Origin of the sequence: Microcoleus sp. bin38.metabat.b11b12b14.051, from assembly GCF_013299165.1 — a bacterium.
Taxonomy (GTDB): Bacteria; Cyanobacteriota; Cyanobacteriia; order Cyanobacteriales; family Microcoleaceae; genus Microcoleus.
In genome coordinates this window covers 1-47,480 of the sequence record NZ_JAAFKD010000042.1, presented here as the reverse complement: position 1 = coordinate 47,480, position 47,480 = coordinate 1, and the positions used below count along the sequence as shown (strand labels likewise).

The 47,480-nt window shown below is 43.2% G+C and carries 64 protein-coding genes and 1 tRNA gene; 44 read left to right on the top strand and 21 right to left on the bottom strand.

Features of this window, described 5'->3' with window-relative positions; all coding sequences use genetic code 11:
- Positions 1 to 152: 152 nt before the first annotated feature.
- A complete protein-coding gene (locus tag QZW47_RS27920; RefSeq protein WP_293134926.1) occupies positions 153 to 335 on the bottom strand; it encodes a hypothetical protein in 183 nt (60 codons plus the stop codon).
- A gap of 779 nt (positions 336 to 1,114) precedes the next feature.
- A complete protein-coding gene (locus QZW47_RS27915; protein WP_293134923.1) occupies positions 1,115 to 1,807 on the bottom strand; it encodes a GDSL-type esterase/lipase family protein in 693 nt (230 codons plus the stop codon).
- A gap of 80 nt (positions 1,808 to 1,887) precedes the next feature.
- Between QZW47_RS27915 and QZW47_RS27910 the strand changes: the two genes are divergently transcribed.
- From QZW47_RS27910 to QZW47_RS27885, 6 genes are all read left to right on the top strand, one after another.
- The gene (locus QZW47_RS27910; protein WP_293134920.1) at positions 1,888 to 2,121 is read left to right on the top strand and encodes a DNA-directed RNA polymerase subunit omega; all 234 of its coding nucleotides are present in this window, start codon (positions 1,888 to 1,890) and stop codon (positions 2,119 to 2,121) included.
- A 19-nt stretch (positions 2,122 to 2,140) separates the two neighbouring features.
- Positions 2,141 to 2,335 carry a hypothetical protein gene (locus tag QZW47_RS27905; RefSeq protein WP_293134917.1) on the top strand — a complete coding sequence of 65 codons (195 nt, stop codon included), beginning with the start codon at positions 2,141 to 2,143 and terminating at the stop codon, positions 2,333 to 2,335.
- Positions 2,336 to 2,373: 38 nt separating this feature from the next.
- A complete protein-coding gene (locus QZW47_RS27900; RefSeq protein ID WP_293134914.1) occupies positions 2,374 to 3,021 on the top strand; it encodes a hypothetical protein in 648 nt (215 codons plus the stop codon).
- A 309-nt stretch (positions 3,022 to 3,330) separates the two neighbouring features.
- The gene (locus tag QZW47_RS27895) at positions 3,331 to 3,696 is read left to right on the top strand and encodes a DUF1818 family protein (protein ID WP_293134911.1); all 366 of its coding nucleotides are present in this window, start codon (positions 3,331 to 3,333) and stop codon (positions 3,694 to 3,696) included.
- A 37-nt stretch (positions 3,697 to 3,733) separates the two neighbouring features.
- Positions 3,734 to 3,807: transfer RNA gene (locus QZW47_RS27890), tRNA-Pro, on the top strand.
- Positions 3,808 to 4,053: 246 nt separating this feature from the next.
- Entirely contained in the window at positions 4,054 to 5,181 is a 1,128-nt protein-coding gene (locus QZW47_RS27885) for a tyrosine-type recombinase/integrase (protein ID WP_293134908.1), read from the top strand.
- Positions 5,182 to 5,378: 197 nt separating this feature from the next.
- Here the strand turns inward: QZW47_RS27885 and QZW47_RS27880 are convergent, their stop codons facing one another.
- The 4 genes from QZW47_RS27880 to QZW47_RS27865 form a co-directional block, all read right to left on the bottom strand.
- A complete protein-coding gene (locus QZW47_RS27880) occupies positions 5,379 to 5,546 on the bottom strand; it encodes an NblA/ycf18 family protein (protein ID WP_293134905.1) in 168 nt (55 codons plus the stop codon).
- On the bottom strand, positions 5,521 to 8,526 hold the full coding sequence (locus tag QZW47_RS27875) for a virulence-associated E family protein (protein WP_293134902.1): 3,006 nt from the start codon (positions 8,524 to 8,526) through the stop codon (positions 5,521 to 5,523). The genes QZW47_RS27880 and QZW47_RS27875 overlap by 26 nt, the downstream gene beginning before the upstream one ends.
- Before the next feature lie 67 nt (positions 8,527 to 8,593).
- Complete coding sequence (locus tag QZW47_RS27870; RefSeq protein WP_293134899.1) at positions 8,594 to 9,295, bottom strand: exonuclease domain-containing protein; 702 nt, start codon at positions 9,293 to 9,295, stop codon at positions 8,594 to 8,596.
- Positions 9,292 to 9,849, bottom strand: a complete 558-nt coding sequence (locus QZW47_RS27865) for a hypothetical protein (protein WP_293134897.1) — start codon at positions 9,847 to 9,849, stop codon at positions 9,292 to 9,294. The genes QZW47_RS27870 and QZW47_RS27865 overlap by 4 nt, the downstream gene beginning before the upstream one ends.
- 260 nt (positions 9,850 to 10,109) lie before the next feature.
- Between QZW47_RS27865 and QZW47_RS27860 the strand changes: the two genes are divergently transcribed.
- The 16 genes from QZW47_RS27860 to QZW47_RS27790 all read left to right on the top strand — a co-directional run bounded on the left by QZW47_RS27860 (position 10,110) and on the right by QZW47_RS27790 (position 19,180).
- Positions 10,110 to 10,424: a hypothetical protein gene (locus QZW47_RS27860; protein ID WP_293134894.1), complete on the top strand. Its 315-nt coding sequence runs from the start codon at positions 10,110 to 10,112 to the stop codon at positions 10,422 to 10,424.
- Positions 10,425 to 10,543: 119 nt separating this feature from the next.
- A complete protein-coding gene (locus QZW47_RS27855) occupies positions 10,544 to 11,047 on the top strand; it encodes a hypothetical protein (protein ID WP_293134891.1) in 504 nt (167 codons plus the stop codon).
- Positions 11,048 to 11,087: 40 nt separating this feature from the next.
- Positions 11,088 to 12,140 carry a hypothetical protein gene (locus QZW47_RS27850; protein ID WP_293134888.1) on the top strand — a complete coding sequence of 351 codons (1,053 nt, stop codon included), beginning with the start codon at positions 11,088 to 11,090 and terminating at the stop codon, positions 12,138 to 12,140.
- Between the two features lie 69 nt (positions 12,141 to 12,209).
- A complete protein-coding gene (locus QZW47_RS27845; RefSeq protein ID WP_293134885.1) occupies positions 12,210 to 13,754 on the top strand; it encodes an AAA family ATPase in 1,545 nt (514 codons plus the stop codon).
- 15 nt (positions 13,755 to 13,769) lie between these two features.
- The gene (locus QZW47_RS27840; protein ID WP_293134882.1) at positions 13,770 to 14,015 is read left to right on the top strand and encodes a hypothetical protein; all 246 of its coding nucleotides are present in this window, start codon (positions 13,770 to 13,772) and stop codon (positions 14,013 to 14,015) included.
- A complete protein-coding gene (locus QZW47_RS27835) occupies positions 14,002 to 14,565 on the top strand; it encodes a hypothetical protein (protein ID WP_293134879.1) in 564 nt (187 codons plus the stop codon). Before QZW47_RS27840 ends, QZW47_RS27835 begins: the two co-directional genes overlap by 14 nt.
- Before the next feature lie 32 nt (positions 14,566 to 14,597).
- Entirely contained in the window at positions 14,598 to 14,906 is a 309-nt protein-coding gene (locus QZW47_RS27830; protein ID WP_293134876.1) for a hypothetical protein, read from the top strand.
- A complete protein-coding gene (locus QZW47_RS30260; RefSeq protein WP_366930937.1) occupies positions 14,903 to 15,136 on the top strand; it encodes an HNH endonuclease in 234 nt (77 codons plus the stop codon). The genes QZW47_RS27830 and QZW47_RS30260 overlap by 4 nt, the downstream gene beginning before the upstream one ends.
- An 84-nt stretch (positions 15,137 to 15,220) precedes the next feature.
- Positions 15,221 to 15,562, top strand: coding sequence for a hypothetical protein (locus QZW47_RS27825; RefSeq protein WP_293134873.1), 342 nt, complete (start codon positions 15,221 to 15,223; stop codon positions 15,560 to 15,562).
- A 73-nt stretch (positions 15,563 to 15,635) separates the two neighbouring features.
- Positions 15,636 to 15,872, top strand: coding sequence for a hypothetical protein (locus QZW47_RS27820; RefSeq protein ID WP_293134870.1), 237 nt, complete (start codon positions 15,636 to 15,638; stop codon positions 15,870 to 15,872).
- Positions 15,873 to 16,346 (top strand): hypothetical protein, encoded by a 474-nt coding sequence (locus QZW47_RS27815; RefSeq protein WP_293134867.1) that lies wholly within the window; start codon positions 15,873 to 15,875, stop codon positions 16,344 to 16,346.
- Positions 16,343 to 16,627 (top strand): DUF2997 domain-containing protein, encoded by a 285-nt coding sequence (locus tag QZW47_RS27810; RefSeq protein ID WP_293134864.1) that lies wholly within the window; start codon positions 16,343 to 16,345, stop codon positions 16,625 to 16,627. The genes QZW47_RS27815 and QZW47_RS27810 overlap by 4 nt, the downstream gene beginning before the upstream one ends.
- Complete coding sequence (locus tag QZW47_RS27805) at positions 16,599 to 17,231, top strand: DUF1257 domain-containing protein (RefSeq protein ID WP_293134861.1); 633 nt, start codon at positions 16,599 to 16,601, stop codon at positions 17,229 to 17,231. The genes QZW47_RS27810 and QZW47_RS27805 overlap by 29 nt, the downstream gene beginning before the upstream one ends.
- Positions 17,231 to 17,623 carry a hypothetical protein gene (locus QZW47_RS27800; protein ID WP_293134858.1) on the top strand — a complete coding sequence of 131 codons (393 nt, stop codon included), beginning with the start codon at positions 17,231 to 17,233 and terminating at the stop codon, positions 17,621 to 17,623. The genes QZW47_RS27805 and QZW47_RS27800 overlap by 1 nt, the downstream gene beginning before the upstream one ends.
- Positions 17,624 to 17,738: 115 nt before the next feature.
- A complete protein-coding gene (locus QZW47_RS27795) occupies positions 17,739 to 18,563 on the top strand; it encodes a hypothetical protein (RefSeq protein WP_293134855.1) in 825 nt (274 codons plus the stop codon).
- Between the two features lie 131 nt (positions 18,564 to 18,694).
- Entirely contained in the window at positions 18,695 to 19,180 is a 486-nt protein-coding gene (locus QZW47_RS27790) for a hypothetical protein (protein ID WP_293134852.1), read from the top strand.
- 81 nt (positions 19,181 to 19,261) lie between these two features.
- Here the strand turns inward: QZW47_RS27790 and QZW47_RS27785 are convergent, their stop codons facing one another.
- The 6 genes from QZW47_RS27785 to QZW47_RS27760 all read right to left on the bottom strand — a co-directional run bounded on the left by QZW47_RS27785 (position 19,262) and on the right by QZW47_RS27760 (position 27,469).
- Positions 19,262 to 19,480: a hypothetical protein gene (locus tag QZW47_RS27785; RefSeq protein ID WP_293134849.1), complete on the bottom strand. Its 219-nt coding sequence runs from the start codon at positions 19,478 to 19,480 to the stop codon at positions 19,262 to 19,264.
- Between the two features lie 34 nt (positions 19,481 to 19,514).
- Positions 19,515 to 21,860 (bottom strand): hypothetical protein, encoded by a 2,346-nt coding sequence (locus QZW47_RS27780; protein ID WP_293134846.1) that lies wholly within the window; start codon positions 21,858 to 21,860, stop codon positions 19,515 to 19,517.
- Between the two features lie 98 nt (positions 21,861 to 21,958).
- Entirely contained in the window at positions 21,959 to 22,459 is a 501-nt protein-coding gene (locus tag QZW47_RS27775; RefSeq protein WP_293134843.1) for an HU family DNA-binding protein, read from the bottom strand.
- 44 nt (positions 22,460 to 22,503) lie between these two features.
- Positions 22,504 to 25,236 carry a hypothetical protein gene (locus QZW47_RS27770; protein ID WP_293134840.1) on the bottom strand — a complete coding sequence of 911 codons (2,733 nt, stop codon included), beginning with the start codon at positions 25,234 to 25,236 and terminating at the stop codon, positions 22,504 to 22,506.
- A gap of 5 nt (positions 25,237 to 25,241) precedes the next feature.
- Complete coding sequence (locus QZW47_RS27765; RefSeq protein ID WP_293134837.1) at positions 25,242 to 26,648, bottom strand: hypothetical protein; 1,407 nt, start codon at positions 26,646 to 26,648, stop codon at positions 25,242 to 25,244.
- A complete protein-coding gene (locus QZW47_RS27760; protein ID WP_293134834.1) occupies positions 26,645 to 27,469 on the bottom strand; it encodes a DNA cytosine methyltransferase in 825 nt (274 codons plus the stop codon). Before QZW47_RS27760 ends, QZW47_RS27765 begins: the two co-directional genes overlap by 4 nt.
- Before the next feature lie 108 nt (positions 27,470 to 27,577).
- Between QZW47_RS27760 and QZW47_RS27755 the strand changes: the two genes are divergently transcribed.
- The 18 genes from QZW47_RS27755 to QZW47_RS27670 all read left to right on the top strand — a co-directional run bounded on the left by QZW47_RS27755 (position 27,578) and on the right by QZW47_RS27670 (position 38,254).
- Positions 27,578 to 27,943 (top strand): hypothetical protein, encoded by a 366-nt coding sequence (locus QZW47_RS27755; protein ID WP_293134832.1) that lies wholly within the window; start codon positions 27,578 to 27,580, stop codon positions 27,941 to 27,943.
- A 101-nt stretch (positions 27,944 to 28,044) separates the two neighbouring features.
- A complete protein-coding gene (locus tag QZW47_RS27750; protein ID WP_293134830.1) occupies positions 28,045 to 28,326 on the top strand; it encodes a hypothetical protein in 282 nt (93 codons plus the stop codon).
- Between the two features lie 32 nt (positions 28,327 to 28,358).
- Positions 28,359 to 28,616 (top strand): hypothetical protein, encoded by a 258-nt coding sequence (locus tag QZW47_RS27745; RefSeq protein ID WP_293134828.1) that lies wholly within the window; start codon positions 28,359 to 28,361, stop codon positions 28,614 to 28,616.
- Positions 28,617 to 28,783: 167 nt separating this feature from the next.
- Complete coding sequence (locus tag QZW47_RS27740; RefSeq protein ID WP_293134826.1) at positions 28,784 to 29,110, top strand: hypothetical protein; 327 nt, start codon at positions 28,784 to 28,786, stop codon at positions 29,108 to 29,110.
- 278 nt (positions 29,111 to 29,388) lie between these two features.
- The gene (locus tag QZW47_RS27735) at positions 29,389 to 29,904 is read left to right on the top strand and encodes a hypothetical protein (RefSeq protein WP_293134824.1); all 516 of its coding nucleotides are present in this window, start codon (positions 29,389 to 29,391) and stop codon (positions 29,902 to 29,904) included.
- Positions 29,905 to 30,092: 188 nt separating this feature from the next.
- Positions 30,093 to 30,545, top strand: a complete 453-nt coding sequence (locus tag QZW47_RS27730; protein WP_293134822.1) for a hypothetical protein — start codon at positions 30,093 to 30,095, stop codon at positions 30,543 to 30,545.
- Positions 30,546 to 30,851: 306 nt separating this feature from the next.
- Positions 30,852 to 31,658 (top strand): Bro-N domain-containing protein, encoded by an 807-nt coding sequence (locus tag QZW47_RS27725; RefSeq protein ID WP_293134820.1) that lies wholly within the window; start codon positions 30,852 to 30,854, stop codon positions 31,656 to 31,658.
- A 169-nt stretch (positions 31,659 to 31,827) separates the two neighbouring features.
- Positions 31,828 to 32,397: an SLOG family protein gene (locus QZW47_RS27720; protein WP_293134817.1), complete on the top strand. Its 570-nt coding sequence runs from the start codon at positions 31,828 to 31,830 to the stop codon at positions 32,395 to 32,397.
- Between the two features lie 55 nt (positions 32,398 to 32,452).
- Entirely contained in the window at positions 32,453 to 32,989 is a 537-nt protein-coding gene (locus QZW47_RS27715) for a hypothetical protein (RefSeq protein WP_293134814.1), read from the top strand.
- Between the two features lie 35 nt (positions 32,990 to 33,024).
- Positions 33,025 to 33,243, top strand: coding sequence for a hypothetical protein (locus QZW47_RS27710; protein ID WP_293134811.1), 219 nt, complete (start codon positions 33,025 to 33,027; stop codon positions 33,241 to 33,243).
- A gap of 84 nt (positions 33,244 to 33,327) precedes the next feature.
- Complete coding sequence (locus QZW47_RS27705; protein ID WP_293134808.1) at positions 33,328 to 33,672, top strand: hypothetical protein; 345 nt, start codon at positions 33,328 to 33,330, stop codon at positions 33,670 to 33,672.
- A gap of 80 nt (positions 33,673 to 33,752) precedes the next feature.
- Entirely contained in the window at positions 33,753 to 34,199 is a 447-nt protein-coding gene (locus QZW47_RS27700; protein WP_293134756.1) for a hypothetical protein, read from the top strand.
- Between the two features lie 112 nt (positions 34,200 to 34,311).
- On the top strand, positions 34,312 to 34,764 hold the full coding sequence (locus QZW47_RS27695) for a hypothetical protein (RefSeq protein ID WP_293134753.1): 453 nt from the start codon (positions 34,312 to 34,314) through the stop codon (positions 34,762 to 34,764).
- Between the two features lie 91 nt (positions 34,765 to 34,855).
- Complete coding sequence (locus QZW47_RS27690; RefSeq protein ID WP_293134750.1) at positions 34,856 to 35,707, top strand: DUF5895 domain-containing protein; 852 nt, start codon at positions 34,856 to 34,858, stop codon at positions 35,705 to 35,707.
- An 83-nt stretch (positions 35,708 to 35,790) separates the two neighbouring features.
- Positions 35,791 to 36,081: a hypothetical protein gene (locus QZW47_RS27685; protein ID WP_293134747.1), complete on the top strand. Its 291-nt coding sequence runs from the start codon at positions 35,791 to 35,793 to the stop codon at positions 36,079 to 36,081.
- 179 nt (positions 36,082 to 36,260) lie between these two features.
- Entirely contained in the window at positions 36,261 to 37,193 is a 933-nt protein-coding gene (locus QZW47_RS27680) for a phage Gp37/Gp68 family protein (protein ID WP_293134744.1), read from the top strand.
- Between the two features lie 90 nt (positions 37,194 to 37,283).
- Positions 37,284 to 37,793 carry a thermonuclease family protein gene (locus tag QZW47_RS27675; protein WP_293134741.1) on the top strand — a complete coding sequence of 170 codons (510 nt, stop codon included), beginning with the start codon at positions 37,284 to 37,286 and terminating at the stop codon, positions 37,791 to 37,793.
- Between the two features lie 179 nt (positions 37,794 to 37,972).
- Positions 37,973 to 38,254, top strand: coding sequence for a hypothetical protein (locus tag QZW47_RS27670; protein WP_293134738.1), 282 nt, complete (start codon positions 37,973 to 37,975; stop codon positions 38,252 to 38,254).
- Positions 38,255 to 38,272: 18 nt separating this feature from the next.
- Here QZW47_RS27670 and QZW47_RS27665 read toward each other — a convergent pair whose 3' ends face one another.
- Positions 38,273 to 38,554 (bottom strand): hypothetical protein, encoded by a 282-nt coding sequence (locus tag QZW47_RS27665; protein ID WP_293134735.1) that lies wholly within the window; start codon positions 38,552 to 38,554, stop codon positions 38,273 to 38,275.
- A 106-nt stretch (positions 38,555 to 38,660) separates the two neighbouring features.
- On the opposite strand from QZW47_RS27665, the gene QZW47_RS27660 reads away from it, so the two are divergent.
- Together QZW47_RS27660 and QZW47_RS27655 are read left to right on the top strand one after the other, a co-directional pair.
- Complete coding sequence (locus QZW47_RS27660; protein WP_293134732.1) at positions 38,661 to 39,266, top strand: hypothetical protein; 606 nt, start codon at positions 38,661 to 38,663, stop codon at positions 39,264 to 39,266.
- Entirely contained in the window at positions 39,263 to 39,661 is a 399-nt protein-coding gene (locus tag QZW47_RS27655; RefSeq protein ID WP_293134729.1) for a hypothetical protein, read from the top strand. The genes QZW47_RS27660 and QZW47_RS27655 overlap by 4 nt, the downstream gene beginning before the upstream one ends.
- Before the next feature lie 93 nt (positions 39,662 to 39,754).
- Here the strand turns inward: QZW47_RS27655 and QZW47_RS27650 are convergent, their stop codons facing one another.
- Together QZW47_RS27650 and QZW47_RS27645 are read right to left on the bottom strand one after the other, a co-directional pair.
- The gene (locus tag QZW47_RS27650) at positions 39,755 to 39,952 is read right to left on the bottom strand and encodes a hypothetical protein (RefSeq protein WP_293134726.1); all 198 of its coding nucleotides are present in this window, start codon (positions 39,950 to 39,952) and stop codon (positions 39,755 to 39,757) included.
- Positions 39,945 to 40,142: a hypothetical protein gene (locus QZW47_RS27645; RefSeq protein ID WP_293134723.1), complete on the bottom strand. Its 198-nt coding sequence runs from the start codon at positions 40,140 to 40,142 to the stop codon at positions 39,945 to 39,947. Before QZW47_RS27645 ends, QZW47_RS27650 begins: the two co-directional genes overlap by 8 nt.
- A 153-nt stretch (positions 40,143 to 40,295) precedes the next feature.
- On the opposite strand from QZW47_RS27645, the gene QZW47_RS27640 reads away from it, so the two are divergent.
- Positions 40,296 to 40,781, top strand: coding sequence for a thermonuclease family protein (locus tag QZW47_RS27640; RefSeq protein WP_293134720.1), 486 nt, complete (start codon positions 40,296 to 40,298; stop codon positions 40,779 to 40,781).
- On the opposite strand, the gene QZW47_RS27635 is transcribed toward QZW47_RS27640, so the two are convergent.
- The 3 genes from QZW47_RS27635 to QZW47_RS27625 form a co-directional block, all read right to left on the bottom strand.
- Entirely contained in the window at positions 40,778 to 41,092 is a 315-nt protein-coding gene (locus tag QZW47_RS27635; protein ID WP_293134717.1) for a hypothetical protein, read from the bottom strand. The two genes, QZW47_RS27640 and QZW47_RS27635, sit on opposite strands and share 4 nt — an antisense overlap.
- 168 nt (positions 41,093 to 41,260) lie before the next feature.
- Positions 41,261 to 41,971: a hypothetical protein gene (locus tag QZW47_RS27630; protein WP_293134714.1), complete on the bottom strand. Its 711-nt coding sequence runs from the start codon at positions 41,969 to 41,971 to the stop codon at positions 41,261 to 41,263.
- A gap of 412 nt (positions 41,972 to 42,383) precedes the next feature.
- Positions 42,384 to 43,089 (bottom strand): IS1 family transposase gene (locus QZW47_RS27625; RefSeq protein ID WP_293134711.1). Its coding sequence is split into 2 segments (ribosomal slippage): positions 42,384 to 42,680 and positions 42,682 to 43,089, totalling 705 coding nucleotides; the frame shifts between segments, so codons are not numbered across the junction.
- A 439-nt stretch (positions 43,090 to 43,528) separates the two neighbouring features.
- Here QZW47_RS27625 and QZW47_RS27620 point away from each other — a divergent pair.
- Positions 43,529 to 43,747 (top strand): hypothetical protein, encoded by a 219-nt coding sequence (locus QZW47_RS27620; RefSeq protein WP_293134708.1) that lies wholly within the window; start codon positions 43,529 to 43,531, stop codon positions 43,745 to 43,747.
- A 15-nt stretch (positions 43,748 to 43,762) separates the two neighbouring features.
- On the opposite strand, the gene QZW47_RS27615 is transcribed toward QZW47_RS27620, so the two are convergent.
- The 3 genes from QZW47_RS27615 to petD all read right to left on the bottom strand — a co-directional run bounded on the left by QZW47_RS27615 (position 43,763) and on the right by petD (position 47,464).
- Positions 43,763 to 44,308: a hypothetical protein gene (locus tag QZW47_RS27615; protein ID WP_293134705.1), complete on the bottom strand. Its 546-nt coding sequence runs from the start codon at positions 44,306 to 44,308 to the stop codon at positions 43,763 to 43,765.
- Positions 44,309 to 44,727: 419 nt separating this feature from the next.
- Entirely contained in the window at positions 44,728 to 46,086 is a 1,359-nt protein-coding gene (locus tag QZW47_RS27610; protein ID WP_293134702.1) for a cytochrome 450, read from the bottom strand.
- An 895-nt stretch (positions 46,087 to 46,981) separates the two neighbouring features.
- The gene (gene petD / locus QZW47_RS27605; RefSeq protein ID WP_293134929.1) at positions 46,982 to 47,464 is read right to left on the bottom strand and encodes a cytochrome b6-f complex subunit IV; all 483 of its coding nucleotides are present in this window, start codon (positions 47,462 to 47,464) and stop codon (positions 46,982 to 46,984) included.
- Positions 47,465 to 47,480: the final 16 nt, after the last annotated feature.

Here is a 47,480-nt window from a genome sequence, read left to right as displayed (position 1 = left end):
AGCGATATTTGATGGATGCTACCTAGAAATTAGCTAGAAATTTATCACCTACACATTAAGCTAGCTCAACGGCTAGGATGAACTAAATAGGTTAAATACCTAGAATATATCTAGAAATCTGGTTAGTGATGGCTGAAATTATTGGTAAATCGTTAAATGCGCTCTTTGTGAAAATCTTGAATAAAGTCTTTTGCCCAATAGTTATTATTAACGTCGGAAAAAGCTGTTTGAGCAAAAGCAGGCATGGGAGCGAGCATCTGCGCTGCGCTTGGGGCAACGGTTGCCAATGTTAATATAACAGATGTGCCGAATTTAATGCGTTGAAATACTGACATTTTTGATACTCCAATTTCCACAAGTTTTTTATTGAGAAAAAAGCAAGCCTTTGTCCGGCTATTTATCGTTGATTGATTCTTGCCTAGCTTGCTCTTGCACTCAGTGATGTCATCATTATTAAATGCTTTGATTTATCGTGATGGGAAGATACGGTCTTTTAAAATAAATATTTTTCTGCTAGTTGGTCGATTTTAAAATGCTTAAAATGCTTAAAATGCTTAAAATGCTTAAAATGCTTAAACTCCTTATCTACCTGGAACTTATGCAGGAATTGTCCAGAAATTCTATAGGTATGGTTCGCAGAATATCGCTTTTTAGGTAAGTGTATAGGACGCACGGGTGTCCAGAAACCGGGTTTTTTAGCACAAGGCGGGCTGTGACGAAGGGTTGCTGTGAAAAAACCCGGTTTCTTGATTAGCCCTGCATCCTATACTCACAACTGACAACAGATATCCTTCGCGATCGACTAACCCCAGTAAGATTTGTTCGTAGTGCGTCCTGGCGTCCGCAGAATGAAAGCGGACGCCAGGACGCACTACGAACCTTTTTTTTGTTGTAGTAACAGACACAACATGATATGACCAATGACAACTGACTAATGACCAATGACCAATGACCAATGACAACTGACAACTGACAACTGACTAATGACTAATGACTAATGACCAATGACCAATGACCAATGACCAATGACCACCCTTCGGCTTCGCGAGCGGGCAAGATGACCAATGACCAATGACCACCCTTCGGCTTCGCGAGCGGGCGAGATGACCAATGACTAATGACTAATAGCGACTAACGGTTCCCAACTTGTCACATCTTCAAACAAACATTGATAGCCGGCTGCATTGGGATGCAGACCATCGGAAGTTAGACAGGAACGACACCAAATATTACCGCGAGCGATCCATTTATCAAAAATATCTAAATAGGGAATTCCCCGCGACTGACAAGCTAACTTTGTCGCTTCTTTATAGCGATATTGGTCGGCGTGATTGTAATACAAACAATCTTGAAAAGGCATTTTGCTTTCATCCACCGGCACCATCCCGACAAATATCACCGGACAAAGTTGTTGCGATAAATTTAACAAATTATCCAAAACAGTTTTAAAATGTTCAAACTCAGTATAACTGCGCCCGTTAGGCGATTGCACTCTCGCCGAGTCGTTGAGGCCTACTGAAAGAATAATCGCATCGGGGACGCGGTTTCTGAGCTCGCCCCGGTGGCGAAACTCGTTTTCGAGCCGCTGGGCGACTTGATAGGCGCGATCGCCCCGAACGCCCAAATTGTATAAAACGTGTCCTGCACTCTCGGGTAACATCCACTGGCGCCGCAATCTTTCCACCCAACCACCGCCCGCACCGTCGCCAAAACCGTAGATTAGGCTGTCGCCAAAAGCAACCAATTTGAGGGGATGAGAATTGATCCGATGCAAGTGACCGAAGGAGTAGGCTGTTGCTGCCTGCATAAGCAATGTTACTCAGTTAATAATTTATGAATCTTGACATAGTAAACTAGAATGTAACTTTAGATAAAGTAGGTAGTCTCATGGTTAAGCGTCCAACCTTCGATTCAACTCAGCTAACCCGTCGGGCGGAAGAGTTGATCAGTGCTGCATCCAACCGCTATCGGATTACGGTGCAGGTAGCGAACCGCGCCAAACGCCGCCGCTATGAAGATTTTGACAATATGGACGACCATCAAATGATGAAACCTGTGATGCGGGCGATATTTGAGATGTCGGACGAACTCACTCAGCCGGAAATTATCGGAGATATCTAGACTTGGGGAGTTTTGAGTTTTGGATCGCCAATTGCGAGCAATTTTTGTTAATTCAAAACTCAAAACTTTCAGCCACCAGACTTGCACGCAACGAGGAAAAATCAGGCTGATTTTATATAATGTCTATGGCGGTGCGCCACGCTTGCGATCGCGAGTCGGGACGATCGCCCTTACAAAAAAGCAAGATAGAGATGCTCGCTCTGCTGGCGACTAGGTTTATAAAATTATTCTAATTGATAAATTATTAAAATAGTGAAAAAATTAAAGCTGGGCTTGACTTTTCTGTTCGTTACTTTAATTGTAGCGATTTTCACGCTTTTGAATTGGGTATTGGAATCGGGCGAACTGAGTTTGTTGGCTTTGGAACCTTCGCGGCTGCTCCCTTCTAATTTAGCGGTGGTGGATCTGGTTGCTCAACAATCGGCGCCGCAGCAATTGAGGGCGCAAGATGCTTGGAAATTTGTGTATGAAAAATTGCCGGATTTGCCGATCGAGAATAACTACATTTCTAAGGAAACCGGAAAAGTCGATCCCAATAATACATTAGTCGGGCGATTGATTCGGTATCACGTGTTTGTCAAAGGAAGGCCGACGAATTACCGCTTTGATTGGAAGTTGAGTTTAGCTGACTATTTGGGGGCGACTCCCGATTATTTGGTGGAAAACGTGTATCCTGGAAACGACGTTTTGCGAGAAAATCCGATGGAACGCGATCGCACTGCTATTCAAAGCTTAAATCGTAGACAGCGGGATGCTTTGGTTCAAGCTTTGGTTGATGTGTTTACCGAAAATTCTGGCCGTGGAGGGCCACCGGCGGCGGGAACAAAACCACAAGGGCGCGAGACTTCCCCCGAAATACCGCAGCCCCAGCCGGGAGATGCGAAGTTGCTGACACCGTAAGCTTTTCCGAGGCCCAGAAACCGGGTTTTTGGCAAATCTGCGGGGTACAACAAAGTATTTTCGCAAAAAACCAGGTTTCTCGACACAGCGGTTAACTGTTGACAGTTGACAGTTGACTTCGGAGTGCGAAGTTTTTAGGCAGGGGATTTAAGCCCCTGCCTAAAAACAATCCACCTAAAGGTGGGGGCTTAAATCCCCTGTGATGACGGTAAGTTCAGCCAATCAATCAATGCAATCCAATCAATCAATGCAATCCAACCAATCAATCAATCAATCTAAAATCTAAAATCTAAAATCCAAAATCGCCTCATGGAACGTGTAATTAAGACGGGTGTTGGCTGGCGTTTGGGATGGAACCCCAACGCCGAGGAGTTTAAGGGCTTGGTGGCTGGTGAGGGTTGGGCGATCGAACTCACCGAAGCCGAGTTAAACGATTTTTGCCGGTTGTTGGGACAGTTGGCGGCTGCGATGAGTCAAATGGCGTCTGAGCTCATGGACGAGGAAAAAATCGCCATTGAAGCCGAAAGCGACTTGTTGTGGCTGGAGTTAGAAGGCTATCCCGAAGCTTACAGCGTGCAGTTGATCCTGAATGCTGGCCGGAGATGCGAGGGTTTTTGGCCGGCGCGGAGTGCGCCCGGTTTGGTGGAGGCGGCAAAAGTTTTAAAAGTTTTTTGACATTTTGAGGAATTCCATGTTAAGCTGTTAAAGGTGTCGGGGCGTAGCGCAGCTTGGTAGCGCACCACTTTGGGGTAGTGGGGGTCGCACGTTCAAATCGTGTCGCTCCGATTAATAAAACCTTCTCTCTGAGAGGGTTTTGTTGTTTTTACAGGTTTTCGGCTAAATTTGACATTCTCAATAAGGGGTGACAGACTATGACAATCCCTGACAAATTTTGCGATAAAACAGCGATACGCTTATCTGGCAAGGATTCCACATTTTTATTAGTCTCGATCGAGCTTAGCTTTTAAACACTCTTTTAAAAATTTGTCTTTAGTTTGTAAAAACTAAAAAACTCAAAAATGTACCAGTAATATGACAAGTGGCACAGTTAGAATCGAAGTTTTCAAAAACAGACTCCGGTTAGCGTGGTCGTGGCGAGGCAAAAGATTCTGGTTATATATTGGGCTGCCTGAGACTTTTGCTAATCGAAAGGCAGCCGAAATCAAAGCTCGGCAGATTGAACTCGACATTGCCAGCGAGAATTTCGATCCATCCCTTGTCAAGTACAAGCCCCAGCAACAGCAGTCCCTAGCAGTTACAGAACTGTGGGAAAAATTTAGCGATTACAAGAAACGGCAGATTGCCAAGACAACGCTTACCAAGTACAAGGGATTTAGCGGTCAACTAACTGATTTTTTTAAAAATAAAATAGCGATCGGCATCACAGAAGCCACAGCCGAAAAATTCCGCGACTGGCTGGCAAAAAAGCTAGAGCCGGTAACAGTGCGGGAGCGGATAGTGATGCTGAATGCTTGCTGGGAGTGGGCAATTAAAAGAAAGCTGCTGACCGAGAACCCGTGGGCGGATATCAAAATCGTGGTGCCGCCGAAACAGCGCCCGCAACCTTTCACGGCGATCGAGATTTCTCAGATTGTAGGCTTGTTTCGCTCTGATCCAAACTTCAGCCACTATGCTGATTACGTAGAATTCAAATTTGGCACTGGGCTGCGAACTGGTGAGACAGCGGCGTTGCTTTGGCGACACTGTTCCGTTGACTGTGCGGGGATTTGGATAGGAGAAAGCATCAGCGGTGGCGATCGCAAATCCACCAAAACCAACAAAGCCCGCACCGTTCCGCTCACTCCACGATTGCAGCAAATATTACTTTGGAGGCGATGGGACGCTAATTCAAGTGAGCCAATTTTTACCAGCCCCGAAGGCAAGCTGATTGACCCTAAAAACTTCTGCAAGCGGTACTGGAAGCCTGCTCTAGCTGAATTGGGGATTGAGTACCGCAGACCCTACACCACCCGGCACACGCTAATCTCTCATGGACTGGAGGCTGGCATGAACCCAGTAGCGATCGCCTCGCTGACAGGGCATGATGTGCGAACGCTCTATGAAAACTATGCCGGTCTGGTTAACCTGCCACAGTTACCGGATATTTTGCCTGCTTTTTCTTCTGATTTTCAGGTCGATCAGCAAGACATCGATCGATAAGTTTTTGATGATCTGGGTGAGCAATCTCACCACCACAAATCACCAAATTCTCCAGTAATTGTTGATTGTAAAGAACTTTTCCGCTGGGATTTCTACCCCAATGAATCCCTTGTAAAAGCTTGTTTTGTTGTCGGTAGCGAAGTAAAGTTCGATCGCTGCACCCCAGGATATAACAGGCTTTGCGGACATCAATGTAATTAATTTCCATTTTTGAGCAAGTCCTTAATAATGTTGTTTTTGACCATTGATTGGCGCATTAATTCAATCAGCAAGCGTTGAGCTTCTTCTAAAGAAATATTTTTGACTTGCTGACTGTACACTTGCAGCCTAAATTCCTGCTCACAGGTCAGTTTTAGTTGGTTCATTTTCTTGCAACTTGATTTTGATTAATTCGCCAATTCGATCGCGCACCACCTCAGATTCGCCTTGTAGCCACAAGAGCACTGCTTCAGCACCATGTTTCTGACCGGGTTCATTCCAGCCAAAAAGTTGAGTTACAAGCGATTGCGTGTTGGGAAAGTACACATCCCACCAAATCTCCGCTATGGAGCGCATGGTTTGCGCTTCTTCTTCAGTAATCCCGGCGGTGTTGGAAAGCTCAGATTCACCAACCAGTAAGGCTTTAAAAGCTTCTTGCTCACCATCAGCAAGAGCAGCCCACACCCGCGCCCGATCGGCATTACCACTCGCGCAAACTTCGCGCAGAGTCGATTGGATTGCTTTTGCTGTTTCGGTATCTGATTCGTGAATCGCTGATCGAATGAACTCCACCAGTTCAGCTTCAATTTCAACCTGATCTACCTCTGATCCACCCTGCACTACCTCATTATCTTGAGGTGGTGTTTCTTCAATCCCTTTCCCTGACTGATTCTGATCTACCTGATCTACCTGATCTACCTTTTTGCCCAAACTTATCTGAGTTGGCAAAAATCCTAAAGTAGTTTTTTGAGTTTCAGCCATGTCCTGAGATAAGAGAAAATCTTTTTCTTTACTTTTAGGTAGATCAGGTAGATCCGGCGGAAAAGGCAAAGGCTGTAACGTTGATATAGCTGGATTGTTGGGGTGATCTACTTTGTGATCTACCTCGGTGTTTTGAGGTAGATCAGACACATTTTGAGGTAGATCCGGGCAATCTGGAACCCAAACTCTTATTCTTTTTTCGCCCATTGCTCGGATATTTTTGCTCCAGCCCATCACTTTGAGAATGGAAGCTACCCGCATCTGGTGCGATCGATCTTGTCGATCGAGGTCGATCCGAAGGTGGTCGAGAATGTCGCTAGTCCGAATCCACTCCCGATTTTCGATGAAACTAGATATCGATTCTTCCCAAGGATCTGAGCTTCTAAATTCTGCTGCGATCGCCTCAGCTACCAATTCCTGATCATCATTCAAATAACAGAGTTCACCGGCGTAATAAGCCGCGACTGCTGCACCCCAAATGGCATCGCGTTCTTCGGCGAGTCGGCTGGTGTCAATTTTCTTGCTTACTGGGATTACCCAGAATCGCCGTGCACCCGTCGGGTCTACCAAAAATTCATCTTGGTTCGTGGTAGCCACAATTATGCTGGGACGAGGTAGATCCTGAATATCCCTGCCATACGGCGGTCGAATCATGTCGGTTTTAGATGTCACAAATGCCTTGGCGGCAGATGCGTCTTTTTTTCCGAAGATCCGCTCTAGCTCTGACCACTCGATAAACCACGATCGGTGTAGCTTCAGGCGCTCATCTTTTTCAGATGCAGCACCCATTGAGTCGTCGAAATACTCGCCTGCAAGAATATTGAAGAAACTTGATTTTTTGTATCCTTGTTTGCCGTGCAAAATTAACGCTGTGTCTACTTTGCAGCCGGGAACTAGGGCTCGATTAACTGCTGCGATTAGAGTTTTCCTGATGAAAGTCGTGTAGATGTCTCCACTCACTCCGAAATAAGTTTCAGAGATGCGATCGAGTATCGAAGTGTCCATGCAGAAAGGTAACGATCGCAGGTATTCTGCTACTGGTGAATACTCATTCTGTTCTGCAACTTCGGCGATAATATCCTGGATATCTTCGCGTCCTGATTTCAGAAGCAACCCATGCCTGACTGCCAGTTGCAATTTGGCTCGATCGAGTGACACAGGTTTGCCATCAACTTCGATTCTTTTTGATAGTTTGTTCAGGCGAATTCGACTACCAAAAACTTTGACGACTTTGTTGTAATCCTGAATCAGTTTGTCATCCGATTCCAAGATTCGATTGTCTGCTGAAACTGATTTTTCTGTTTCGGGAGGCTTGGTTTGATTTTGAGATTTTGACACTGGATTAGTCTGCTTCCAGTACCAAGCTTTAATGCAGTTTTCCAACGCTTCAGGAGAGAGATTGTGGCTGATGCTGGAAACCTGAGATTTTGATGATGCCGATCGCCAAATCTGCTCCCATTCTTTCTCGCCCCAACCTCCACCGCTGGCGCAGCGACGGCAAGCATCGGTAAATAATGTGTAAGCTGCATCGTTGGTAATTTGTCCTGCACGATCGAACTCGGTAGCTGTGCCGAGCAAATCACGAGCCAATGCCGCCATTGTGGTATTGCGTAGGGTTTGCACCCCCGACAGTGCATCGCGGGATTTCCGAGATAACCCAATTTCTAAAGGCACGGCGATCGGCACCGGCAGAACAACTTTTTTCCAAGCTGGTTCTTTTTTGGTCTCAGGCTCAGTCGGGGGAATCTCGGGCTGTGCCGGAGAAACCAAATTTATCAGGCGATCGCACAATTCACCGTAGCTGTAGCGAATTCTCGAATCTTGGACTATCTCAGATTTCACCGGTTCGCGCCCCGGCTTAACGTGCCATCCTCCGGCTAGGCGAAAAACACGGCTAGGATTTTTGTTGCTCTTGTCTGCCCCCATTGCAGTAATGAGTAAGGTTTGCAGTTCCCGCCACTGTTCCACTGCGATCGGTTCGTCAAATACCCAGTAAGGCTGCATGGACTTATCGCCACTGTACACCGTGAATGTGGGCTCAACAAACCCAATTTCTTCCCACTTCAAAGATTGTTCGGCTAGGGAGATATCATCCCATTCGCAGAAAACTGCACAGCACTGTTTGATGTCGCCGTCGGTGTGTCCGCCACCGGCGCCGTTGACTACCACGTAGACGCCGCGACCGTCATCCTGATGTTTTTCGATCGCATTCCAATCAAGATTTGAGAGTTTGCGCCCTTTGTCAGCATCTTTTCGTGGGTCTAAACTGTGGTAAAAAAATCTCAGAAATACCCCCTCGCTGCGATTGTAGCCGAGGTATCGAAGATGGGTTGTTGTTTGTTCGCGATCTACTACGTGGGCTGTATTAACGATTTTGATGCTCATGTTTTGTTGGTAACTGGACAATAATTAGAGGCGCAAGTAATTTAAACTCACAACAGAAATAGGTTTGTTATTCTGACAAAATCGCAGCGTCAAAATTTAGCGACTTTAGATATTCGTCACATTCCTTGACTTTTTTGACCCATATTTTTCGCTTTGCATCCCAACGAAAACCCGCAGATTTTGCTAAGTCTTTGTCGGCGTAACTTACTAATGCTTGAAGTTCGAGGATTGGTGAGTTCGATCGTTCGATCGCAGAATCAATCATTTCTTGTAGGTTTGGCGCACGATTCATGCACTCCACAAGTAGTCGAACATCATCGGCTGCGCGATGTGCTGTGCTAATTCCGATTCCCATCCACAGTGCCAAATCAATCAATTTGTACCCGCCATAGACATTCACCCTCGTGTAGCCCCAGTCAAAGTCTTGCATGGCACAAAGCCAGCGCTGTTTACCAATGAGTGCGTCAATTCGTGGTGCATCAAACTCGGCGTTGAAGGCTACACAGTAATCTGATGCTGCTGCCATTACTTTGAATACAGCTAACGACTGTTCATAAAATTTTTGTGATGCTCTGGTCAAATCTGGTGAGATGCCGTTAATTTCAATCGCATTGTTGGCGATGGTTATCGGCAGCAAAGTGGAAATACTGGCGATCGAACCTGTGCTTTGTTTGCTTGTGCCAACTTGATATAAAGTTCCGGCAATCTCACAAACTTGGTCGGTATCTGCTGTACCTGTGGTTTCTGTGTCGATTACAAAAAGTTTCATTTTTTCAATCTGTAGAGATATGGTTGACAATCTGTGATGATTTCCACGCTTCCTGCAATAGCTAGTTTTTTCAGCAACAAGGAAATCCACGGCACATCAACTGTGGCAAAGTGATTTGCTAGCTCATAAGCGCTAATAGGCTTACGAGATAGTTTTGCTAGCAGTTGTTGCTCGATCGGCTCAGCTTCCAAGGGGATGCCTTTTTTTCTCACTCTGCGGGCTACTATTGCTGTTCTTTGCCAATCCCAGTTGAGGATTTTGGCGATTGGCTTAATCCAATATTTGCCAATTCCTTGATTTTTGAATTCCTCAAAAGCTTCAATCAATAATTTTTCTTCTTCCAGTAAAGATGAGTTGTAGCTGACTCTTGTGTATTTGCCCGCTTTCGGATTAACAAAATTCTGAGTGGGTATTTCTGCGGGTTTTACTTTTGGCAAAAGTTTGTGACAGTCGGCGCAGAACTTTCCGTCGATTAGTTGCCTGAATTTCTGGGTGCCGATGCGTCTACGGCATCCGAGACACCATCCTGTGATATTTGATACTTTCGTTGGCATTTTTTTTATTTTGTTGATTTTGCTGAACTATGGCGATAAGCATTTCCGGCGTATTTTGCGACTTGAGTGCTAGAGATTTCTTAGCGATAATTGTGTTGTTGCCATAAATCACCAGTTGTGGGTTAGGCAGATCATGTCGATCGCTTTTTCTTACCTACGTGGTTCTATGGAGCTAAAAAAGAAACAGACTCAACTGTAATTTGGGATCTGTTAACTTGTTCATCATTTTGCTTGACAAATTGTCAGTCAGTTAGTATCATATGGTTAGTCAACAGAAAAGTCAAGGGAGCAATTCACCATTGCTTGAATTATTTGAAAAAGCAAAAATTAAGTACGGATGCAATTCCTGGGAAGAGTTCGCAGCCTTGATTAGCTTGAAATCAGGTGATCAAGTATCTGCAAATACATTTAGGAGATGTATTAAATCTGGAAAAAAAGGCTGGTTTAAGCTTTCTTTAAGCCTTGTTCAATGGGATGCTATGGCTGAAATAACAGATATTTCTGTCAAAGAGCTTCCTAGAGTTTCTAGTCAGGAAGTTTTTGAATCAACCAATTCAGATGTAATAGATCACTGAGTTTAAAGTCAAGCAAACACCGCACAGTAACTAACATTCGCCTTGATTTGATCAGCGGGCGTGTTGTACGGCAAAACTGTCGAATAGTCAACCAAATTACACATTAGTCCTTTGTTTTTATGATGGACACGCAATCTCTTTGTCAAAATTTCCAAGAAATAGATGTATTTTGCCTTCCATCAGTTGCCTTTGAGAATCGACGACAACTGCCTAACGAATCAGGGGTGTACTTTTTCATTGTTCCCTTTTTTGACAACAAGGTCATTTATTACATCGGGTCTACTTTCAATTTGAAACTAAGGCTCAATGCAGGTCACGAACAAATGAAGCGCATTCCGAATAAGTCAAAACTTACTATTGCTTATCTAAAAGTTCCTGGTTTTAATCGTCAGAACTTTCATGCTTTAAGAGTTTTAGAAGAGATGTTGATCGAAAGGTTTAATCCGATCTTCAATAAAAGAGGAAAATGGCATTGCCTTAATCCCAAAGAAACACGATCGATGACGTTGACCATTACAGCCAATGCCTGGGAAAGCCTTTCTAAGGCAGCAAAGGATGCCGGATGTCGCTCGATCGAGACATTCCTAGAAAAAGTTTTTGAGATTGATTCAGCTCAAAAATGAACAAATTATAGGTAAACACCCTTTAACTGGAGATAAGCACATGGCTAAACTACCAACAGCATTTACAACCCTTGAATTACAAGGGTTTGACATCGAGCAAAAGCAACAGCACACAGCCATCACTAGAGAAATGATTGATGTAGCTTGTGCTGTTTTGCAGAAGAATCGGCTAGGAATTGTGAGCCGATCGGTACAATCAGCGCTCAAGCATATCTATGGAATCGGCGGAAGTACCGATGTAATTTGCCAATTACTTAGAGAGTGGCGGGCAGAGAATCTGGCTTCTTTGAAGCAAGGCAGAAGTGAAAAAGACTTAGCCTCAACAATTCTGGAAGCGACTAACGACGGTTTGCTTGAAGAGTCAGATATTCCTGAAGAATACTTAGCAGTGATGCGTCAGATGGCGATCGCCGGTTATCAGTTGGCTTACCAAAAAGCTGATACCAGTGTTTCGGGCGATCGTATGAAAATGCTATCCCAAGAAAATGCTGCAATGCAGCAGCAACTGAAGGATTTTCCTCAGTTGGAGGTGCAACTGAGCTTTTACAAGTCAGAATATGAGCGCCAGCGCACAGAATTGCGTGAAGCTTACATGAACTTGAATAAGCAGCAGCTAGCGGATTCCGATACTTTCAGGCAGCAGCTAGAAAATCTAGGCACAGAACGCAACGATTTACGGACTTCGCTGTTGATTGCTGAAGGAAAGTTAGCGGAACTAGGGAGTTTAGAACTGAAAGAGCGCGATCGAACATTAGAACTAGCTCGTATCAACGGTCAGCTTGAGCAAAAGCAGGTAGAGATTAGCGGTTTGCATGGTGAAATTCAATCACTGCAAACGGTTGTTGGTGCTAAAAGTGCGATCGAATCCCAGCTAGTTACCCTGAAGGCACAACTCAAGGAAGCTAACGAAACTATTACTCGCTTGCAATCCCAACAAAAAGCTACATCTGCTTTGGAAGTTGATGTCGATGTTGATTCATTACAAACAGCCAATGAGAGTTTAGCGGCAGAAGTGAGTAATTTGCAGGCTCAGTTGCAAGAGTTTCAATCAGGTTCAGGCAAGAAAAGCAAAGCAGTAGCAAATAGCAAGTAATGATTCTGCTATCCAGAAGCAAAGTAATGTTTTGCTTTTGGATAGCACTTTTAGTTTAGGGTGAAAAGTATGAGCGTCAAACAAGAATTGGAATTAATGTTAACCGCGCGATACCCACTGTTGTATGTGGTGAGTGCAGAGGAAGAAGTAGCAGAAGAGGCATTGCTAGATGTGGCGCAGTCTCGAAAGTCGCAGATTTATTTCTGGGATTTTGCTCGTGGCTGGAGCGACAAAGAAGGCGCTGACAAAGGCAACCCGATGGCGGCATTAGCTCGCGTTGGCAAAGCGTCAGGAGATGTGGGAAGTTTGTTTGTGCTCAAAGATGTGGCAACTCTCATAGCGCCAGGGGTTAATGGGCAGATTGCAGCGGGGCAGTTGCCGATCGTCCGCGAGATTAAAAATCTGGCACGGGAGATGGCACGCGATCGACGATGTTTAGTTTTGATATCAGAACAGTTGCGGTTGCCGATCGAATTGCGCGAAGAAACAACCGTCGTGGACTTCAGTTTGCCCAGCATCGAGGAGATATCTGAGCAAGTTAATTTGCTGGTTGGGAAGAAACTGAAACTAACAGATTCAGAGAAAGAACAACTGCTAAAAGCCTGTCAGGGCTTGACTCGGTGCCGGATAGCCCGGGTGCTAGCAAAGTGTCTAGCGCGTAGTGGGAAAGTGGATGAAAGTGCGATCGCATTCATCATCGAAGAAAAGCGCCAGACTATCCGCGAGACTGGGATTCTCGAATTTATTCCTGTTCAGCAGGGCTTAGAATCTGTGGGCGGATTGGAGAATTTAAAGCAGTGGGTGAGGGTGCGATCGCACTCATTCTCAGACAAAGCCCGCGAGTATGGCTTACCTGCTCCCAAGGGTTTGTTGCTAGCCGGCATTCAAGGAACCGGGAAATCTCTGTCAGCCAAAACCATTGCTGCTGAGTGGCAGTTACCGTTGCTGCGATTGGATATAGGGAAGTTGTTTGGCGGCATTGTTGGGGAATCAGAATCAAGAATTCGGCAAGTTATCAAGTTAGCGGAGGCGATAGCTCCGTGCATTTTGTTTATTGATGAAGCAGACAAAGCCTTTGCAAATATCACCAGTGGAAGTGACGGCGACTCGGGGACTTCTCGGCGGGTATTCGGAACGTTACTAACCTGGATGCAGGAAAAAACGGCACCGGTATTCGTGGTAATGACCGCTAACAATGTTGAGGTATTGCCCGCCGAATTGTTACGTAAAGGGCGCTTGGATGAGTTATTTTTTGTTCACTTGCCAACAGAGTCAGAAAGAGAAGCAATATTTCAAGTTCATCTGAGTCGTCTGAGACCCGATCGCCTCAAAGATTTTGACCTTAAATCACTGGCTCAAAAAAGCAAAGATTTCTCTGGTGCTGAGATTGAGCAAGTTATCTACGAAGCTATGCAATCTGCATTTAGCTGCGAACGAGATTTCACATCAGATGACATTTTGGATGCAATCGCTAGCTGTGTTCCGTTGGCTAAAATTGCACAGCCACAGATTGATGCTTTGAAAAGTTGGGCTGTACGATCGGGTGCTAAGTCTGCATCGGTTGAGGAAGTTGTCGATAAAAAAATTAGTGCTTCGCTTTTAGTTGTTGATTAACTAGCAGGTATTTCGATGCAAAAGTACGCAATTTGTTACGTTCGCTATTCAATCGGAGAAGCAACCGAAAATAGCGAAATCATATGGCTCACTGATTCACCCTTGGGCTGGGTCAGTGAACTTGAAGATGTCAGAATCTTTGACGATCGAAGTGAAGCTGAAAACTTCATGAATCAAGGTACAACCAAGGCTGAATGTTTGAATCTGGTAACAATCAACTGGCATGAAGAGTTTGCGGAAGAAGAAAATGAGAAGAGCTAACGATTTTTACCCTACCGAATCAGCCGTTACCAAGGTTCTTGTTGAGAAAGTTTCAGCACTAAGTATGGCAAAAACCATACTTGAACCATGTGCTGGGGATGGTGCAATTAGCAACATTTTCAGAAACATGGGAATAGATGTTACCACCAACGATATCGATTTGAATCACTCCACGAATTATGATGATTGCGCGAAAGTGCGAACGAATTGGGAAAAGTGGCAAGAAGAAAACGGTGCTTTTGACTGGGTTATAACCAATCCACCATTCAACCAAGCTCACGCAATCTTACCTTTTGCTTATGAATACTCCCAAGTAGGAGTGGCTTTTTTGTTGAGGCTCAGTTACTTGGAGCCAGCGCAAAATCGAGGTGAATGGCTTCGATCGCACTCTTCAAAGCTAACTAACCTAATAATTCTTGGTCAGCCTCGACCAAGTTTCACTGGCAATGGCGGAACAGATTCATGCACCGTGGCGTGGATGGTTTGGCGTAAGGAACCACGAACCGATACCGATACGATAGTTGATTTTGTAACTAATTGGAAAAACTAGCGCTTTTGGCGGTTTGCTACCGCCATTTAACCATGCAACAGTGTAATTTAAGCTTTGGTTGGTTGGTTCGATGCAGGAGAGAGAATGATGGATTAACTCAGAAAGGACTTTGCTCGATACTGAAAAATCATTACGATATTTTGGTGACTCCAGAGCAAATTGAAGACATAGAAAATAACATCGCGATCGCACAAAACTCTGCCGTTGAAACTTTCAATAGCTATTTCATTGATAGTATTTGTGAATTGCTAGAAATCGTTCGCCTCGATTTAATCGCACTTGGGCTGACCAAATTCTTGAGCAAGAAAAACCAAAAGATTCTCACAAAACTTAAACAGTGAAATACAAAGTAGTCTACTTGCATCGGGTAATTGCTGAACAAAATCTTGGTCGATCGCTCAGACAAGGCGAAATTGTCCATCATCTTGACGAAGATAAAACTAATAATTCACCCGAAAACTTGATCGTTTGCTCAAGCGCATCAGTTCACCGACAGTATCATCGTAAAAACTTACGACAGAAACTTGAGCCTGATCGTTGTTTAATCCAATTTGGTGATTTGTGGCTATAAATCAATGGTTTGCTTTATATCAAATCAAGCCAGTAGTGCTTCGCTTTTGGATAGTGATGTTTTAGTTTTGAAGGAATTAACGAGATGTTTTACGTTTTAATCAACCAACAAGGTATCACTGCTCACGAAGTGAATGAAATGATCACCTTGAAAATGATGCAAAATCTGGTGGGTTTTGAAGGGGAACCAGCTTACATCGAAGTGGCTTCTTATCGGAATTATTCTGATAAGTCGATCGCTATGATTTGTGATGATGAGTTTTTGCGAAAAGACTACAACCCAACTTGTTACACCATCGAAGGTAACATTATTCATGGACAAGTGTTAGTTTTAGGGATTGACAAAGCTAATGAGGATTTTGGCTTGCTTACGCTAGCACAAGTAGAAATTGTCAAACGAGAAACAAAACTATGTAAGAAGAGATAGAAAGTAATGTTCATTGCCACCGTTTCGCCCAGAGGTGGCAATCAAATTGATTTATTGGCAACAGAACAAAACTATGAAAAGCATTTTCTATCGATGGTATGAACCTGAGGGTTATCACAAATTTACCCTTGAGAATACAGAAGCTTGGGATGATTTTCCCGGCAATCAATTCAAAATCTGTGTCTATCTTGAAGGAGAATTATTGGCATCAAGTACAATCGACGCTCATAAAACTTACAATCCCCGTCGGACTGCCGACACAATGGCGATCGACTGGTTTGAGGAACTAAGGGCTAAGGGCGCAAAATAAATGAAAAAACACTTTTGGCTTGCTGTAACAATTGCAGTAGTTGGTTGTCAACCAACTACTAAACCTGAATACCAAATTACTCAGGAAACTAAATCTGACCAAGATGAATATCAGGAAGAAGCTTATCCGATTAAATCGAGGCGAACGGTCAACAAGAGGAAAAATACTTTGAAAAACAAGCCAAAAAAACTCAACCGAAATGACATGAGGACTTATCCAGTCCAGCAAAACCCCTGCTTAACTTGTCCCTTCGCAGGGAAAAAGCCATTGCAATTGTCTGCCAAAAGTATGGAGGAGTATATTGAGAATTTGCTGGGACAAGGACAGCATATTTGCCATAGTTCTGATAACACAATGATTTGTCGTGGTGGTCGATCGATACAACTTCGATGGTTGTGTGCGATCAGGATGCTAGATGAACCAACTGATGCTGCGTTCGATCGAGCAGTTGAAGATGCTTTGAAAAACAGTTGATTAGTTTTTCTGCCCGCGTACCACCTCAAAGTCGGAGTGCGCGGGCTTGCCGGATACTGATTCCCGGCTATTTGCAACCAATGCAATATTACAAAATTGAACTCACCATTAACAAAGATGGAACTATTACCGAGAAAGTTCTTGCCTCTGGCACTGCTTGTACTGCAATGACTGAGGAATTAGAAAAAGCGTTGGGTGAAGTTCTTGCTCAAGAACTTTTGCCAGAGGCTCAAAATACTGAGGAAATTCAAGATGAAACTATTGCAATACTTGGTTTATGAAGGCGAAGAAACTCCGCCCAATAACTTGCCGTTAGTATTTGAATACGTTGGTCAAGTTTATCGTTGGTGCGATAATCCAGGTGTTTTTGTTGAAGAAAATGAACTGAAGGAAATTCTTAAATCGAATAAAACTGGTAATCCGATCGAGCAAATCTTTGAATGTATCGAACCACCTAACCTATCAGAAATAGATATGTCACACTTGACCCACGTCAAAACTCAAATCAAAAACCCGATTGTTCTCGAACAAGTGCTCAACCAAATGATTGCTAACGGTCTTAGCGGTATTCTCACAGGAGCAAGCCTCGATTGTAACGCTGACATTCATGACCCTTTCGGCAACAGCAAACTTGCCGAGTTTGTAATCAGGCGCAAACAAAGCTACCAAGGTGGCTATGATTTCGGCTTTAAACTGGTTGAAGACAAGTTTGAGTTTTTGACACGCGACGGCAGTAAAAGGGATTCTCAAAAGTTCATGGAGGCACTGCTGCCTTGGTATGCGCGAGAAAATGCGATCGCAGCTTTAATCGCTCAAGGATTTGAGATTGAATCTCAGATTGAAGAAGATGGCACAGTTAAAATAGTTGCTGGGAAATGGAGCTAATGACAAGAGGATTTGCTAGAGACCCATGGCAGGAAATGTCACAATCACGCATTGAATCGAGAAAGCTTTTAGCAGCAGATTTTGGGATTTTTCCAATAAACTGCAAGAGATTTTTTCATAACACACACTACTATGTGATGTGTTTTGAGCAACAAACAGAATGGGGAACGATCGACCATTTGATGATTGCCGATCACAAAGGCAAAAAAATTAATGATCATTGGCAGTTTTTGCAACGGGTAAAGAATGAAATCATGGGTGAAGAAAGACTGGCGATCGAAATCTATCCACCATCAAATGATTTAATTGACCAGGTAAATGCTTATCACCTGTGGGTATTGCCAGAGGGGTTTAAGTTGCCCTTTGGTCTTAATCCTGGTTGGGCTAGTTAATGCTTCGGCTTCGCGAGCAGGCGAGATGACTAATGACTTAGCTGGTTGAGGTAATTCTCAGCCAGCTTCTTTGTTCTAAAGTCAGGTTAGAATAGAGAAAAGTTTGGTAACTAGAATGGTTTCTAAACCTCAATTAGCCTACAATTACAGTCCAGTTAGAGATTACAAAATATCTGGTTGGTACAGCAGTCCCAAACTCGATGGTGTTCGGTGTTTGTACATCCCCGGTCAAGGCTTGATGAGTCGTACTCTCAAACTGAAATATGTGGGTTTGGGACACATAGAAAGTCTTTGTTACCAGGGGACAAACACCATCTTAGACGGCGAGTTGTATATTCCCGGTGAAAAGTTCGATCGTATTTCAGGAATCGCCCGTGACACAAAAGACATCAACTTCGATGACAAAAAGCGGATGCAGTTTCATGTATTTGCACAAATTATCAAAGATTACAATTTTGTAAATACTGAATTGATGATTGAGTCAATATCTGAATCAATCCCTGATAATCAGTCAATTCTTGTTCCAGTTTCCTATACTTACGTTGCGAATAATCCTGTAGCAATTCAAGCACAGAATCAACTAAACGCTACTGCTGGTTTTCCTGAAGGAACTATGCTCAGGCATCCGTTTGTGGCTTATCGAGAGGGGCGATCGCATGACCTACTCAAAGTTAAAAACTTTGTTAAATCTAACTTTGTCATCACTGGATTTGTGAGGGGAAAAGGTAAATATGCCAAAAGCTTAGGAAACTTAGTTGTTGCTGGATTAGTTGGTGGGGTGGTAATTACTTCCAATGTTGGTACTGGATTTACAGATGCTCAGCGCCAGGAACTTTGGGATAATCAAGCTCAATATCTTGGTGAGGACGTAAAGATAATTTATCTGGGTGTAACTGATGGCAAAAAGTTACGGCATCCGGTATTCTTGAATTTTGTCTAAACAAAAACAACGCCTGGAAGTGAGGCGTTGCATGAGCAATATGGGAGAAATGTAATTCAATTATACCAGGCTTTCGATCGATAATTATTAAATAAGATGATACAATTGAGTTGCTGCTCAATTTAAAAACTATGACTGCAACTGTTACTTTGTCTACAGCAAGCTTAATCGTATCCAACTTACGATCGATTATCAAAGATTATAACTACTGGGGAACCTCTGAATCAGATTCGCCTCTGTCTATTCGGCGAACGAAATCACTGACTGATGCTCAGATTTTGGTTGCGGATGCTGCGATGCGCCGAAAAGTCGGCGGTGCAAATTATCAAGTGCCAAGTAATCGATCGATCGCTTGCAAAACTTTGCTAGAAGTTTTTACCCCTTTGGTGGAAAGTAGCAAATCAGAAATCTCGGCAGTAATGGGGACAATCGAAAATTTGCGATTGCCTGCTGAATCCTTAGAATTTTACGTACAACTTTACTCAACTTTTCAGCAACTTACTGAAACAAAAGTCTGTTTCGTGGACGCGCCAAACGATGCTTTTGTGGGGTTGTTTATCACTGGTAAAACAACCGATGAAATTGTAGTAGCTCAGGCTCTGCTAGTTCAAACCTAAGTTCTGACTGACACTTAAGCAAAAATTAAAAAACAACGTCTGGAGCAGAGACGTTGTTTTTTAATTTTTACCTAATTGGCATTAACTGTCTTCAATGGTCAAGCAAAGCTTAACCTTTCCCCAGCCAATACAAATCGAGAAATCTTCAGCGAGCATTCGCGAATCAACCTCGCCTAGGCGAGTGACAATTTGTTGAGCTTCCGATAGCAAAACATGAGCGCGTTTTTGAACGATTGCGGATTTTTCGACAGGTTCTTGAAAGTTCATCGGTTCTTTTGTTTGGGTAAATTCGATCGGCATAAATGACCTCGCAACTAACTAATTTTACCATTAATTATTCGTGCCAAACTAAAATCTTGAAAGTCATCTGTTGCCCAATATTGAAAGCACCTGGTCGGATAATGATTCGGATTGCGCTACTGCCAGCACCAAATGTAAAATCGTAAGTCCCTGCGCTTGGTATCTGACCAGAAGGATTAATTATTGGGGAGCTAGGGTTAACAACCCAGTTAGCTGCACTGTTACTCATATGACAAGTTCCGGTAATGCCTAGAATTTGCCACGAACCAAAATTTAACGGAATTTGGATAAAATCGGTTCCGTTGTAGGTTAAAGGAAAATTTATTTGAGTGCATTTAGGACCCGGAGCCGAAGCGCCTTGCTGAGCTAAAAGCATCCAATTTGGGCTGACACCCGGCAAAGTATTAGTGTTTGCAACCACAGCAACATAACTGCTGCCGTTGTAAGAAATGGCATCTGATGGTAAATAAGCAGTTGTTGCTGCCCAAGTACCGCGCCAACGAATAGAATCACCTTTGATACCTTGCAATCCGATCGCACCTTGTGGCCCTTGAACACCCATTGCACCAGTTGCACCCTGGGCTGCTAATAAATTCCAGCTTGAACTGGTAGCCGGAATTGAGTTTGTGTTGGCGACAGTGCAAATGTAGCTACTACCGTTGTGCGCTACGCAATCTCTCGGAGCATAAGCAGTTGTTGCTGCCCAAGTACCGCGCCAGTTAATACCGACTTCGCCTCGATCGCCCTTGACACCAGGTTGACCAGTTGCTCCCTGAATACCCTGAACGCCAGCGTCACCGCGATCGCCTTTTGCTCCCGCTGCCCCGGTTGCGCCAGTATTTCCTGGAATTCCACGCTCGCCCGGAATTCCCTGAGTGCCAGTCAAACCTCGCTCGCCGGTTAACCCACGTTGTCCAGGGATTCCCTGGGCACCAGTATCGCCTTTTTCTCCTTTTTCTCCTTTTTCGCCCGACGCGCCCACTGCGCCCACTGCGCCAGTTTCACCACGTTCGCCACGTTCGCCACGTTCACCACGTTCACCTTTTATTCCTTGAATCCCTTGTAAACCTTGAATTCCATCAGCGCCCGCAGCGCCACATTCACCTTGTAAACCTTGAATTCCATCAGCGCCCGCAGCGCCACGTTCCCCACGTTCCCCGCGATCGCCAGTTAATCCTGTTTCTCCTCGATCGCCTTTGCTTCCGATCTGACCAGTTGCACCATTCGCGCCGATTGCGCCGACTTCTCCACGCTCGCCCTGAATACCCTGAATACCCTGAATACCCTGAATACCCTGAATGCCACGCTCTCCCGGTTCTCCTTGAATTCCATCAGCGCCGTCTGTACCAGTTGCACCAACTTCGCCAACATCACCTCGATCGCCTTTACTCCCAGTGGCGCCGACTTCTCCACGTTCGCCCTGAATGCCAGCTTCACCACGTTCACCGCGATCGCCGATGATACCTTGCAATCCCTGAATTCCTTGTTCTCCTTGAATTCCATCAGCGCCGTCTGCACCGCGTTCACCACGTTCGCCAGTTAATCCAGTGTCACCTCGATCACCTGTGCTTCCGGTCTGACCAGTTGCGCCAACATCACCTCGATCGCCCTGAATACCTTGAATGCCCTCAATGCCATCAGCGCCGCGTTCACCACGTTCACCACGTTCACCAATTTCACCACGTTCGCCCTGGATGCCCTGAATTCCAGTTGCACCGATTCCCCCCGGCATTCCTTGCACTCCATCCATACCCGGTGTACCAGCTTCACCGCGTTCACCGCGTTCACCATTCGCACCAGTTGCGCCGATTATGCCCGGTTCACCACGATCGCCTCGAACACCAGTTAAGCCGCGTTCACCAGGTTCTCCAGCAATACCTTGTAATCCGATAGCGCCAGTTTCACCTTTTTCACCCTTCAAATCAACAGTATTTCCCCAAGTACCATCAGGATTCTCAAATTGCAATGCCGTCTTGTCCCAACGATGTTTTGCTATCACAAAATCGTCATCCAAAATAATTAACCGGGCAGCCACAATTGCTCCAGCCGTAGCACCCCCAGTAAAAGTATTCAATGTGAGAGGGAGAACTTCATCGCCTTCGACAAAATCATCGTTAACAATTACAAAATCACAAAATTTTGTACCTGATTCACCCGCAGCCCAGCTTAAGGTTTGGTTGGTTCCAGTTCCGTGAGGTACGATGTAATCTAAATTTCTAGCAGCTCGTGCAGGTGCTGTACTGGTGCTGTTATTGACTCTGCCACTTACAGTACCTACTGCACCTTCCGATCGAGTAACTCCAACCCTTGCGGTAATCCAAGTGCCATCCTCACGCACTTTGTACTCAGGCAATGTAAAGCTTAATTTTCCGGCTGACATATTTTTTTTAATCAATTACTCACTAAGTATAACAACAAAAAGGAGCCACATTGACTCCTTTGTATAACGTTTTTAACTGTCTTAGTTTTACGCAGAAACTAAGACAGCAAATAAGCAAGAGCGGGAATATCAGAAGCTTTTTTCCAATCAGTTTCTGCACTCCAAAGCATACTAGAGGCAGTCAAACCTTTGGCTTTGAGTTCGTGTTCCGGCACTTCGGAAAATGAACCTGCTGCATCAGCCAAGTACCATGTTTTTGTTACTAGCGGTGGCGGAGTTGGCCGTTGGTGCGTCGGCGGCGCTGTTGGTGGAGCCAAAGGCATAGTGGAAGACGGACTCAGGCTGATTGACTCAACAAACTTTTTGGAGAATTTGAAAGTCGGTTTGCGCTTTGGTGCGATCGTAATCGATTCCCCGGTGCGAGGATTCCTACCGGGGCGCTCATCAAAATCTTTGAAACTAAAAACACCAAACCCAGTCATTTCAACTTGGTTGCCGTCTTTCATAGAACTTTTGATAAAATCGACAAAAGCATCCATGACTTTTACGATCGTATCTTCAGGCAATCCAGTTGCTTTTTGGATAAATTCTGTAGTCATGTGAGAAGTAAGTGAGAGACATTAATCAAAATGTTATCACGATTCTACGGCGTGTAACCAAAATCTTCAGGTTTATACAAACCAGTTGACGTTCTTCCTTTTCCAAGTACATCATCTATGAGTTGCTGCGGTACATCTTCGTTAAACAACCAAGCTTTGGTTGTTGAAAATTCTGTCACTTGCCCTGGTCGTTGCTCTCTCCAAGTGTAGATTTTCATCGTTCGAGTTTCCCCGATCGCAATCTTTGACCTATCCTGCTCAGCTACCAGCCCTAGTGGGTAGAACCCAGGCAACTGTGTACTCGGCGGGTACAGCAAATCTGCCGATAATGTGGGGACGATTACTCCAGTTCTCGGTGCTGCCCAATCACGCAACACAACCCGAACTTGAACTGTTTGCCCAGACCAAAATACTTTGGCTCGGTGGTTGGGTTCCATTTTGTGGACATTGTAGACTTGAAAAAACCACGGTGGCTCAGGGTTTTCTTTGAGTTCCAAAATAATCTCCTCTCTGAATAAATTGAATACGATCGAGCCTGTGCTATCTGGATTATTTTCGATATTCACTGTATTTGCAGCCCTCCAGAAAGCCGCCGACCAGGATTTCAAGCTGTACTGGGTACCATCTGGTTTGAGTACGCGATCGAGAATTGAATCTCTAAGTGCTTGATACTTGGCGGTGACTTCTCGGATTCGTGTAGTGTCACCCTCATTTGCTAGTTTCCATTCGATCGCAGCACCAATCTCTATCCCATACAGCTTTTTTTGTTCAAAAGCATAATTTTGCTGTTCGAGCGATACTGTCACTCCAGGAAAGAGACTTTCACGAAAAGAATTGATATTAAGATTGGTCTCGATTTGTGCTGGTTGCCAATAACTGTTGACTAATTGAACCAAACGAGAAACAGTGTCGATCGCATTTGGAGCCACAGGACAGGGTTGAGTGAGATAGGTAGATTCAGCCTTAAATCCTTTGAGCCACGGGATTTGTCCTGCATCACCTAGCCCATCAAGGTATGTAGCCACAGCTTTCAAGCCAACATCATTATTGGGATAAGCTGACTTTAAACTATCAACTGCGATTTGAAGTTCTTGACTCAAAAAATCTATAATTGCCATTTCTTGGGGTAAAGTTTGCATCCCTCCTGCTGGAATATTCAACACAATTCCCTCAGCACCGGCACCGCGCACCCTACCTAAAAGGGATGCCACAATGCCAGTTTGATCATTCATGCTGTTAACGGCAACTTGCTGCAAATTCCCTACCAGCGGTACTTTAGGAAGTTTGCGGACGGATGGTGGTGTGGAGAAATTGGCGATCGCACGACGCAACTCTGGATACTCACGCGAAGCGATTAACTGAATAAAATCACCATCGGTATCGCGTCCCAAACTCAGTAACAGTTTTCGGGAAGCCGCCATCAAATTTTTACTGTCGGCATAAAGACCCTCATGAACATTTATCCAGAGTTGGCAATCGCCCCAGTGACGCATGGGATTGCAGAAAAGTATGTACTCGCCTTCTGACATTCCTGGCGCACAGAATTCTTTTCTGCTAAATACAGTTTTGCCATTGTTATCGATCGACTCATTCTTAGCAAAATACTCGTCAGGTTGTGCCATAAGTGACCAAAACCGCACACCAGCAGCCTTGGCTAAATTCAGCCAAACTGCTCTGAGTCGCTCCTTAACTTTGCCTGTGATATACGGATGCAGCAACAATTTACCACGGACATCATACTTGATAATTTCCATTGCTGTGTTCACATATTCAGCTTCAGACTGTAGATTGTCTACACCTTCTTGAATTTCCTGCTCAGCTTCGGTTTGATCGATTCTTAGTAAATTAGCCAATTCCTGAATCGAATTCAATGCTGCTGCTAATCGCTGGCATTTAGTAACCAATCGGCTAATAATTCTGTCTTGTTCAAGTGTTGCATAATCAAACCACTGGAATAGCATCCAGCCAGCTTTAGCTCTGCGTAGTTCACCCTCAAAAACCAACCCACAAAGTAGTTTGCCTTCGTAGTTTCCCAGCGCGGGTTTATTTCCCTTGAGTGAAGACCACGGAATCACCAAATCAAACCCTGAATTGTCAAGTTCGGAATTATAGGCGATCGTCCCCTTAGCCACCCAATCCTTGAATTGAGCTATCCGAAATTGCAAGGGTAAATTAATATCGTCTTCTGGCGAAAAATCTTGATCGAAGATTTCAGCAGCACCCAATAATTCCATGAACTGTCTGGAGGCTTTGCCATGACTATCTCCTGTGTTCCAATGACGCCCATTTGTTGGGTCATCTTGTGGATTGCCCTGTTCGTCTCTGGCATCATCATCAACTATCACGTAATTGAAATTACCGAAAACCAAGTGCTTGCAACCAGTATGTAGGATGCTACCGTAAATAATGCGTTTCCATTGCTCGGTGGCTTTATTGCCATAGTAATCCCTACCGATCGGCTTCAGATTGAAAGTAAATCTACCGTGGTTGCGAGAATTGCTGGCTAAATCCAGAATATATCGATCGTCTTTATTTGGTTGAAACGGATTCAATAATGCTGAGTCTTTAGTAGATTCAGGGATTTCACCAATACAAAATCTGTCTTTGTTATTTACGTTTGGATGCAAACCTGAAAGTAGCGTATTTCTCAGGGTAACTTTAGGCTTGTTTGTCCATCTTTGGGCAACGCAGTCCCAAACTGACCACACTGCAATAGTTTCAATGATTCCTTTTTCATTGTCAACGGGGAACCGATAAAGCTGATAATCATCTGACATATTAGTTACTCAAATAAACCAAAGTTTCCTGTTTTAAGTTTAGCAACTTTTTCCGCTCCAAGAGTCGCTACGATCGCTTCGTCACCGATGATTCGTTGAGGATTGTTTGGATTGGTTAAATTGTAAGCAACAGTGTATTTTCCCTTTTTATCCAAGCCAACTCCGATAATCGATGACATTGGTCGTTTCGATCCTTCGTAGATTATATTGGCTGATTCCTTGAATTGTTCGAGAATCTCAACGTGGTTTGTGTCATACATATGTATTTGCCCAAGGTTGTAGCTAGTTGAACCTTGAATGTTGCCAAAAATGTAAAGCATATCTGCAAGTGAAACTTTGTTCTTCATAGCTTGAATAATGATGACAGAGACACCAATAATTAGCGAAGCATTTGCCATCAAATAACCCCAAGCACTAGCTTCCATGCCTGTTGTAGCTAGAATTGTTGGTAGAAAAGATGACCCAGCCCTGAGTACCGAACCTGCTAAAAACCGCATAGCATCCGCGCCCGAACTGTTCATCACTTTGAGAACGATCGATGTAATCGTATTCGTTAATGCTGGGATTAGTGCCGCTATGCCACCAACTACTCCTTGCAAGAAAAAGTTGGTAAGCAACCACCCAGCCATAGTGCCAATTATCCCTGCTGTTGCTGCTACCGTAACTGCTCCACCAACTGCGATCGGTACTATGGCATTGAAAACAGGCGATCGAGTAGATATTGAGGTTATTGGTTTGTCATAAATTGAACTTATTTCGTAAGGATTGTGGGCAATTACAGATACTCCTTTGCTTACCCTACTAATTGCTTTTTCTGCTATTCTAATTTTTCTTCTAGCACTACTTCTTTCTTTGCCAGTTAAATTTGCAAGTTGACCTAACAAATCATCTTTGAAACCAATAAGTTTATTCAATGCTGATTGGGCTGCTTTTTGCGCTTGCGATATTGCTGATTCTTCACCAGATTGAATTCCAGCAGCCATCGATCGTATTTCTACACCTTTTGCATCCAATTCAGGTAAATTGATACTTTCATTGTGGGCTGAGACTGCTGCTGCGTAAAGGATTCTTTCTGTTCCACTAACTGTCAAACCCAAAAGCAAAGATTGTCCTGTTCCGGCTAAATTTCTATGAACTTTTGAATTAAAAGCCAAGTTAATTCCATAAACTGTTTCTAAGAATACTAACCCACAGTCAGTTACAGTTTTTGCTAAATTTTGTCCTGCTAGAAGTAGCTGTTTGACATTTCCTAATATGCTATTTTCCATAATGAAGTTGATGTGAGGCAGAGCAAAATACCAATTTGCACCACCTTCGATCGCACCTCTAGCACTGCCAGAAATGCTAAGAATTTCTTTAGCAATCCAACCTGAATCTGTTATCTGATTGCGTAAATGGTCAAACTGGCTCATATTCTTTTCTCCAATGATGCTAGAAATTGTAATCGCATTAATGCCACCGCAGCTTGTAAAGGTACGATCGACTTTCCATACAAACTCACACATTCTGCACGTCCAGGTGTTCTTGGTTGAACGCCCGATCGCACTGGCGGTTCTCCCCAGTTTACATCAAAACCAATTCCGTCCACCCAATCCGAAACCCCATCATCCAAGCACACACTGCCGGATTTAGTTTGAGCGATCGAGCTAATCTGCCTTGCTCTTTCAATGTCCGTTCTAATGTGGTTTGACCACTCGGTGAAGTTTTGCCGTTTCCTGAGCTGTAGGTTGTGCAGGTAGGCAATGATGAACACCCGTTGGCGACGGTGGGGCGCGCCAAGCTCCGACGCGCTGATAACTTCAAGTTCTGTTTCATATTCTGCCAGTCGCAAGGCTCCAACAATAGCTCGTAATCCGCGATCGATAACTCCCATAGGTTGCTCGATGATGACGAATTTAGGTTTGCCGATCGAGATGCACCTGAGCGACTCAAACCACAATCCACTTTCTTGATGCGAAAGACCTGTTTTCTTTCCGGCTGCTGATGTGCCGGTGCAAGGGAACGAATGGAACTGAACATCGGCGGCTTTTGGGATTGGTTTGTAACTTTTGACATCTGGATGAATTGGGATATGGGAAAAGTGTGATCGTAAAACTTTTTGAGCTTGTGGGTTGATTTCGATAAACTCGATCGTCCTAAAAACTGGGTAATTGTTCGATCGATTGACAATTGCTGACGCTAGTTCCCATGCACCGATGCCAGCAAAAAAATCTATGCAGTTTAAAGTTTTCAAAATGCGGTAGCTGAGCGAAGTCGATGCTTCGCTTTTAGATCAGGAAATTAACGGGAATTGTGTGCATGATTCCCGTTACTGTCAAAACTATTTCTACCTAAGTTTATCATGGAAACTATCATCTTTGCAGGCATTGAAGGTCAAGTTTTAGAATCTAGTCCACATGGCAATTATTTGGTTGTGAAGTTGAGCGATCGAATCACAATCTGTGGAACTTTCAGCAACATTTGGGACTGGGAAGAGATAGAAAATGATTCAGGCTTTGAATCGTTCATTACCTACATTGGGGTAGAAAATGTAAGTGAAGGTATGGAAGTAATTGCCAATGTCGTAGAATTTGGTGGTTATTTTCATCGGAATGAAGAGCAACCACGAAAAGCAAAACGTGTACCTGGATATGCTTTTGAGATTAAAGCTCGGGGTTTGTCGATCAAATCGATCGAATCGTTCGCCTCGTTAGCGAAGCCCTCGTAGAGGATTTAAAGCTATAAAAGCAAATTTCAAATAGCAAATCTTACACTGCTTCTGAACTTTCTTAGGAGCAGTGACATAACACACATAGGGGAGAAAGCAAAATGGTTAGACAAAACCCAGAAATACAACGGCTAACACTCAAAATACGCGACGCATTACGTGTTGTTGGCTGGCAAATCTTTAGGAACAATGAAGATTTAGCAGGTTCACACACTGAGTTTTATTCACGATGGAATGTCGATCGAGTACATCAAATGGAATACGGCGAACTCCAGAATTTACTTGATGAAATGGGTTGCTCGATGGCTTACGCCCCGCTTTGCTACGAAGAAGTGCTGGAAATCAGGCGAATTTATTATGGCTTGGCTAATGCTTCGCAATGAGAAAGTGTTGTTAATTCTGAGGCAAAATAAGCATGAAAATTACACCAAGACCAGCAGATTTTGACATTGTTGAGCGGATTGGCAAGCATTGTCAGTTTGAAGATGGAGTTTTCGTTTTCAATGATGGCGAAGGTGATAGCTATTTCAATTGCGAATTGCCGTTATGTGAAAATGGCGATCGAATTGAAATAGGTGGACTCTATGAAGTCAATCACAGCGACGAGTATGTCGAAATTTTGGATATGAAACTTGACTGTAATTTCCATAAAGAAAATCACCTGGCTAAATGAAGGTAACAAAGAGTCTGGCTATATCTACAATCTTCGTAGCAAAGCGGGGCGTAAGCCATCGGCATTCTGGTAATCTCTGTTTGTCTCATAGATAGCGCTTCGCGATGGAGTAGTGAGAGTTAACAATCAGTTAGCTCTCAGTCCTTTCAATACCTACCACAAAAAATATGGCTATCACATTTCCAACCAAAAGCGAAAAAGCTTTTGGTTTGTTAGTAGATGCAATGCGCGTCATCGCCTGGCAAGAATACAAAGCCACTAACAAAGAAGAACTCAAAAACCTCGAATATGGTGGCTATTCCGTATTCGAGGCTGAGTGGAAGGAGCATGAAATTCACGAGATGAAGTATCTGCAAATTGCACAGATGGTGCAAGAAATGGGCTACACAGTGAATGAAATGCTTAACTTGCGTAGTCAATACTATGCAAGCAAAATCAAGCGCCAAAAAAAGACAACCAGCACTACCAAGTATGAAGAACAAGAACCATTTTAAATAGAAAAAACCGCTGACTCCCTTATGGAGTTGGCGGTTTTTTTTAAATGTCGTAGCGATCGAGCTTACCGATTTTTTTTTACTGTAATCAAGCTCATTGATTGTGAATAAAAGTTAACGCTTTAAATCCTCTACGAGGGCTTTAAAGCGAGGCGAACGCTAACGAGGCGAACGAATTTGTTGATTTTTTTTTATTGTAATTGAACAACACTCGCTCGCTGTGAATCAAAAGTTAAGCCTTCGGCATAGAGTAATGATTTTTAGCCCACGGAGGCAATATGAAGAAAATAGCCAAGCAAATCCCGAATCTAGAAGCATTTCGGGATTATTGTCGAAGTTTAATTCCATTGATGAATCCAAGTTTTAGTCGCTACACCGATCGGCGGCTTCAATTATGGATTTTTAATGAAGTTAATCTCGGCAATGGCAAAGTTTCACCAGGATATTTTGATGGCAGACTTTATGAGTTTTGCCAGAGAATTTATCCAGGCTGTGATATAGGTTTGCTCACCTATCATGGCAAAGCAAGCGGAGGCAGTAGCGGTGTGATTAGACCCCACGGCGATCATGCGTATGCGAAACCCCGTGCTATCAATATTAATCTCGGCGTAGCAGAGTTTAGTATTGATGGCAAATTGTATAAACTTAATGATGGGGACATCGTTGAGTTTAATTGCAAGAAAGTCCATGCAGTGCCTAGAGTGCTAAGCGAAGAAAGGTTTAGTTTGGTATTGTGGCAATTAAATGAAGCTAGGGGATATAGATCCAGTATTGATTTCCCCATAGCTTGGTAAGTATAAGTGCGATCGATGTAATATCGATCGCACTTATCGATTTTTTTTTATTGCGATCGAAGCTCATTGTGAGTCAAAGATTACGTATCCAGAACTTTGCTTCAATGCCAAAAAACTATTCAAAGTCTCTGCATTATATCGAAAGTTAAGCCTTCGGCATGGAGTGGCGTTGTTTCAGCATAACGATCATGACTATTCTAATTCGGAACATCAAAGAATCCTCCGATGTCTTTGATGTTAACAGCCGAGACCGCGTTTTCTTTCATTTTGTCGATCGAACCAAAGTTCGCATGACAAAAGAAGAACAGGCAGAGTTTCTAGCTAGCAACTACGTCGTAGGCTATGCCGGAAAAGAATTTGCTTTATCTTCGTGGTGCCACAAAGCATCGAAAGGTTTGCATAATATCAACGTTGATATGAATGCAGCAGACCTTCGACAATATTTGTGGCATTTAGTTAATTTTGAGTTTTCTGCCGATCGAAATCTGCGAGTAGCTGAAGGATATTACATCCTTCAAAAGTTATCTTCGATCGCGGAGAAAAGTAAGAATCACGACATCACTCTGTGGACTTTATCTGCCTATGATAGAGAAAATGCAAAGTTGTTGAAACGATTTCTTACTTATCTAGCGAATAAATGAGAAAAAACCGTTAATTCCCCCTTGGGAGTTAACGGTTTTTTTTTAATAAACATCAAATTTGATAGTAACAGCAAAACTAAAAGCAAAATATTTTGCTTTGTTTTCAGTAGCAAAACATTTGATTTTGCTACTAACAACAGCTAAGCAATGCAGTAAATTAATGTTGAAAAACCCAGCAAGATATATTAACAGCAAATCGCTGGTTTGGTATAATTTAGTTGCCTACAAAATGCGCCACCTTTCAAGGTTGCATCCTTGAAGGGTGACGACTTGTGAATCAACTAACACGTAATTAGAGGAACCACCGTGAATAATTTAGCACAGTTTAATTTCAATACTCAACAAGTTCGAGTAATTGCGATCGAGGGCGAACCTTGGTTTGTGGCTAAGGATTTATGCGAGGCAATAGGGTTGAGCAATGTGGGACAGACGCTGGCTCGTTTAGATGAAGATGAAATTAATACCATCATTTTAAATGATGGAACCTCCGGGAACCCCACCACAGCAATAGTTTCGGAGTCCGGGATGTTCGCATTAATTTTGCGATCGAGCAAACCAGAGGCTAAGCCATTCCGCAAGTGGGTTACGTCGGAGGTACTTCCATCTATCCGCAAAACTGGCGGCTACACCGCCACGGAAAATACTTCTGCTCTTCTCCACCATAATTTAAGCCCTGAAGTTCCTACACAGGCGATCGCACTCTGCAAAACTCTACTTCTGGAAGCCGGTATCGAACCGCCGATCGCATCATCCTGGATGTTAAGCCAATACGCCAAGTACGACCCAGATAAGGCAGCCGTCTATGAGGATGGCAAAAAGTTACTGGCTGCCACCGCCGACATCCCAGAACCTCTGCTATCCCCCACAGAAATAGGCAAATTGCTTGCCGAACACCAAGGACTAGAAAAACCGTTGAGTGCGATCGCAGTAAATAAGTTATTGGTCGATCGAGGCTTTCAAGTTCAAGCAATTACAGGCGATAAGAAAAGCTGGCATCTGACAGACTCAGGAAAACTTTACGGCAAAATTATCACGGACACAGCCCGCGGTCACGGCAAAACCATATTTCATCTGCGATGGCAACCAAAAATAACTGATTTGTTGGCTGCTTGATACTAGCGCTATCGAAAACGCCAACCACTTATCACCAATGAAAAGCACAGCACAATCAAGCAAATTGCTGTGCTTTTTTACTGCCCAGAAAGTCACTGTATTCAAAATAATGCGGTAGCTGAGCGAAGTCGATGCTTCGCTTGGGAGTGGTGTAGTTACTTTCCTTGCCATGTACTCACCAAAACTAGAACTGCACGACTATATGGTCGCGTGCGATCGAGAAATCAACCAAGAACCTGAATATATGGAATATCACACAGCTTTCTTTACCGGACACAGATACATCACCGTTTTCTACAAATCTGAAATCAACTCGTTGATTGACATGGCACTAAATCAAGGAGTTTCCCACTTTTTGTCCGGCATGGCAGTAGGAACTGATATGTTGGCGGCTGAATGCTTAGTCGATCGCGCCCTCGCCTGGACAGCCGTGATTCCCTGTGCTGATCAACACAAGCGGTGGCCGCTCCATCAACAGAAGCGATATGAGGGACTTGTAGCCCAGGCAAACAAGAAAATCGTACTTTATCCCGAATACAAAGATGGTGTAATGCAGGCGCGTAATTTGTACATGGTAAAGCACTCAGATTTATGTCTGGCAATCTACGACAACAGCAAAACTGGTGGCACAGCGCTAACTGTTCGCATGGCTCGCCAAAAACTGATTTATCAGTACAATCCTCAAACCAGTAAATTTTCAATCCATGAACCCTCACATCAACTAAATCTTTTCGCTTAGCCACCAACTTAATCTCAATCACTTATCGCCTCTGGATGTCCAGGGGCTTTTTTGTATGCCTAGACGAATCACTGCTTTTTTCACTGGTAACTACTGGATTGATAGAAACTACCGCCGACAAATTGAGGGTTTGATTGACGTGGCGATCGAACAAAACACTCGTCATTTCCTCTGCGGATTAACACTTGGCTTTGACCAGGTGGTTGCCGACATCCTAATTGCCCGACGGATAAGTTGGACTGCTGTGTTGCCACATCCCAACATCGATCGAACTTGGAAGCCTCGTCAACGGTCACGGTTTCGCAAACAACTCGAACAAGCAGCAGAAACAATGATTCTCTATCCACAAGGATTCCACGGCTCCAGAGCGCTAGCTGTGCGTCAGATGGTACGTAAATCTGACATTTGCCTTAGCATTTACACGGGAACTCATTGGGATTCAGATCGCCAAACCGATCGCGGTGGACCCGGCGATGCTATTGATTTGGCGATCGCAAATAATCTTCTAGTTTACCGATTTAATCCACTCGACAAGATTCTATGGATTACCAAACCACCGCAACAGCTAAGTTTTGATTTTGCGGTAGTTTGAGATTTCAATTGTCAACCAAACCAACCAACAAAAAAATGAAGAAAAAAGTGACTGCTCATCTCCACGGTCGAATCAACAAGCTGGCTGTTGCTGCGGTCAAACGTGGTGACATCATAAGCTGCGATCGAATTGAAGGAACTGAAAGTTATGTGATAATTCGCTCAGGCTATCTACCAACCACTTACACATCTGTGGGCGCTGGTAGCCTTCTTTACTTGCTGAATTCTCTAGCTCAGACGAAAGAAGAGGAATAAATGATATCACCACATCAAAGTAGTGCGGTAGCTGAGCGAAGTCGATGCTTCGCTTTGATGTGGTGATGTTTAGTTTTTTTGATTATGAAACTCACAGCAACTCAAGAATCAACTCTAGAAGCAGCAAACAAAGCTGATATCAACATTGATGCGATCGTCACCAAATTACAAGCGCTTGATGTTTGTTCCTGTTCTTGTCTGGAACCCGAACAAGTTAAAGTCGCTTTTCTTGATTGGTTGCTTCATCATTTAGAGTCGGTCGAAGCTGACCCAGAATACTTTATTCGTGAAAATGACAAGCATTTCGATCGCCACATTCATGACTGCTTGATGGATTTAGAATGCCGAGAGTACGATCCATGTGGTGAAGACCCATTTGCTGGAGACCCAGAATATTCTAAATCGCAAACTAAAGAACTTGTGTTCTAGCAAAACAAAAAGCACAGCGGAATCAAGCAAAACCGCTGTGCAAGCATTTTTTACTCGTCACTCGTAACTTCAACTATACCATGAAACACCTACAAAGACTAGCAGAAATTCGCAAGCAAATTGATTTACTAAAGCTTGAAGCAGAAGCGATCGAACCTGATGCGATCGTAGAAGCTTTTGAAGTTTTGGCGTCCGAGAAAGCCAACAAAAATATAGTTTTTGCTGACTTAAACGCTAAAATAGTGATACAGTTTAGAACTAAAGTCGATACCAAGCATTTGACAGTTAAAAGATTAAGTGAAGATATCGATCGAGAAACTGAAAAGCTGATTCGATCGAACTCTCGCGAAATTGCTGGAATCGCTGACTACATTGCAGAATTATCTCAGTTAATCCAAGAAGCAGAAGCAAAACAAAAAGAGCTATCTTGCTCTCCTTACCTACAGAATCTTCAGAAGCAAAAGCAAATAGCAATTCGAGCAACTGAGCATAAAGTTGCTAGTTTGGCAGTTTATGTAAAAGATTAGCTTTAAATCGAGGCGAACGCTTTGAGTCTGTAGTAAGTTTCTGAATCGCCAATCTGCGGTAAGGCTGAATAGAACCGCATCAACAATAAAACTAATTGCAAATAGTCAGGAAATGAAACGAGTAAAGTACAGATTCAATCGCAAAGAAGGCTTAATCTATCAAGGCAACAACACTGAACTAACCTGTATTGGCAACAAACTTCAAATGATTGTATTATGGGCATCAGAACCCGTATTCGGTAAACCATTTGACAATCTCTCTGCTCAAAAATGGGTACAATTAACTTTTCTCGATCGAGCAGGCAATTGGTGTTATGCAGTGCTAGGAAATGGCACAACAGAAGCATTAGCACCTTGGTTGGAATATCGTAGATTGATTGAAGAAAAAACAACTCTTAGCAATGTGATAACAACTATTGGGTTTGAAGAAACTGAATCTAAATACCAGTGGTTTGAGTTTACATTTTCTGGTGCTACTGGAAATAATGGATTAGGCGATCGAATGCAAGAAGTAATGCAAAAATCACCTTTTTCACTAATTGAGCCACTCGGACTAATTTCATAATGTTTAAAGCAATGCGGTAGCTGAGCGAAGTCGATGCTTCGCTTTTGGGCTGCGAGCATTGCTTCAATGTACCTAATTCACAACTAAAACCATGACAACCAACAAAACTGCGAAAACATCTGTAAACACTGAATCTACTGTTTCCCCTGAATTGATCGCATCTGAATTTCAATTTGATCCTAGTTTGATGGGTGAAGAATTTAACGCAGTTCGCATCCCACGTCTTCCTTATGCGATCGTGATCAATGACAATCCATGCGGTATTTTCATCCCCGAGAAAAATGCTATCAAAGCGGGTTGGACTAATTTTGAAGGTTTGACCGAGGTTGAATTACCATCAGGAACCAAAGAGAAAGGTTTATTTCTGTCGAAAGTCCGCATGGCTGTACTAGGCAATGTTCCGCCTTACATCCGGTATAAGACTGGCGATGAACTTGGTGATTTAGCGGGAATCGTAGTTGGTAGCTACGAATTCGATCGGCACTTGTTAGACAAGAAAACGATGGAAGTCGTGAGCGAACATCTAGTCATGTTTTTGGATCAATCCAATAACCTTTTGCACACCCGTCCATTACGCATTCGATTCAAGAATGTTGCTTTGTGGTCTTTGCGTGAAGCTTTGGAAGAATTTTATATTGCGATCGAACTTGTTTTTGCCAAACTCACCCAAACCAATGCCAGCGGAAAGAACGACAAATGGCGCAGTCTTTGCGTCTTTGCTGCGGAATTTAAGGCAATCAAAGAAGGCGAAGGATCGAATAAATCCTACTGCTGCAAAGTAGGAAATTATACGATGCCCTCGATCGAAAACTTCGGCTCAATCTTTCTTGGCACCAAAATTCACAAAGAACAAATTTGGGAATGCTATGACATGAATATCAGCTCATTGCAACCAAAAGCATTGCCCGGTAGCGAACAAATGCTGTTGCGTAGCGCTGAATAGTCGGTAAAAGTTGGGGAGCAATCCCCGACTTTTTTTTAAAGTAATGCTTCGCTTATGAGCATTGATCTGATTCTGGTAAATCAATGAATTCATCACTTGTCTCTAAATTTCAAGCAATTTCTGCCATATTATCGGAAATTGGTGGCTCGCTTGAATGGGCAGAGTATTGTCAAAAAGCTAACATTGGGTTAACTGAACTTGATGATAACTACAGTCTGAATGAAGCTATCTTTTATGAACTCGAAGATGCAGTACGTTTTTTCTTGATACCAGAATCTGATACTCAAGAAAACTTCAAAAACAGACAAGAAGAATTTGACGAAGAATCCAAAGACGCAGCAATGCCTTTTATCTGGGATTTGTTAGGTAATTAAGTTTTTCTCGAAACACTCGTCAACCCCGGCGAGTGTTCGCTTCCAATAAGCTAAACGAGAAAACAACAGCGTGACAGCTCGCAAAGCCAGAAATAAAACTGTCTAGAACAAACAATAACTAAATAGAATTTGTATCTGTTTAGTTATTAGCAACTTTGTTAAAATAAGGAGCGAAAATAATGGCTAGTAAAATACACTGGACAGAGAATAGCTGGAACCCACTTGTTGGCTGTTCTCGAATCAGCGCTGGCTGCAAGAATTGTTACGCAGAATCTGCTGCTAAGTCAGCACGACTGCAACAATTTCCTCAATATCAAAGCGTAAAAGAATGGGACGGCACGATCGAGTTTGTCGAAAATCAATTACTCAAACCGCTGTCGTGGAAATCACCCAAAAAAATATTCGTCTGTTCAATGTCTGACATCTTTCATGCAAATGTCGAAGATGAATGGCTAAACAAGATTTTCGCGGTGATGGCGATCGCGTCACAACACACTTTCCAAGTTTTGACTAAACGCCCAGAACGGATGCAAGAATACTTCGCCCTTCATAAGGGCAAACCTGAATGCTACGCATCAAGAAGTGAAATGGTCTTCGATGCTGTAAAGGAAATCAAGCCACAGGCAGAATGGGATAAATTTATCTGGCCACTGCCCAATGTTTGGCTCGGCACCAGTATTGAGAATCAAAAAGCTGCGGACGATCGCATTGCCTTACTTTTGCAAACCCCGGCAACAGTTCGGTTTTTAAGCTGTGAGCCACTGTTGGAGCTAGTAGATTTGAGGCAATATCTCGGTGTTTGTGTCGGGTGCCAAACTTGTGATTTTCAGGGCGGACATCCGATCGCCGAATCAAAAATAAACTGGGTGATTGTCGGTGGTGAGTCAGGAACTGGTGCTCGTCCTTGTGAAATTGATTGGTTGCGATCGATCATTAGCCAGTGTAAATCAGCCAAAGTCGCAGTGTTTGTTAAGCAGTTGGGGTCAATGCCAATGGCTGATGCTCCAATTGATTATGAACACGATTTGATGAGAGTAAAACTCAAAGACCGCAAGGGTGGAGATATTGATGAATTCTATGAAGATTTGAAAGTCCGTCAGTTGCCACAGTAAATAATAATGGCTCCCTTAAATTCAAGGGAGCCATTACTGTTATTAAGGCTTTACCTTAGAGTATAATAAAAAATAAATAAGGCTTTACAAATGCTAATACCTGGAAATGGCTACAACTGTCTGTCAAAATTCGTATTTGATGGAGACACTTTAAATCTTGATTTTCAAGGTCAATTATTTAAAGCTAGATTGCAATGGATCGATTCGCCCGAATCTCGAAAAAATGGACAAAATAACAACAATCCCCAAATCCTTGAACACTGGGAATGGGCGGAAAAAGCAAAAACTGCATTGATGGATCTAGTGGCAGGAAAACCGATAATCACAATCCCGATCGTCAAAGACCCATTCGATCGTTGGGTATGTGATTGTTATATCGAAAAAGTTTCTGCAACAACCAATTTACAAATTAAGCTTTGTAAACTGGGAATGGCAGTTAGTTATTTACCGTTTAATCGATACTCCTACAGCAGCCGAGAATTGGCTGTACTGCGGGGAATAATCACCGAAACAGCAAATGCTAACCGTAAAAAAATAGGGATTTGGTCAAAACCCGATTTTATTCTTCCTTACGAGTTCAAAAAATTAACAATTCATTAGTTGGTTGCACAATTCAATTCTCAATTTCAAACTTAAACTCAAAGACCGTAAGGGTGGTAATTGACGAATTTTCTAGTGACTTGAAAGTTCGAGATTTTCCATAATAACAGAAAAAAGGCTTCGCCATAAAGTAATGAGTCAAAAACTGACTCATTACATTCTTTATGGAGCCAAGGAAAATGCAAATCACAACCAACGGATTGACTATCGATTTCAAAGAAATCACCATCGCTGGTGGCGGGTCTTGGCATCGTGGAAATCCAGGCGATGTTGAATGGTCGATCGTAAATTTTGGCATGAGTTGGGGCATTTCAGCAAATCTAGCTGATGCTATTTCTGCTGGAATTGCTGAAGTTGCCCTAATCAATTCACAATTCGATGTATCTCAAGAAGAGATATATCAAATGGAAAATGAACGGCTGAATGACACCTATCACTTAGAATCCGAATCTGAGTTTTAGGTTGTGAAAGTCTCAGAATCAATCATGATTCTGAGACTTTTTTTTAACTCCAGATAAAAACTCATCGATAGTTTTATCTGGAGTTTCCCCGTAAACCAAAGCTAGCTCAGAAACACATCCAATATATTTGGTGTTAGCGTGTATTTTGCCAATAAAATCTTGATTATGACTCATTTTTACCATAAATCCTTCATCACCATGCAAAATAAATGGATCGTCAAATGGGGATTTGCAAGACTTATACTCGCCTCTTTTCCATTTCTGATAGTATTGTTGCAAAATATCTGTTTCTTTGGTCATGATTATACAGTTACTTAACGTGTATCTGTTCGCCTCGATTTAATCGCTAATTAAATTATTGTATAGTTATTGTATAATAGTTATATAATCTAATGAGGAATACTTTGTGCTAGTAACCAAAATTATCAATTACATGAAAGCCCAGAAGTATCAGATATTTAGGGGCAAAGACGAATTAAACATCATCTACGTTGAGGGCATGAATATCGACGGTACACTCAACAATGATAGCCCGAATCACTTCAACGATGTGCGGATGATAATTGATTTTGACAATGAAGTACCTGCAATTATCGACAGATGGCAGGCTACAACAGAGCCAGGGTATCACTATACCGATCGACCAATGAATCCTGATGGTGCAGCGCGCATTGCTTTCGGGCAGTATCGATCGTGGCAAATTGGGATTCACGGTATGAGCGAACCCCACGAATCTCTGATTCAAGTTGCTCCTGTTCCTGTTCACCGCGACTACAATAGGGATATGATGCGAACTGGGGATGATATTTTTGAAGGTAACTTCGGAATCAATCAACATCACGGTTACGATCATCCTCAAAATGACATTTACACAGCTTCTGCTGGCTGTTTAGTAGGTCGATCGCGCGACGGTCATGCTCAATTTATGGAGCTAATTAAGTGCGATCGACGCTACAGGACTAACCCTGATTTCATTTTCACAACCACAATAATTCCTGGAAATAAACTATGACTTTTACTGTTACTCCTTGGACACCGACTCCATTACCGCGAATTAATCTTCCAAATGCTCCTACACCAAACACTGGTTCCAACCCCAACCAACCTAGTAAACCAACACCAACAACGAAAATCAGAACAGCTACCGTCAACAAATGTGGCTATGTTGCTCTGTCGAGCACTACTTCTTACCCATTGTCAAAACTCGTTTCTGTTAATGGAATTCCCCGTAGCAGTATCAACCCTGTTCCGTTTACTCCAAGCGGTACAGAAAAAAACCCCTCTTGCAAAGTAGGTAGCTACGGGATGCGGGTACAGTCTCGCCATTTCTCTCACAACGGAAAGCTTTATGTTTTTGCTTCGCCTGCGGGGCCAGGAGCAAAGATTAAGGTTGTCTACGATAAGTAGTTTCAACAAAAAACAGTGCCCTTGCAGACACTGAATGATGGGTGAAAATATATATTTCTTAGAATAAACCAAGCACATCTAAATGTCAATTTATCAAAGTAAGTTTTTGAGCTTTAGCAAAAGTTCTTTTGATTCATCAATCGATTCTTGAGTTTCCGCAGCACGATTAAAAGTTTTTTTAGCATATTCCATGTAGGTAATATCAAAATTTAATCTTGATATTGCTTCAATAATTAATATTTTATCGATGGGTTGAGCAAGCAAAACCCGTCGAGCAAACTCTTTAGCCATCTTTCTGATTTGGTGAAGGAGCTAATAAACCTGAGATTGCGCCGATCGCATTACTCCCGATCACAATGAAAATCTCAGGAATTGGCTTATTCATTACTGCAAGTGCCATTCCCGAAATCAACGAAACTGCCACAGCTCCTGATAAAGTTGCCACAACTAGGCGGTAAGAAAAGTTATCTGTTTTGTGCATTTTGATTATTGTCAAAAGTTTTTGTCAAGGAAAAAGTCTTAATCTGGTATAATTAGATAACTGGCTGCTGATTAAACCGATCCAATTAAATCGATTCGATTTGGTTTATGCCACGTTTTCTATTATAATTGTGTCCTTTTTTCCTATTATACTATGAATGAACCGATCGTAGTGCCCAGAAAGTTTTTATTAGATGCTGATACATTTCAGTTTAGCAGAAATAAAAAAACAGTCCGAACACGGGCTGCTTGGATTGATACACCTGAAATAAGATATAAAACTGATTTAAGTCAGAAGCCAGAAGATTTGAATCAATGGGAATGGGGAGGAGAAGCTAAAACTTTTCTCCTATCTTTGATCAGAAAAAAAACTGTTTGTTTGGCGCCGATCGGACTAGACATTTTTGGTAGAACCATTGCTGACTGGTACTTGTGCGATTCGATCGCCGAAATGTCGGTAACAAATAACATCCAAGTTATCCTAGCTGCTGCGGGCTTGGCAGTCAACGTTCCACCAAATAATTCAGGCTTGATTTATCAAGCAGTGGTTGCTGCTAAGAATCAAGCCCAGAACCTAGGAAAAGGATTCTGGGCAGATGATGATTTTGTGCTTCCCTATATCTGGAAAGCTAATCGCTAATCTTTGAACTCAAGGACATCTATTAAATACCGACGAATTTCTACGTGAACATTCGTAGTTTTCAGCATTATTTCTGCTGTTAACGAACTCAAAAAAATCACAGCAAAAAGAGATAATAAAAATCCCTTGGCTCCCCCTGGAAGCCAAGTACAAAGTTCAGTTACTTCTCTCATTAATCTGGTTTCTTTCTTGTGCTTCGTGTGTGAAGCTCTAATATCTTGCAGTTCTTTCGTTAGCAACTGCACTCGGAATTCCAATGTCGTGACTCGTTCGACAAAAGAATCCGGGAGATTCTGATGTATGTCTGACATATTATTATTGATAAATTAATTCAATCTTAGATCACTTTTTCTACGTGTTTTTACTAGATTTTTGACATTATAGAAAAATAGCGGGTGATAGCTATCACCCGCTACACTACGGCGGTTAGAGGTTGAAAAACTGGGTAGACCGCAGCAGTCAAAGTCGCCAAAACATCACTACGCAGCAACCGGAAAGTTTACCCGTACCCATTCCTCAAGCTCATTTCGCTTCCATCGGCGATCGTACACATCATCGTATTGACGCCACCGGACATAGGCTTCCTTCATCGGTGAGTCGATGTCGATGCTGCATGAGTCCACCGCATCGTCGTAATGCCCGATTATCAGAATCTGTGGGTTGACTAGGCTTGGTTTTGATTTGTCTGAAATGTACGTTTCGTATTCCTTCCCCCCGTTTCTGAACACTGTCATTTTCACTGTGCCGTCTTTGTCGGTTTTGAACTTTACCGATCGCATCCTGTATTTTGACATCAGTTTCGCATTCGCATCCTTAATCAACACACCCAATTGCTCGCTAGTGGCGGTGGGCATGATGATGCCACCACTAGCAAATAGCTTTACAACTACATCAAAAACCCATCGCTGAAACAATTCACATTCTGGTGTGTCAAGTTTAGTTGCAAGTTGTACAGCACCTTGTTCGTACAAATACCAAGATGGACGTTTTGCCTCACCGAAACTTGATTGAAAACGAAAATCAGGGAAGACATTCATTTGCACAAGTCTTGAAGTATCTTTCTCTTGCTTACCTAAAGCTTTTATAAGTTCTGCTGCTCTTACTGCTTTTCTACCAGATTCAGTTAACACCCATGTCAACTCCTGTTCGCCAAACAGTCTGGTTTCAGTTGCGACAATATTTGAACTCATTGGCAATCCTCAGTTAAACTACTTGTCATATTATAAGTAATATAACACAAACCTACGTTTATACGATAACTATTTAACAAAAGTTCATAAAAACTGCGATCGAGACGCGAAAACACTACTAAATCTCAAAAAAGCTGTAATTTAGCCCTAAGCTCAATTTATCCCTATGCCTGATATACCGTACTTTTAGGGATATGTTAGGCATAGGGATAAATTATTTATAGGGCTGCGAAATCTAATATTTTTAGAGACGATCGAGACTAAAGCTATACCACCACTGCTTTTTAGTTTTTAGCAACTAATTTATTTTAGTACGAAAATAAGATTAATTGAACCTCTAAATTTTCTTAGACTACCTCTAAGTCAGCCTTTTTTTCTTTATATGTCAACTAAGAATTTTGGCGTTGCTGAATCAAGGTATGAATGCCCCAGGAATGGGAAGATCATCAAATTTCAAGTAATGTATTAATAATTTAATAGAATGCTTAAGCATTTCCTCGCACTTAGAATAACAAAGAGTCTTGCGATGTAGTCTAGCCAAATAATGTCTTAATCTTGTATTTTCTCCTTCTACTCGTGTCATATAAGTCTTGCTAATAATCTGATCACCATCAGGGATAAACATCGGATATACAGACCATCCATCCGTTACATAGAAGTAGCATTTCCATTCACTTACTTTGTCCCATAATGGTTCAAATGTCTTAGCACGCTAGATCTCCTAATGCCCATCCCAAAATTCCTGGCTTAAAGTGGTCAACCGCTGTCCACAGCCAGATATTGTCTGTTTTTTTTTTCACATAAGTTTGTAATTCGTCGAGTTCACCAACTTCTGGAATGACTTCAGGATCATAAACATCTGGCAAGATTTTTCCGACTTGTTTTACCCAATTTATTACTGTGGTATGATGAACTCCCTTAACTCGTTCTATCGCCCGTAAACCCATACCATTGACATACATTTTTAGGCAATCACATTTGATTGCCTCGCTATAACCTCGTTGGGGCTCATACTCATTGATGAATTGACGACCGCATTGGACACAAATGTGGTTCTGTTTTCCTTTCTTCTTGCCGTTTTTACGGATATGGGTTGATTTACAGTCTGGGCATTGCATAAATTATTCCTCGTATTCATACTCTAACTCAGCAACGCCGAATTTTTAGAGGTGCTTGATGCGATCGAGACGCAAAAACGCTAGATGCCTTATATTCTAAGCTTTCTGTGCTATAAGGAAACTTAGAATATGGTCAAGTTTCTGTGCTAAATCTCAAAAAAGCTGTAATTTAGCCCTAAATTTAATTGAGCCTAAATTTAATTGAGTCTAAACTGAGCATAAATAAAATTTAGACTCAATTAAATTTAGACTGAAGTCACTCGACGCACAAAAAAAATCACTCTCGATCGACACTAAAGCTATACCACTAATTGACAATAGCCAGAATGCTTACAAGAAAAGAGTTTGAGGGTGAGTAATTGAGCTTTGGGGTAGTGGGGGTCGCACGTTCAAATCGTGTCGCTCCGATTAATAAAACCTTCTCTCTGAGAGGGTTTTGTTGTTTTTACAGGTTTTCGGCTATTCTCAATCAGCGGTGACTTTCGTGGCGCGCGATCGAATTTTTGTATTGTACAGAAAGCGATGTCATAGATGCCGATCGCCCTTTGGGTTGTTTTCCGGGAATTTTGCTGTGATTCGGGCGATCGCAATTCGAGTCGCGGGTTCAAATTCCGTCGTTGCGATCGCCAAAACCCGCCTCATGCAGCGGGTTTTGTAGTTGTCCTAAATATTATCATTCTTGAGCCACGATCAAACAATCGCTGCCAACTTTCGACAGAAAATCTGGAAATGCTGATGTGGGAATCCCATCTTTGTTAACAACTCTGCGGAGTGTATAGCCTTTTTCAGGAGCTCTACCGAAAAACGAGTTTCTGCGATTCCAGATATCCCCATTCGGAGTGTTCGGATCTCGATCGATCAAAAAATCCATCAGCCACGGCGGCACAGACAATCCAAACGCGATCGGCGTGATATGCCCGTGTTGCAAAGTTGCATCCGAGAAGCGGAACAAATAACTGAAGCGAGACAATTTGACGGCATAAAGTAACATCCGTCCTGCCATTGACGCATGAAAACTCCAGACAACAGGCTCATAAATCCGCAGCAATAACGTTCGTTGGTCAGCATTCCATTCTGAATTGTACATCGTCAGACAATAGTCTGGCAAAATATTCCCGTCCATAAAGAAGATACCTTGCAGGACTTCGGGGAACTCGGGCGGATGTTCTGTTTTCATCCAAGTTGCGATATCTTTAAGCAGCTTTTGTTCGATTAACATGGTATTATTTAACCTCAAAAATACTGGTGATTTCGTACCCAGTTAGATAACCAAAATTAGGTTCGTAGTGAGGACTTTAGTCCTTCTTCATCCAAGAATAGAGGACTGAGGACTTTAGTCCTTCTTCAGGCAAGGATAGAGGACTGAAGTCCTTACTACAAACCTGGTTTTTCGATTCCAGTTAGATAACCAAAATTAGGTTCGTAGTGAGGACTTTAGTCCTTTTTTATCCAAGGATAGAGGACTGAAGTCCTTACTACAATCCTGGTTTTTCGTACCCAGTTATATAACTAAAATTAGGTTCGTAGTGAGGACTTTAGTCCTTCTTCATCCAAGAATAGAGGACTGAGGACTTTAGTCCTTCTTCATCCAAGGATAGAGGACTGAAGTCCTTACTACAAACCTGGTTTTTCGATTAATTACCGCTGCAAATTAAGTGCAGACGAGCGCCTAACTTTGCCAACGGTACTCACCACATCGACCAACATCTTCAGCGCGATATCTTTAGCAGGGCAAATTCGTCCCGCACTCCGATCGCCCACCGCATGAAAACCCATATGATAAGGGCACAAATTCTCGCGCTTAGGGTTAAATTCGTACACCGTAGAACCCCAGAAACTGCCGTCTAGATGCCCCAAACTGATCGGTATCAGTACCTTGGTGCCGGCGGGGAAAGTGCGCTGTTTGCCTCCAATCGTGGCGGTAAAAGGTTCTGTCGCGACTCGGTGGGTGGCGCTGACGGGAGCCCAGAGGCGCGCACATTCCAGTAGGAAAAGCTCGATCGACGGGCGATCGTCCAAATCGAGATTATCCCAAAAATCCGTCGGATTAATTTCAGCCGTGCGTGTTCCTTTATACGCCGGGAGAGGGCGGAATCCCATAGCCGTGTAACCCAAGTGCAGGGGGCCTTGCAATCCCGCTATCCCCATAATCGATGTCATCAGCTTCGCCAATTCCCGCCTCGTCATGCCGTTGTTTTCCGAGCTCACCTCGAACTCGGCTAGGGCGGGAGAATTTTCGTAGATCGTCGCCGCGCGCTCGATTAAAGCGGACAAATCCCCATGTCCAAACAGGTTAAGACTTTGCAGCAGACTGCCGGCGACGGCGAAATAGTGCGCTGGGCTTTGGCGGATATAATGTAAATCTGTCAGAAGTTCGATCGACTCTTTGTCATCTGGATTAATCGCAAAGATGACGTAATGCAGATATCGCACTAAAAATCCCATCCAACCGCGCCTAGCATCGGTAAAAAATACTTCACCCGCACCGTGCGGCATCTCCGTATAATCTGCGGCTAGGCGATCGAGCAACCGCCTGCTAATTTCGTCTTGCTGGCGATCGGTTGTCGCACTGTTGAAAAGATACTTCTGCATACAGCTTCGGAAGGCTGCGTGGTTGCTGCTACCGTCTGGTTCGCGATCGGACAAAGACAGCAGGAAAAGGTTCCTACCGCCGACATCTTGGTTGGGGGAGAGATCCGGATCGAGCACAGAAGTACCCAGTCGCCATCCGCGCGCCTGGGGCGATGTGAGTGCTTGTTCGAGTGTTGCAAACTCTCCCATCACGACTTGTCCCGCGCAGCAAAAGTTAGCCCCGAAAGCCAGCCGTTTGATAGGCAAATAGGTGGGTTCGTTGGCGATTAAACCCTCGATCAGGGCGATCGCGGGTAGCATCGTTTTGCTGAGGCCTTCGTCGGGGTTTTCCAAAGCCCAAACCTGAAACTCATTCAGAGCCGGGTTCATCAGCGGTGAGAAAATAGTATCTAAATTAAAGTTCATGATAATTCCTCTGAGATCCTCATGCCATAACACGCTTCGCATTTAGTAGCAAGAGGGTATTGAGTCCCTATTAAGCCGGATTCAATACCCGTAAAATTGCGAAAATCAGTAAGGCTAACTATAGCCATCTTTACTTTTGAACGTCGTGGCAATATAGATTAATTCTACTGAATATGTTTGCGTCCAAGTCTAGCCTATTTCCGGAGATTTGGTGTAATCATTTCCAGTCAATTGCGATCACAAAAACGGTTTGTAGTGCGTCCTGGCGTCCGCTCCGGGTACGGACGCCAGGACGCACTACGAACCAATCTTACTCTGGTTACGCGATCGGACACGATATAATTTATGAGGATTGTTGGTAAGTAGATATACTCTCTATTTCTAAAAAATTAGCCCCAATCTCTCATGAATATAATGTTGCTCGGTAAAAAAATGAGGCTCTTTCTCCCATGCTTTAAGCTTGGGTAAAATATAGTTGCGACAAGTATCTGCTTGATTGATTTTCATTGTTTATGTTGCAATAGGGTTTACTTAAAAAATTAGTCAAAAAGCCTTAAGTAAACCGTATTGTGCTCGTAGCTGCGATGTAAAAAGAGGCTCTTTCTCAGTATATAGCGGTTCTCAAAAATTGAGGTATGCCCTATGCCCTATGCCCTATGCCCTATGCCCTATGCCCTATGCCCTATGCCCTATGCCCTATGCCGCCGGATAGTACCTCATCTTTCTGAGAAAGGCTATATGTGTTACTTTCGCTCTTCCTGGTAATAAGCAAAATCTCAAATCTCAAATCTCAAATCTCAAATCTCAAATAAAAAGACGCCCGCGAAAGTTTCCTCTCAGTACAAAAGCACTTTAGAGGAAACTCGCGGGCGTCAAAATCAAACAAGCTTAAATCTTAGAACAGACCAAGCGTGAAAGATTTGTCGATCGGGAAAATAGCACCAATACCCAACCACAGAGTTACCGCAGTTCCCAACAGGAAGACAGTGGTAGCCACAGGGCGGCGGAACGGATTTTGAAACTTGTTCACGTTTTCGATGAACGGAATCAAAATCAAGCCGAGGGGAACGCCAGCCATGCAAGCAATACCCAACAATTTGTTAGGCAAAACGCGCAGGAGTTGGAACACTGGCCACAAATACCATTCCGGCAGAATTTCCAGCGGAGTAGCAAAAGGATTGGCAGGTTCGCCAATCATAGCCGGGTCTAGTACAGCCAAGCCGACGCACAGAGAAATGGTTCCCATGATCACGATCGGGAAAACGTACAGCAAGTCATTGGGCCAAGCTGGTTCGCCGTAATAGTTGTGACCCATGCCCTTAGCGAGCTTAGCGCGTAGCTCTGGATCGCTCAAATCTGGTTTTTTGATAATAGACATAGTGAGAGTGTTCTCC

Bases quoted from the DNA above. Each gene is read 5' to 3' on its own strand.
- QZW47_RS27655 (WP_293134729.1), top strand. From the start codon at position 39,263: ATGACTTTTACTGTTACTCCTTGGACACCGACTCCATTACCGCGAATT.
- QZW47_RS27690 (WP_293134750.1), top strand. From the start codon at position 34,856: ATGACAACCAACAAAACTGCGAAAACATCTGTAAACACTGAATCTACT.
- QZW47_RS27780 (WP_293134846.1), bottom strand. From the start codon at position 21,860: ATGTCAGCCGGAAAATTAAGCTTTACATTGCCTGAGTACAAAGTGCGT.
- petD (WP_293134929.1), bottom strand. From the start codon at position 47,464: ATGTCTATTATCAAAAAACCAGATTTGAGCGATCCAGAGCTACGCGCT.
- QZW47_RS27650 (WP_293134726.1), bottom strand. From the start codon at position 39,952: ATGGCTAAAGAGTTTGCTCGACGGGTTTTGCTTGCTCAACCCATCGAT.
- QZW47_RS27755 (WP_293134832.1), top strand. From the start codon at position 27,578: ATGGAAACTATCATCTTTGCAGGCATTGAAGGTCAAGTTTTAGAATCT.
- QZW47_RS27765 (WP_293134837.1), bottom strand. From the start codon at position 26,648: ATGAGCCAGTTTGACCATTTACGCAATCAGATAACAGATTCAGGTTGG.
- QZW47_RS27845 (WP_293134885.1), top strand. From the start codon at position 12,210: ATGAGCGTCAAACAAGAATTGGAATTAATGTTAACCGCGCGATACCCA.
- QZW47_RS27680 (WP_293134744.1), top strand. From the start codon at position 36,261: ATGGCTAGTAAAATACACTGGACAGAGAATAGCTGGAACCCACTTGTT.
- QZW47_RS27615 (WP_293134705.1), bottom strand. From the start codon at position 44,308: ATGTTAATCGAACAAAAGCTGCTTAAAGATATCGCAACTTGGATGAAA.
- QZW47_RS27790 (WP_293134852.1), top strand. From the start codon at position 18,695: ATGACTGCAACTGTTACTTTGTCTACAGCAAGCTTAATCGTATCCAAC.
- QZW47_RS27815 (WP_293134867.1), top strand. From the start codon at position 15,873: ATGAAAAAACACTTTTGGCTTGCTGTAACAATTGCAGTAGTTGGTTGT.
- QZW47_RS27705 (WP_293134808.1), top strand. From the start codon at position 33,328: ATGAAACTCACAGCAACTCAAGAATCAACTCTAGAAGCAGCAAACAAA.
- QZW47_RS27830 (WP_293134876.1), top strand. From the start codon at position 14,598: ATGCAACAGTGTAATTTAAGCTTTGGTTGGTTGGTTCGATGCAGGAGA.
- QZW47_RS27860 (WP_293134894.1), top strand. From the start codon at position 10,110: ATGGTTAGTCAACAGAAAAGTCAAGGGAGCAATTCACCATTGCTTGAA.
- QZW47_RS27635 (WP_293134717.1), bottom strand. From the start codon at position 41,092: ATGTCAGACATACATCAGAATCTCCCGGATTCTTTTGTCGAACGAGTC.
- QZW47_RS27740 (WP_293134826.1), top strand. From the start codon at position 28,784: ATGGCTATCACATTTCCAACCAAAAGCGAAAAAGCTTTTGGTTTGTTA.
- QZW47_RS27820 (WP_293134870.1), top strand. From the start codon at position 15,636: ATGAAAAGCATTTTCTATCGATGGTATGAACCTGAGGGTTATCACAAA.
- QZW47_RS27770 (WP_293134840.1), bottom strand. From the start codon at position 25,236: ATGTCAGATGATTATCAGCTTTATCGGTTCCCCGTTGACAATGAAAAA.
- QZW47_RS27630 (WP_293134714.1), bottom strand. From the start codon at position 41,971: ATGAGTTCAAATATTGTCGCAACTGAAACCAGACTGTTTGGCGAACAG.
- QZW47_RS27920 (WP_293134926.1), bottom strand. From the start codon at position 335: ATGTCAGTATTTCAACGCATTAAATTCGGCACATCTGTTATATTAACA.
- QZW47_RS27840 (WP_293134882.1), top strand. From the start codon at position 13,770: ATGCAAAAGTACGCAATTTGTTACGTTCGCTATTCAATCGGAGAAGCA.
- QZW47_RS27640 (WP_293134720.1), top strand. From the start codon at position 40,296: ATGAATGAACCGATCGTAGTGCCCAGAAAGTTTTTATTAGATGCTGAT.
- QZW47_RS27795 (WP_293134855.1), top strand. From the start codon at position 17,739: ATGGTTTCTAAACCTCAATTAGCCTACAATTACAGTCCAGTTAGAGAT.
- QZW47_RS27910 (WP_293134920.1), top strand. From the start codon at position 1,888: ATGGTTAAGCGTCCAACCTTCGATTCAACTCAGCTAACCCGTCGGGCG.
- QZW47_RS27670 (WP_293134738.1), top strand. From the start codon at position 37,973: ATGCAAATCACAACCAACGGATTGACTATCGATTTCAAAGAAATCACC.
- QZW47_RS27730 (WP_293134822.1), top strand. From the start codon at position 30,093: ATGACTATTCTAATTCGGAACATCAAAGAATCCTCCGATGTCTTTGAT.
- QZW47_RS27835 (WP_293134879.1), top strand. From the start codon at position 14,002: ATGAGAAGAGCTAACGATTTTTACCCTACCGAATCAGCCGTTACCAAG.
- QZW47_RS27750 (WP_293134830.1), top strand. From the start codon at position 28,045: ATGGTTAGACAAAACCCAGAAATACAACGGCTAACACTCAAAATACGC.
- QZW47_RS27855 (WP_293134891.1), top strand. From the start codon at position 10,544: ATGATGGACACGCAATCTCTTTGTCAAAATTTCCAAGAAATAGATGTA.
- QZW47_RS27735 (WP_293134824.1), top strand. From the start codon at position 29,389: ATGAAGAAAATAGCCAAGCAAATCCCGAATCTAGAAGCATTTCGGGAT.
- QZW47_RS27850 (WP_293134888.1), top strand. From the start codon at position 11,088: ATGGCTAAACTACCAACAGCATTTACAACCCTTGAATTACAAGGGTTT.
- QZW47_RS27710 (WP_293134811.1), top strand. From the start codon at position 33,025: ATGAAGAAAAAAGTGACTGCTCATCTCCACGGTCGAATCAACAAGCTG.
- QZW47_RS27700 (WP_293134756.1), top strand. From the start codon at position 33,753: ATGAAACACCTACAAAGACTAGCAGAAATTCGCAAGCAAATTGATTTA.
- QZW47_RS27885 (WP_293134908.1), top strand. From the start codon at position 4,054: ATGACAAGTGGCACAGTTAGAATCGAAGTTTTCAAAAACAGACTCCGG.
- QZW47_RS27800 (WP_293134858.1), top strand. From the start codon at position 17,231: ATGACAAGAGGATTTGCTAGAGACCCATGGCAGGAAATGTCACAATCA.
- QZW47_RS27865 (WP_293134897.1), bottom strand. From the start codon at position 9,849: ATGCCAACGAAAGTATCAAATATCACAGGATGGTGTCTCGGATGCCGT.
- QZW47_RS27720 (WP_293134817.1), top strand. From the start codon at position 31,828: ATGTACTCACCAAAACTAGAACTGCACGACTATATGGTCGCGTGCGAT.
- QZW47_RS27895 (WP_293134911.1), top strand. From the start codon at position 3,331: ATGGAACGTGTAATTAAGACGGGTGTTGGCTGGCGTTTGGGATGGAAC.
- QZW47_RS27785 (WP_293134849.1), bottom strand. From the start codon at position 19,480: ATGCCGATCGAATTTACCCAAACAAAAGAACCGATGAACTTTCAAGAA.
- QZW47_RS27645 (WP_293134723.1), bottom strand. From the start codon at position 40,142: ATGCACAAAACAGATAACTTTTCTTACCGCCTAGTTGTGGCAACTTTA.
- QZW47_RS27870 (WP_293134899.1), bottom strand. From the start codon at position 9,295: ATGAAACTTTTTGTAATCGACACAGAAACCACAGGTACAGCAGATACC.
- QZW47_RS27875 (WP_293134902.1), bottom strand. From the start codon at position 8,526: ATGAGCATCAAAATCGTTAATACAGCCCACGTAGTAGATCGCGAACAA.
- QZW47_RS27695 (WP_293134753.1), top strand. From the start codon at position 34,312: ATGAAACGAGTAAAGTACAGATTCAATCGCAAAGAAGGCTTAATCTAT.
- QZW47_RS27880 (WP_293134905.1), bottom strand. From the start codon at position 5,546: ATGAACCAACTAAAACTGACCTGTGAGCAGGAATTTAGGCTGCAAGTG.
- QZW47_RS27825 (WP_293134873.1), top strand. From the start codon at position 15,221: ATGTTTTACGTTTTAATCAACCAACAAGGTATCACTGCTCACGAAGTG.
- QZW47_RS27685 (WP_293134747.1), top strand. From the start codon at position 35,791: ATGAATTCATCACTTGTCTCTAAATTTCAAGCAATTTCTGCCATATTA.
- QZW47_RS27715 (WP_293134814.1), top strand. From the start codon at position 32,453: ATGCCTAGACGAATCACTGCTTTTTTCACTGGTAACTACTGGATTGAT.
- QZW47_RS27665 (WP_293134735.1), bottom strand. From the start codon at position 38,554: ATGACCAAAGAAACAGATATTTTGCAACAATACTATCAGAAATGGAAA.
- QZW47_RS27805 (WP_293134861.1), top strand. From the start codon at position 16,599: ATGAAACTATTGCAATACTTGGTTTATGAAGGCGAAGAAACTCCGCCC.
- QZW47_RS27775 (WP_293134843.1), bottom strand. From the start codon at position 22,459: ATGACTACAGAATTTATCCAAAAAGCAACTGGATTGCCTGAAGATACG.
- QZW47_RS27675 (WP_293134741.1), top strand. From the start codon at position 37,284: ATGCTAATACCTGGAAATGGCTACAACTGTCTGTCAAAATTCGTATTT.
- QZW47_RS27915 (WP_293134923.1), bottom strand. From the start codon at position 1,807: ATGCAGGCAGCAACAGCCTACTCCTTCGGTCACTTGCATCGGATCAAT.
- QZW47_RS27610 (WP_293134702.1), bottom strand. From the start codon at position 46,086: ATGAACTTTAATTTAGATACTATTTTCTCACCGCTGATGAACCCGGCT.
- QZW47_RS27745 (WP_293134828.1), top strand. From the start codon at position 28,359: ATGAAAATTACACCAAGACCAGCAGATTTTGACATTGTTGAGCGGATT.